The 48,783-nt window shown below is 37.9% G+C and carries 41 protein-coding genes and 1 pseudogene (1 of these 42 cut by a window edge); 35 read left to right on the forward strand and 7 right to left on the reverse strand.

The window, feature by feature from the left end; all coding sequences use genetic code 11:
- The 22 genes from EUBDOL_RS00210 to EUBDOL_RS00315 form a co-directional block, all read left to right on the forward strand.
- On the forward strand, positions 1–432 hold the end of the coding sequence (locus EUBDOL_RS00210; protein WP_004797358.1) for an ATP-binding cassette domain-containing protein. Its footprint begins 1,119 nt before the window's first position; only the last 432 of its 1,551 coding nucleotides appear in the window; its start codon lies off the left edge, out of view; it ends in the stop codon at positions 430–432.
- A gap of 405 nt (positions 433–837) precedes the next feature.
- Positions 838–5,574: a discoidin domain-containing protein gene (locus tag EUBDOL_RS00215; protein WP_004797362.1), complete on the forward strand. Its 4,737-nt coding sequence runs from the start codon at positions 838–840 to the stop codon at positions 5,572–5,574.
- A 207-nt stretch (positions 5,575–5,781) separates the two neighbouring features.
- Complete coding sequence (locus EUBDOL_RS00220; RefSeq protein WP_040462702.1) at positions 5,782–6,504, forward strand: sugar isomerase domain-containing protein; 723 nt, start codon at positions 5,782–5,784, stop codon at positions 6,502–6,504.
- 305 nt (positions 6,505–6,809) lie between these two features.
- On the forward strand, positions 6,810–8,522 hold the full coding sequence (locus EUBDOL_RS00225; RefSeq protein WP_040462706.1) for a family 20 glycosylhydrolase: 1,713 nt from the start codon (positions 6,810–6,812) through the stop codon (positions 8,520–8,522).
- Positions 8,523–8,708: 186 nt separating this feature from the next.
- Entirely contained in the window at positions 8,709–10,103 is a 1,395-nt protein-coding gene (locus tag EUBDOL_RS00230; RefSeq protein ID WP_004797370.1) for an MBOAT family O-acyltransferase, read from the forward strand.
- A gap of 9 nt (positions 10,104–10,112) precedes the next feature.
- Positions 10,113–10,910: a GDSL-type esterase/lipase family protein gene (locus EUBDOL_RS00235; RefSeq protein WP_050750062.1), complete on the forward strand. Its 798-nt coding sequence runs from the start codon at positions 10,113–10,115 to the stop codon at positions 10,908–10,910.
- Positions 10,911–10,913: 3 nt separating this feature from the next.
- The gene (locus tag EUBDOL_RS00240) at positions 10,914–11,402 is read left to right on the forward strand and encodes an RNA polymerase sigma factor (RefSeq protein ID WP_022420534.1); all 489 of its coding nucleotides are present in this window, start codon (positions 10,914–10,916) and stop codon (positions 11,400–11,402) included.
- Positions 11,399–12,292 (forward strand): RsiV family protein, encoded by an 894-nt coding sequence (locus EUBDOL_RS10895; RefSeq protein WP_004797375.1) that lies wholly within the window; start codon positions 11,399–11,401, stop codon positions 12,290–12,292. The genes EUBDOL_RS00240 and EUBDOL_RS10895 overlap by 4 nt, the downstream gene beginning before the upstream one ends.
- A gap of 71 nt (positions 12,293–12,363) precedes the next feature.
- Positions 12,364–12,837, forward strand: a complete 474-nt coding sequence (locus EUBDOL_RS00250; RefSeq protein WP_004797378.1) for an RNA polymerase sigma factor — start codon at positions 12,364–12,366, stop codon at positions 12,835–12,837.
- A complete protein-coding gene (locus EUBDOL_RS00255; protein ID WP_004797379.1) occupies positions 12,834–13,349 on the forward strand; it encodes a hypothetical protein in 516 nt (171 codons plus the stop codon). The genes EUBDOL_RS00250 and EUBDOL_RS00255 overlap by 4 nt, the downstream gene beginning before the upstream one ends.
- The gene (locus EUBDOL_RS00260; protein ID WP_004797380.1) at positions 13,346–13,915 is read left to right on the forward strand and encodes a hypothetical protein; all 570 of its coding nucleotides are present in this window, start codon (positions 13,346–13,348) and stop codon (positions 13,913–13,915) included. Before EUBDOL_RS00255 ends, EUBDOL_RS00260 begins: the two co-directional genes overlap by 4 nt.
- A 1-nt stretch (position 13,916) precedes the next feature.
- Positions 13,917–15,314 (forward strand): MBOAT family O-acyltransferase, encoded by a 1,398-nt coding sequence (locus tag EUBDOL_RS00265; protein ID WP_004797381.1) that lies wholly within the window; start codon positions 13,917–13,919, stop codon positions 15,312–15,314.
- A 14-nt stretch (positions 15,315–15,328) separates the two neighbouring features.
- Positions 15,329–16,423 (forward strand): DHHW family protein, encoded by a 1,095-nt coding sequence (locus tag EUBDOL_RS00270; RefSeq protein ID WP_004797382.1) that lies wholly within the window; start codon positions 15,329–15,331, stop codon positions 16,421–16,423.
- 231 nt (positions 16,424–16,654) lie between these two features.
- Positions 16,655–17,071, forward strand: a complete 417-nt coding sequence (locus EUBDOL_RS00275; protein ID WP_004797383.1) for a hypothetical protein — start codon at positions 16,655–16,657, stop codon at positions 17,069–17,071.
- A gap of 584 nt (positions 17,072–17,655) precedes the next feature.
- Positions 17,656–18,528 carry a DUF368 domain-containing protein gene (locus tag EUBDOL_RS00280; RefSeq protein WP_004797385.1) on the forward strand — a complete coding sequence of 291 codons (873 nt, stop codon included), beginning with the start codon at positions 17,656–17,658 and terminating at the stop codon, positions 18,526–18,528.
- A 7-nt stretch (positions 18,529–18,535) separates the two neighbouring features.
- Positions 18,536–19,453: a glycerophosphodiester phosphodiesterase gene (locus tag EUBDOL_RS00285; protein ID WP_004797386.1), complete on the forward strand. Its 918-nt coding sequence runs from the start codon at positions 18,536–18,538 to the stop codon at positions 19,451–19,453.
- A gap of 289 nt (positions 19,454–19,742) precedes the next feature.
- Positions 19,743–20,306 (forward strand): ECF transporter S component, encoded by a 564-nt coding sequence (locus tag EUBDOL_RS00290; protein ID WP_004797387.1) that lies wholly within the window; start codon positions 19,743–19,745, stop codon positions 20,304–20,306.
- Entirely contained in the window at positions 20,297–20,884 is a 588-nt protein-coding gene (locus EUBDOL_RS00295; RefSeq protein WP_004797388.1) for a uridine kinase family protein, read from the forward strand. The genes EUBDOL_RS00290 and EUBDOL_RS00295 overlap by 10 nt, the downstream gene beginning before the upstream one ends.
- Positions 20,881–21,585 carry an HAD family hydrolase gene (locus EUBDOL_RS00300; protein WP_004797389.1) on the forward strand — a complete coding sequence of 235 codons (705 nt, stop codon included), beginning with the start codon at positions 20,881–20,883 and terminating at the stop codon, positions 21,583–21,585. The genes EUBDOL_RS00295 and EUBDOL_RS00300 overlap by 4 nt, the downstream gene beginning before the upstream one ends.
- Positions 21,586–21,882: 297 nt before the next feature.
- Entirely contained in the window at positions 21,883–23,109 is a 1,227-nt protein-coding gene (pnuC, locus tag EUBDOL_RS00305; protein WP_040462711.1) for a nicotinamide riboside transporter PnuC, read from the forward strand.
- 77 nt (positions 23,110–23,186) lie between these two features.
- Complete coding sequence (gene efp / locus EUBDOL_RS00310) at positions 23,187–23,744, forward strand: elongation factor P (protein ID WP_004797392.1); 558 nt, start codon at positions 23,187–23,189, stop codon at positions 23,742–23,744.
- 19 nt (positions 23,745–23,763) lie between these two features.
- Entirely contained in the window at positions 23,764–24,510 is a 747-nt protein-coding gene (locus EUBDOL_RS00315) for an SDR family NAD(P)-dependent oxidoreductase (RefSeq protein ID WP_040462713.1), read from the forward strand.
- Here EUBDOL_RS00315 and EUBDOL_RS00320 read toward each other — a convergent pair.
- Positions 24,507–25,766, reverse strand: a complete 1,260-nt coding sequence (locus EUBDOL_RS00320; protein ID WP_004797394.1) for a methionine gamma-lyase family protein — start codon at positions 25,764–25,766, stop codon at positions 24,507–24,509. The two genes, EUBDOL_RS00315 and EUBDOL_RS00320, sit on opposite strands and share 4 nt — an antisense overlap.
- A gap of 214 nt (positions 25,767–25,980) precedes the next feature.
- Positions 25,981–26,142, reverse strand: coding sequence for a hypothetical protein (locus EUBDOL_RS11525; RefSeq protein ID WP_004797395.1), 162 nt, complete (start codon positions 26,140–26,142; stop codon positions 25,981–25,983).
- 136 nt (positions 26,143–26,278) lie between these two features.
- Between EUBDOL_RS11525 and EUBDOL_RS00325 the strand changes: the two genes are divergently transcribed.
- The 9 genes from EUBDOL_RS00325 to EUBDOL_RS00365 all read left to right on the forward strand — a co-directional run bounded on the left by EUBDOL_RS00325 (position 26,279) and on the right by EUBDOL_RS00365 (position 36,960).
- Positions 26,279–27,037, forward strand: coding sequence for an HAD-IIB family hydrolase (locus tag EUBDOL_RS00325; protein ID WP_004797396.1), 759 nt, complete (start codon positions 26,279–26,281; stop codon positions 27,035–27,037).
- 84 nt (positions 27,038–27,121) lie between these two features.
- Positions 27,122–28,387 carry a diadenylate cyclase CdaA gene (gene cdaA, locus EUBDOL_RS00330; protein WP_004797397.1) on the forward strand — a complete coding sequence of 422 codons (1,266 nt, stop codon included), beginning with the start codon at positions 27,122–27,124 and terminating at the stop codon, positions 28,385–28,387.
- Entirely contained in the window at positions 28,387–29,757 is a 1,371-nt protein-coding gene (locus tag EUBDOL_RS00335) for a CdaR family protein (RefSeq protein WP_004797398.1), read from the forward strand. Before cdaA ends, EUBDOL_RS00335 begins: the two co-directional genes overlap by 1 nt.
- A 17-nt stretch (positions 29,758–29,774) precedes the next feature.
- Positions 29,775–31,115 carry a phosphoglucosamine mutase gene (gene glmM / locus EUBDOL_RS00340; RefSeq protein ID WP_004797399.1) on the forward strand — a complete coding sequence of 447 codons (1,341 nt, stop codon included), beginning with the start codon at positions 29,775–29,777 and terminating at the stop codon, positions 31,113–31,115.
- A gap of 152 nt (positions 31,116–31,267) precedes the next feature.
- Positions 31,268–31,927, forward strand: coding sequence for a response regulator transcription factor (locus EUBDOL_RS00345; protein ID WP_004797400.1), 660 nt, complete (start codon positions 31,268–31,270; stop codon positions 31,925–31,927).
- Between the two features lies 1 nt (position 31,928).
- Positions 31,929–33,335, forward strand: a complete 1,407-nt coding sequence (locus tag EUBDOL_RS00350) for a HAMP domain-containing sensor histidine kinase (RefSeq protein ID WP_004797401.1) — start codon at positions 31,929–31,931, stop codon at positions 33,333–33,335.
- Positions 33,336–33,492: 157 nt separating this feature from the next.
- Positions 33,493–34,197 (forward strand): alpha/beta fold hydrolase, encoded by a 705-nt coding sequence (locus EUBDOL_RS00355; RefSeq protein WP_004797402.1) that lies wholly within the window; start codon positions 33,493–33,495, stop codon positions 34,195–34,197.
- Positions 34,190–35,767 carry a Mur ligase family protein gene (locus EUBDOL_RS00360; RefSeq protein WP_004797403.1) on the forward strand — a complete coding sequence of 526 codons (1,578 nt, stop codon included), beginning with the start codon at positions 34,190–34,192 and terminating at the stop codon, positions 35,765–35,767. Before EUBDOL_RS00355 ends, EUBDOL_RS00360 begins: the two co-directional genes overlap by 8 nt.
- A gap of 50 nt (positions 35,768–35,817) precedes the next feature.
- Positions 35,818–36,960, forward strand: coding sequence for a D-alanine--D-alanine ligase family protein (locus EUBDOL_RS00365; RefSeq protein ID WP_040462716.1), 1,143 nt, complete (start codon positions 35,818–35,820; stop codon positions 36,958–36,960).
- A gap of 165 nt (positions 36,961–37,125) precedes the next feature.
- Here EUBDOL_RS00365 and EUBDOL_RS00370 read toward each other — a convergent pair whose 3' ends face one another.
- Together EUBDOL_RS00370 and EUBDOL_RS00375 are read right to left on the reverse strand one after the other, a co-directional pair.
- Positions 37,126–37,599, reverse strand: a complete 474-nt coding sequence (locus tag EUBDOL_RS00370; RefSeq protein ID WP_004797405.1) for an HD domain-containing protein — start codon at positions 37,597–37,599, stop codon at positions 37,126–37,128.
- 64 nt (positions 37,600–37,663) lie between these two features.
- Entirely contained in the window at positions 37,664–37,864 is a 201-nt protein-coding gene (locus EUBDOL_RS00375; protein ID WP_004797406.1) for a cold-shock protein, read from the reverse strand.
- Between the two features lie 270 nt (positions 37,865–38,134).
- On the opposite strand from EUBDOL_RS00375, the gene EUBDOL_RS00380 reads away from it, so the two are divergent.
- Positions 38,135–39,580, forward strand: coding sequence for a leucine-rich repeat domain-containing protein (locus EUBDOL_RS00380; protein WP_004797408.1), 1,446 nt, complete (start codon positions 38,135–38,137; stop codon positions 39,578–39,580).
- Between the two features lie 184 nt (positions 39,581–39,764).
- Here EUBDOL_RS00380 and pepF read toward each other — a convergent pair whose 3' ends face one another.
- Positions 39,765–41,525: an oligoendopeptidase F gene (gene pepF, locus EUBDOL_RS00385; RefSeq protein ID WP_040462719.1), complete on the reverse strand. Its 1,761-nt coding sequence runs from the start codon at positions 41,523–41,525 to the stop codon at positions 39,765–39,767.
- Between the two features lie 149 nt (positions 41,526–41,674).
- On the opposite strand from pepF, the gene EUBDOL_RS00390 reads away from it, so the two are divergent.
- Positions 41,675–42,175: a GNAT family N-acetyltransferase gene (locus EUBDOL_RS00390; RefSeq protein ID WP_004797410.1), complete on the forward strand. Its 501-nt coding sequence runs from the start codon at positions 41,675–41,677 to the stop codon at positions 42,173–42,175.
- Between the two features lie 162 nt (positions 42,176–42,337).
- Here EUBDOL_RS00390 and EUBDOL_RS00395 read toward each other — a convergent pair whose 3' ends face one another.
- Positions 42,338–45,100: a bacterial Ig-like domain-containing protein gene (locus tag EUBDOL_RS00395; protein WP_040462721.1), complete on the reverse strand. Its 2,763-nt coding sequence runs from the start codon at positions 45,098–45,100 to the stop codon at positions 42,338–42,340.
- A gap of 181 nt (positions 45,101–45,281) precedes the next feature.
- Here EUBDOL_RS00395 and EUBDOL_RS00400 point away from each other — a divergent pair, with 181 nt between their 5' ends.
- Both EUBDOL_RS00400 and EUBDOL_RS00405 read left to right on the forward strand, forming a co-directional pair.
- Complete coding sequence (locus tag EUBDOL_RS00400; protein WP_040462724.1) at positions 45,282–45,545, forward strand: metal-sensing transcriptional repressor; 264 nt, start codon at positions 45,282–45,284, stop codon at positions 45,543–45,545.
- A 10-nt stretch (positions 45,546–45,555) separates the two neighbouring features.
- Positions 45,556–48,189 carry a heavy metal translocating P-type ATPase gene (locus tag EUBDOL_RS00405; RefSeq protein WP_004797413.1) on the forward strand — a complete coding sequence of 878 codons (2,634 nt, stop codon included), beginning with the start codon at positions 45,556–45,558 and terminating at the stop codon, positions 48,187–48,189.
- A gap of 129 nt (positions 48,190–48,318) precedes the next feature.
- Here EUBDOL_RS00405 and EUBDOL_RS11965 read toward each other — a convergent pair.
- Positions 48,319–48,761: pseudogene (locus EUBDOL_RS11965) on the reverse strand (IS1634 family transposase); the annotation flags it as partial.
- Positions 48,762–48,783 lie beyond the last annotated feature (22 nt).

Here is a 48,783-nt window from a genome sequence, read left to right on the forward strand (position 1 = left end):
AGGAAGGACATTTGCTTGGGCTATATGCCACAAGATTATCAAGCGAAGATGGACTATGAACAAACACCGATTGAATTTTTGGCAGAAAGCAAGGATCGTAAGGATATTACACGAGTAAGAGAGCTATTAGGTGCTATGAAGTTTACCGGTGAAGAAATGACACATAAGATAAGAGAGCTAAGTGAAGGGCAAAAGGCAAAGCTTTATTTTTTGCGTTTTATTAAGCTTCGCTGTAATGTGCTATTATTAGATGAGCCTACGCGCAATTTATCTCCCTTAAGCAGTCCGTTGATAATCGAGCTGTTGGATAACTTTACCGGTTGTATAATTTGTGTAACGCATGATCGACTGTTAATGGAAAGACTGCATGCAATGCACTATGAAATCAAGGATCAACGATTGTTATTGTGCGAGGATCGTTGCAGTGAATAACGTATAAGAGAATGTATAGGAAAACCGCTTTGTATAGCCTTTTAGGAAGGTGGAGCGGTTTTTTTGTATATCATTTTAAACAGGTAATCCTTGTTATAGCGTATAATTCAAATTTATTTAAATAAAAAAATTTTTGTGATTTGTTGAAAAGTATAAAAAAAACATGCAAAAGTACAAAAAAAGTGGGGGGGGGTATGTTATTATATTAAAGTAAGCGCATACGTAAGCGTTTGCGAAAGTTTAGAAGGAAAGAGGTTGTATAGCTAAAAAAAGTTGATGATTTAGTTTTCACTAAGAAACGATGAAGAGAGCTTCAATTAAACGGAATTGTGATGGGCAAGGCAGAAATAAAGAAGAAAGGGAAAAGCAATTCCACCCAATCGTTGATAGGGAAATCTTGCCTAGATGAGTATGAAGAAAAAAGGAATTTATAAGGGCGCAGTAGCATTCATGGCATTATGTATGAGTTGTGGAAGTATTATGCCTTTAAGTTCAACTTATGTGCAAGCACAAGAAAATGTTGCAGAAAATGAACAAAATGGAATCGTGTCTTTATCTCAAAACGAAAATCAATATACATTTGGTAATGAGTACATTACTCGTACGTTCAGTTTAACGAATGGTAAATTAAAAACCGAAAAAATCACTAACTATCGTACAGGGCAAACACCAAAGGTATTAACACCTGCGTCTAGTGAAGAATTCGTTATTAAGACTTTACCTAAAGAAATTGAAGGTAAATCTAAGGTAAATGTTAATGATGTTGTAGGAACAGGAGAAGGAAAAATCAGCAATTTGACTGATCAGGTATTGAGTTCTGATGTTCCAAGTAATTTTTGGGCTTCTAAAGATGCTAATAATTATGTTGATGGTAGTGAATTGTCAATCGAAATCGCAATTGGAAGTAAGGAAGAAGTAAAGAAATTTAAATATGTACCTAGATTCGACAATAGTGCACGTTGGAATTGTACAGGTCGTGTAGAAGAAGCACAGTTATTTTACTTTGATGATGAGAGCAATAGTTGGAAACAAATCGGAAGTACATACAAGATGAATGCTGAGGGTGAAACAGTTATTGAATTTGAAAAACCTATCAGCACTTCTAAAATTAAATTTGTTGCAACCAAAACATATCATTGGCAAAATGGTACTAATGGTCAACCGGATAACAGAAATAAAGTAATGTCTGCATCAGAAATTGATTTATTAGGTGATGAAAACAATTCATTATTAGACAGAACAAGAAAAGAAGAGGCACAAATACTTAAATCAAGTGATTTAGAAGTAGATGGTGAGCCGACATTAACAGAAAGTAATGGGGTTAAGATTTTAACTTTTGCTTTTAAACCAAAGGAAGTAAGTGGTGTTGATTATACCATCAAAGAAGTTATTACTTTTAAAGATGGCGATTCTTTCATGCGCAAGCATTTGGAAATCAGTGTACCGGAAGCAGAGGCTAATAATGTAAAAATTGATTATATTGATCTAGAAAACATGGATTTTGCAGAAGAAGATGCTTCAGTGAATGGTAAATTAGGGGATAAAACACAAAATTATTGGACAATCCCTGAATTAAAAGATAATCCTGATATGGCAAACATGAAAGGCGATTATTTAGAATTAGGACAACCTTATTATGTAGGTGCCATGTATTGGGGGTGTGAATTCCCGCAGTCTGAAAATAAAATAAGATTGAATAACCAAACAAATAAACAAAACGGATTTATTCGTTATCACTATGGAAAATCTCTGGCTATAGATACACAATTCACAGAATATAACAATTACAATGGAGCTAATGGACAAGCCGGTAAAATGGTTACATGGGATAGTGTTGTCGGTGCTGCAAGAAGTACAGATTATTTGGTAGTACAATCAGATTTCTATGAATATATCGAAACGATTGCAACACCAACTGAATTTAGACAACAGTTTAACTCTTGGTATGATAACATGAAGAATATTACAGCTGAAAATATCAAGAGCAGTTTTTTTGAAGTAGAAAAAGGGTTCACACAGCATGGAGTAAATCCACTAGATTCTTATGTTGTTGATGATGGTTGGATCAACTACAATTCTTTCTGGGATTTTGATAGAAACCCAAGTAAATTCCCAAATGAATTATATGATTCAAGTTTACAAGTTCAACAGTTTGGATCAAATTTCGGTTTATGGTTAGGGCCACGCGGAGGATATGGAACACAAACTACGATTGCTAATTGGATTCAAAATGCAGGTTTAGGTTCTGTGAATCATCAATCAGGAAATGACATCAATATTTCCGATTCTCGTTACTTGAATAAACTTGTAACAGATATCTTTTTAGGATATCAACAAAAATTTGATATTAACTATTGGAAATTAGATGGAATGTTATTGAATCCTGCTACTGCCGAAACCCCATATCATGTTACAGGTAACCCATTCTATACTATCAGTGAAACATACGAACGCTGGACAGACATGTTTGAGGATATGCGCGCACAGCGTGGAGATAAGGGATTATGGTTAAATATGACATCTTATGCTAATCCAAGCCCTTGGCATGTACAGTGGGTAAATAGTGTTTGGATGCAGAATACGGGAGATAGTGGATTTGATTATAAATTTAATTCAACCGATCAAGAAGCAATGTTAACTTACCGTGATGGAGATTACTATGATTTCTTTAATGAAAATCAATGGCAACTTCCAAACAAGTATTTCTACAATCACGATCCGGTATATGCAAAGACAGCAAATAGTGCTCCTGGTGGAAAGCCAAACTATTTAATCAATTATAGTGATGAAGAATTACGTGAACATTTGTATATGTTAGGAACACGTGGTACGGCATTCTGGGAATATTACTACAGTCCATCTATGTTTGATGATGATAAATGGGATATCAATGCTGAGGCTGCAAACTGGATTGAAGATAATTTTGATATTCTTCAAAAATCAAAAATGTTTGGTGGAAATCCGGAAACTGGAGATGTATATGGATATTCTTGTTGGAATGGAAATGAAGGAATTGTTTCTATTCGAAATCCAAAAGATGTAGAACAAACCTATACCTTGACTTATGATCGTTTGGTAGGCGTAAATGAAGGTATGAAGGACGTGTATGGGAAAGTTGTAATCGGCGATGTTGATAAATATCAAACCAACAAACCATTATCTTACGGTAATCAGATTACATTTACATTGAAACCAAAAGAAGTATTGATCATGCAATATGGTGAAAAAGATACAACAAGTGCAACGGTAAATTCTATCCACGGCGATAATAAGGTTGTTGAAGTGGAATTTAATGAAACGATTCGTACACCAAAAGTAGAAGATTTCAAAGTAACAAATAACAAAGTAGAAAAGGTTGTATTGAAGGAAGACCTACGTACAGTAGCATTGACATTACAAAAGGAAGTAGATGATCTATCTGACATTGAAGTAAAAGTAAACGGTGTAAAAGATGTAACGGGAAATACGACTTCTTTAAGTGTTGTTGATGATTATTATAAAGATGATATCGTAAACAGCATCGTAAATCGTAAGCTAGATGGAAAAGAAATTCATAAAGGGAAAACATTATCTATTGATGGAACCGGAGGATTTACGGTATTAGGAACGATTGAAACAGTATCTAAGGGTGCCGAAATCATGCGACAGGAAAATGGGTATAGCGTTGGAATTGATGCAGAAGGATATTTGACATTCACGATGAATGAAACAACAGCGAACTCAAAATATGTCAAGAAAACACGTCAAGAAGATGGAAGTGTTACATCAGAAACAAGAGGAATGATAGCTGATGGCAAGAAACATCAGTTTGCGGTAGTAAAAGAAGTCAACGGAATGTTGAAGCTTTATATTGACGGAGAATTAGTAGGATCAGCCTATAACAAAGCTAATGAAGATTTCAAACTTGAAAAAGGAGAATTAGTATTTGCGAAAGGGTTAGAAGGAAAAACGTCTTATATCACAGTGTTAGATCGAGCATTGGCATTTAATGAAGTAACAAATTATGTTGATGAAAAAGATATTAGTGGCAATGTTGCGGCACGTAGTTTAAACAAAGATGTGAAGGTTAGTGCTTTTGATGTAACTGAAAATAAAGCAGTAGCAGAGAAAGGTGATCGTCCTTTTGCTCATATCAATGATGGTAATAAGGCTTATCAAAATAATTACTTGGAGTTAACAGATACAACCGACAAGAAACTGCATTCACGTTATGTTGAATTAGACTTAGGTAGTGAATGTGAATTGAATAAGCTGCATTTGACACGTTATGCAGATGGAAGAACTTACGGACCGACTGCTATCGTGTTGAGTAATGATAAAGATTTCAAAGATAAGACAGTAGTATTCAACTCCGATAAAGAGGGTAATGTGCATAACCTAGGTAAAGGAAAAGATGAATTATATTCAGAAACTGCTGATGGAAAAACAATCAATTTAGAAAAACCGGTAAATGCACGTTATATCCGCATTTATGTGAATGGTAATAATAATAAAACAAGTACTTCCGATCATATCGTAGAGTTTGAAGCTTACGGAATAAAGAAAGGAAGAACGGCAGATTCTATCTATCGTATTGATTTCAGCCGTTTAGAAGCACTTGTAAAAGAAGATTTGAGTAAGACTTATACGAAAACATCTATCAAAGCGTATAAGGAAGCTGCAAAAGATACATTGAAAGCTGCAGAAAAACTATTAGCGGATAAAGATGTAGCATCAGATGAAGAAGTTGAAAAGCTAATCGAAGAAATCAATGCACATAGAGAAGTATTAGTAAAACGTGCAGACACAACAAAAGCGAAAGAGTTGTTGGATAGTGTAGCTTCTTTGAATAAAAAGGATTATACCAAGGAATCTTGGAACACATTTGAAACAGCGAGAAAAGAACTTGAAAAAGCCGTTCAAGATACTTCAGATGTTAATGATGAACAGATGAAGCAGCTTATGAAAGCGCTAGAGGAAGCGAGAGCTAAGCTAGTGAAGGTTGATCCAAGTAATCCGATTGAACCTGTTGAACCACAACAACCGGAAGATTCAAAGGATGAAACAAATACCGGAGATGTAAGCAACATGGCAGGAATTCTTACTCTTATGCTAGTTTCAGGAGCAGGGGTTGTACTGTTAAAAAGGAAAAGCAGACAATAGTAAAACGTACATCTGATGATAGGAGAAATCTTATCTAAAGGGTAAAAGACAAAGCAGGTAAAGATAGATAGATTAGTAAAACTATCTTTGCCTGCTTTTTTAGTGTTGCACGTGAACTGTAGAAGGTATGATAAATTGTATTATTGTGATATTGTAAATGCTATATTACAATAGTAATAGATAAAATGCTGAAAGGAGATGAAGGCTATGTATCAAAAAGTATTTGAAGAAGGCTATGCAGTCGTGAAAAAAATTCAGGAAACACAGGAAGATGCGATTAAGCAATGCGCAAGACTTATTGCCGATGCGTATATAAGCAATCACACATTCTTTGTAAGTGGCAGTGGGCATTCCCATACCGTAAGTGAAGAGTTTTACGGACGTGCAGGAGGCTTAGCATTTACCGTACCGATTTTAACAAGTGAATTGACGATGACCGAACACCCTACGAAAAGCTCTTATATTGAAAAGCTATCGGGATATGCAGAAATTTTATGTGAGCTTTATCATATTCAGGAAGGAGATGTAGTGTTAATTGCATCAAATTCGGGACGCAATGCATATCCGGTGGAATTAGCGCAATGTGCTAAGGAAAAAGGAGCAAAGGTGGTAGCAATTACAAGTGTGGCACATTCAAGTGCAACGACATCACGAGCAAAAAGTAAACAGAAACTAATGGATATAGCCGATGTGGTAATTGATAACTGTGGAGTATTAGGAGATGCGTGTTTAAAAATGGAGGGCATGGATACATTGATGATGCCAACATCTTCTATAGCCAATGCATTCATTGTACAAGCAGTTAGTGTACTAAGTGCACAATATATCATGGAGGCAGGAAAAGAGGCACCGGTATTTGTAAGCTTGAATGGGCATGCGGATCAAAGTGTAAATGATGAATTATATCGAAAGTACACACGGCTATATTAGTGAAAGAAGGATAAGCTTATTAGAAGCAAGGCAGAGTAGAAGCGTATGTATAAAGATAATTAGATTGTCTTGATTTGGATTAAATTGTGCGTTGTATATCAAATAGTCTACCAATGCTATACCATAACTTTCGTTAATCACTAAAAATACAAAGTAAAGAAATAAGGCATAAAAAAAGCGTTTATCGAAAGCAGATAAAATCGTAATAAAATTCTTACAATTTCTTAATAATCAAAATGATTGCTAAATTGAAAGCGCTACATTATAATGAATATGGATTTCATGTAAGTAAAGGAGATATGGATATGAAATTTATGAAGAAGTTGCTAGTAGCTTCACTAGCCATGGTTTGTGCTTTCGGAGGAGCAAAGCTTACCTCTGGTACAGTAACAACTGTTAAAGCGGCAGAGAATGAAAACTTAAAAAGTGTGTTTTCTATTGATGCGGGAAGAAAATATTTCAGTACCGAGCAATTGAAAACCATCATCGAAAGAGCTTATAAGAACGGCTACACCGATGTGCAGATTTTATTAGGAAATGATGCCCTTCGCTTTTTCTTAGATGATATGTCTTTGGAAGTAAACGGCAAGCAGTATGATAGCAATGCTGTCAAAGAAGCACTTACAAAAGGAAATCAGTCTTATTATAACGATCCAAACGGAAATGCTCTTACACAGGCTGAAATGGACGAAATTCTTGCTTATGCAGCAGAAAGAGGCATGAATATTATTCCGGTTATCAATAGTCCGGGACACATGGATTCTATTCTGGTTGCTATGGAAACATTGGGAATTCAAAATCCACAGTTTGATGGTTCCGTTCGTACAGTCGATCTTGATAACGAAGAAGCAGTTGCTTTTACAAAAGCATTGGTTAAAAAATATGCTGAGTATTTTGGCTCTAAATCAGTTGAAATCTTTAATTTAGGCTGTGATGAATATGCCAACGATAAAAATACAGGTGGTTGGGCAAATCTGCAAAAAAGCGGCTTGTATAAAAAGTTCGTAGCCTATGTTAATGATCTATCCGCGATTGTAAAGGCTGCCGGAATGAAGCCTATGTGCTTTAATGATGGTATCTATTACAATAGCAAAGAGGAATTCGGTACATTCGATAAAGATTTGATTATCTCATACTGGACTTCAGGTTGGTGGGGATACGATGTAGCTAAACCAAGCTTTTTTGCTGAAAGAGGTCATAAAATTCTGAATACGAATGATGGTTGGTATTGGGTAATCGGAAATTATGACAAATCCGAACATGGAAATGGTTATACTTACGATTCTGCAGTAAATGGTATTAAAGGGAAGGACTTTACTTCTGTTACCGGAGCAAAACCGGAAGATAATCTTGATTTAATCGGTAGTATGCAGGCAGTTTGGTGTGATTATCCGGAAGAAGTATATGAAGAAGATGTTGTATTAGGTCTTATGGATTTATTCTCTGAAACTCACAGTGAATATTTAATCCGTCCTGCTGATTACACAAAAGTAGATGAAGCAATTTCTAAAATTCCAACAGATTTAAGTGTTTATACTGACGAGAGCGTTAAAGTGTTGAATGATGCAACAGCAGCAGTTATTCGAAATAAGAGAGTAACAGAACAGGCAGTTGTTGATGGCTATGCTGATGCAATCAATAAAGCAGTAGAAGGCTTAGTGTTTAAAGCAGCTGATTACAGCAAGGTAGATCAGGCTATTGAAAAAGCTAACGCTTTAAATAAAAAAGACTATAAGAATTTTGAATTGGTTGAAAAAGCAATCAATGCCGTTGAACGTGGATTAGATATCCGCAGTCAAGATAAGGTTGATGCTATGGCAGCGGCTATTGAAGAAGCTATCGCTAATTTGGAATTGAATAAAGGACAGGAACAGGGTACAACGAAGCCAGAAAACGGAACATCTGGCAATGTTAATACCGGAGATTCTACCAATATGCTTGCATGGGGCGTATTGTTAGCAGCATCTTTGGGATTGGCTGGATTTATCCTTGTCAAAAAAGCAAAAGCTCGCGAATAGTAAAAATAAAACGATTACCATAAAAGAATCGAGAATAAGGCAGTAAGGAATGAAGCACTACTCCATTCACTGCCTTTTCTTTTTGGTGGAAATTATTGATAAAATAAAAAAAGTTTATCTTTTTTGTCCCCTTTTAGCCTCCTTGTACGTCTTTAATATGTAAAAAGGAAGGAGTAGAAAGGAAAAATGGTTTTTAGTAGTTTACCGTTTATATTTGTGTTTATACCGATCTTTTTCGGTTGTTATTATATAGTACCCAAATATATGCGAAATCTTGTGCTGTTAATAGGAAGTCTCATTTTTTATTTTATCAGTGCTATTCATCACCCACAGCATTTTATTATCTTTGTTATAAGCATGATTGTTGATTTTGAAGCAGCGGTATATATGGAAAGCTATCCAAAATATAGAAAGACAATCTTTGTGATAGCTGTTTTGTTTCATATCATCAGTTTATTTATCTTTAAGTATGCAAGCTTCTTTTTAGAAGAAATTGCAAGCATCAGCGGACTAGGGGATCTTGCTTTGAATATTGTTTTACCGATTGGTATTTCCTTTTATACATTTCAAGGAATTTCTTATCTTGCTGATGTGTATCGGGGAAAAATAGAGGCGGAACAAAGCCTATTACGCTATACCGTATATATATCCATGTTTGAACAGCTGATTGCCGGACCGATCGTTACCTATCCGCAGGTAAAAAAGGAATTGCATGATCGAAGGATCAACAAACAGCTTGTGCATAAGGGATTAGCCATCTTTATCTTCGGTTTGGGGTTAAAGGTATTATTGGCAAATCCGCTAGGGAAGCTTTGGTCGCAGGCATGTGCGATTGGCTTTGAAAGCTTATCCACTCCCCTTGCATGGCTTTCCATCTTTGCCTTTTCATTTCAAATTTATTTTGATTTCTTCGGATATTCCCTAATGGCTATTGGACTTGGTGAAATGCTTGGCTTTCATTTACCAAAAAACTTTGATCACCCGTATATAAGTAAAACAATGACAGAATTTTGGCGTCGTTGGCATATAACCTTAGGCTCTTGGTTTCGAGAATATGTGTATATTCCCTTAGGCGGCAATCGCAAAGGAATGATCTATACGATACGTAATCTGTTTATCGTTTGGCTATTAACAGGTATTTGGCATGGTGCCGGTTATCATTTTATGCTTTGGGGATTGGTATTGTTTATCATTCTTTTATTAGAGAAATATGTATTTGGAAGCTATTTAAACAAGCATGCATGGTTGGGACACCTCTATATGTTTTTTCTTATTCCGCTAACATGGGCGATTTTCGCCATTGATGATTTACAGCAGCTAGGTGTGTTCTTTACTCGCTTGTTTCCGTTTTTCGGACAAGGTGTGTGGTCGATTTTCCGCTATGATTATCTGAAATATCTTCAGCTTTATTATCCGTTTTTCATTGCCGGATTTCTGTTTTCAACCAAATTGCCGTATCGACTGTTACAAAACATAAAACGCCCCATGCTTATTTATACACTGCTTTTTGTTATATTTGCAGCCAGCGTATATTGTTTATATCGTGGCTTAGACGATCCGTTTTTATATTTTCGTTTTTAGGAGGTTATTATGAAAAAAACAAATCGCTTTACATTACTGTTACTATGTATTTCTATGCTTGTTGTGGTACTATTTATGGGGATCAAAAGTATTTGGCCGACAAAAGAAGCAAAAACCCACGATGCCAAGCAAGGGGAGGTTCATAAGCAAGAAAAGCCGGCTGAAAAGAAGCCTCATAAAGAAGAAACTTCGGATTCGAAAGAAAACGCTGTCCCCGCTATAACACCGATTTCGATGGACGATGCTTTGTTTATCGGTGATTCCAGAACAGTGGGATTGATGGAATATTCACAAATTCCGGAAGCAGATTATTTCTGCTCCGTAGGTATGAGTGTATTCAATATCCATGATGAAGCTGTTTCGGTTCCCAATGTCGGAAAGCTGACCTTAACGGAGCTATTGAACAATAAGACGTATAAAAAGATTTATATTATGTTAGGTATTAATGAAATGGGATATAAATTTGAAAATATATTGGCGAAATATGAGGAGTTAATTGACTTTGTGAAAGAAAAAGAAGCAGCTGCCGACATTATTCTTTTAGGAAATCTTCATGTTACGCAAAGTCGTTCCCAAAGTGATGAAGTATTTAATAATGCGGCAATTAACCGTTTAAATCAAGCGCTATCGAAGTTGGCGAAGAAAAAGAAAATTGCTTATTTTGATGCCAATGTATTGTTTGATGATGAAAACGGAGCCTTGGCGCAAGATAAGTCCTCTGATGATACACACCTTTATGCGAAATATTATGAAGAATGGGGAAAGTGGATCAAGGAACAAACAGCATTATTATTAAAGGAGGAATAACCGTTGGATAAAGACGAATTTTGCGAACAAATACGTTTATACGAAAAATCCATGTATTATGTCGCAATGTCGGTAGTAAGAAATGAAGCCGATGCCGGTGATGTCATTAGCGAAGCAATTTATCGAGCCTATAAAAGCTTGCCTGCTTTGAAGCATAAGCGTTTTTTTAAAGCATGGATCTTGCGTATCGTTCACAATACCGCAGTGGAATGGATTCGTAAAAATGCCAGGCTCGTGCAAATGGAAGCAATTGAGGAGAATATAGAGGAGCAAAGCGTGCATGATGATCTTACGATGAAGGTAACTCTTAAGGAAGCAGTTAGCGCTCTTAAACAGCCGTATCAAACGGTGGTCATTTTGTTTTATTATGAAAATTTATCTGTTATGGAAATTGCACATATTACCGATGCCAGCGTCATGGCGGTAAAAAAACAGCTTTCACGTGCTAGAAAAATGCTTTATAAGGTACTGAAGGAGGATTGTGAGATATGAATAAGAAGGATAAACAGATTCGTCAAAGACTGTCAAATGAGAATATGGAAATTCCAAGTACAGTCAAAAGCAAAATTGAACAAACTCTCATGCAGCTTCCAAAGCAGGAACAACAGCCTGTTTACAGCAATCGAAAACGTTTTGCCTATGCCTTTGCCTGCATTGCCTTTATTATGTTGTTCTTACTTCCGAATGTGAGTACGACGTATGCCAAGACCTTGGAACAAATACCGATCATCGGAGAGCTTGTAAAAGTTGTTACGATACGTAATTATTATTATGCAGACGATAAGCATGAAATGGACATTCACGTTCCGAAGGTAGATAATGAGGAGAATGGTGCCTTTGATGCAATCAATGCTGATGTGGAAGAACTGACACAAATGCTGGTAGAAAGATTTTATAAGGACCTTGAAACATTCGGTGGTGAAGGGCATAGTTCGGTGTATGTGAATTATGAAGTCGTTACCAATACGGATTCTTGGTTTACCTTAAAGCTGATCGTTAATGAGGTAGCGGGAAGTGGAAATACGTATTATAAGTATTATCATTTAAACAAGCTTACGGGAGCTACGGTTACGTTGGAGGATATTGTTAGTGATAAAGCGTTTTATCAAGTGGTTGCAGAGGATATTAAGCAGCAAATGCGAGAGGAAATGGCACAAGATTCGAATCTAAAATATTGGGTAGATGACAGTACCTTTGGTGATGATATCGTATCCATTGACGGAAAGCATAACTTTTATTTCAATAAAGAAAATGATTTGGTTATTCCGTTTGATAAATATGAGGTTGCACCGGGATATATGGGAACCTCGGAGTTTGTTGTTGATAAGGATTTGATTATGAAGTTTTTACACCCGCAGATGAAAAAAATCCTAGCACCATAAAGAATTTAAAAAATTTATAAAAAAATGTGACCTTTTATGATCAAGATACGTTTTTATAGTGGAGGTAGCTCGTGTTGAAATGTGATAGGACAGAGTTTGAAAGAGCCTATGAAGAGTATAGCAATCAGCTGTATCGCGTGGCTCTTGTATATACGCAGGATACTTATACAGCACAGGATATCGTGCAAGAGGTTTTCCTTCGTTATTTGAAAAAAAGCAGGACTTTTAAAGATAAGGAGCATGAACAAGCATGGCTGCTTCGGGTTACGATCAATCAATGCCATGATCATTATCGTAAAAATCGTCAGCTGACTTTTTTAAAGGAGGATCAACAAAGTGTTCTTCCATCGCAATTAAGTGCTTTGTCCTATGCTTTAGCACAACTACCAAAAAAGCATCAATCGGCGATTCTATTGCATTATTTAGAGGGATATTCCATCAAAGAAATAGCGGCGATGCTTCATTGTTCTCAATCTGCGATAAAGATGCGCATTGCAAGAGGAAAAGCACAGCTGCGAAAGCTCAGAGAGGAGGAAGAACTGTGAACCTGGAAAAAGAAAAGGAGCAGTATCGCTCGATTCAAGCACCTGTTGAGCTTAAGATGAAAATCATGCAGCAGGCAGAGAAAAAGCGTTTCTCTCAAAAACCTTTGTATTTGCGCTTCGCTCTTGTATGCTGTTTGATCGTAATATCCTTTGCGTTGATCTATCAGCCTAAGCAGCCTTTTTCTATCTATGTGAATCAACAAAGAATTACACAGGATATGCAAATGCTAAGTGTAAAAAGCACACAGAATCAACGAAGTCGGATAATTCACTCGGATACATTTGAAATTAAGGTAGCACATAAAGAGGATTATACGATCACAGCGAATGAGGGAGATGTGCGTTTCGATCAAAAGGATAAGGAAGTCCTTTTTTGGACTTTGCCTGAAAACATGACACAAAAGGAATATAAGCTGCAGCTTATAGGGAATACTAGAAGCTATGAGGTCATTGTGCGATATGATAGCAGCCGAGATTGTTGGTTTATACAATATAAGGAGATGAAAAAATGATGAAAAAACTATTTACTTTATGCTTAGCATGTATGCTTTGCTTAACACTTGGAGGGTGCCAAAAGGCAAACGATTCCGATAAGGGAAAACAAGAGAAAATTACCGATGCTACGCAGCTATTAACCGCTGTTTGGGATACGTATAAGGAAGATGAAAAGTTTCCGATTTTTGGCGGCGATGTAAAGCAACCGGTGGATAATGCGCCGGGAAGCTTTGATGTCAGTGATACAGAAAGCTTATCTTCTTTACTGATCGTTCCCAAGGATTATGGCAAACAGCTTGATGATGCAGCCGGCTTTTTGCATGCGATGAATGCCAATACCTTTACAGCAGGTGCCTTTCACATCAGCGATGCTAAGCATACAGAGGATTTTATCAAAGGCTTAAAGGAAGCAATCTTAAACAATCAGTGGATGTGCGGATTTCCGGAAAAGCTATTGATGTTCCGAATCAATGATGATTATGTCGTTTCTGTTTTTGGTAATCTGACTTTGATTGAAGTATTCCAAAAGAAATTACAAGCGCAATATCCATCAGCCCAACTGGTAGTGGAAGAAGCGTTCTAATATGCTGTTTTCCAGTATTCCTTTTCTGTTTTATTTTCTTCCCTGTACGCTTTTATGTTATTATATCGTACCGTTTCAATGGAAGAACTTTGTTTTACTGCTGTTTAGCTTGGTATTTTATGCATGGGGAGAGCCGATCTATATCCTCCTTATGCTTGTATCCATTGTATTGGGATATATTGAAGGCAGACTGATCGAGCGCCAACAGGATCAAAAGAAAGCTTTTTGGCTTACGGTATTTTCCTGTGGACTGCATATTGCTTTTTTGATCTATTTTAAATATGCCGATTTTCTATTAGACGGCTTGCGCTTTGCGGGGGCTTCGATATCACTGCTCAAGATTGCTTTGCCTCTTGGCATCAGCTTTTATACCTTTCAGCTTATCAGCTATCTCATTGATGTTTACCAAAAGAAATGTGCAGCGCAAAAAAGCTTTGTTATGTTCGGTGCCTATATTTCCATGTTTCCACAGCTGATTGCCGGACCAATCGTGCGTTATGCGGACATTGCCAAGCAGCTTGTTGAACGTAAGCTCTCTCTTGAACAAAGTGCTCAGGGAATGCAGCGTTTTGTTATCGGATTAAGCAAAAAGGTTTTGTTGGCAAATGCGTTAGGAGAGCTGTGTTTGGTATTGAGGGCAACACAAGTACCCTCTGTTTTGAATTATTGGCTGTATGCATTGGCGTTTGCATTACAGATTTATTTTGATTTTTCCGGTTACAGCGATATGGCAATTGGACTTGGAAAAATGATGGGGTTTCATTTTTTAGAAAACTTTAATTATCCTTTTATTGCCTCCAGTATTAGTGAATTTTGGCATCGTTGGCATATCAGCTTAAGTACGTGGTTTCGTGATTATGTGTATATTCCTTTAGGTGGAAGTCGTGTAAGCAAATCTCGTTGGATTATCAATTTATGTGTTGTTTGGCTGCTGACAGGGTTATGGCATGGAGCGGCATGGAATTTTGTTTTATGGGGTATCCTGTTTGCAATCCTGCTGCTTTTGGAAAAGGTCTTATTATCCTCCTTTTTAAAGAAGCATAAAATTCTAGCACATGGCTATGTTATTCTTTCCTTGCTTGTAAGCTTTGTCATCTTTGATGCCTCTACGATACAAGAAGCACTGCATACATTATCAATTATGTTTACCGGACAAGGACTTCCTTTGGCTTCAAATGAGGTTTGGTATTATATACAAAGCTACGGTATGGTCTTAGGTATCGCAATCATCGCATCAACACCGCTTTTTCATAAACTGCTTACGGCATGGAAAAAAACGAAAATGGGAAATACGATCTCACAGCTGCTTGAGCCATTCGTATTACTGATACTGCTCATCATCGTTACGTTCTGTCTGATCAACGATTCCTACAATCCGTTTTTGTATTTCCGGTTTTAGAAGGAGGATTGACGATGCTTGAAAAAACAAAGAATATGCTTATCCTTGTATTATTAGGTGGTTTTGTTTGTGTGCTATCTCTGACTTGCATCTTAAAAAAACCACAAGCCATATCTTATAGCGAGCGAAGAAAGCTGGCACAATTTCCGCAAATGAACATAGAGAATATGCAAAGTGGTAAATTTACACAGGAATTTGAGCGTTATGCTAGTGATCAGTTTCCACTACGAGATACCTTTTTGCAGTTAAATGTCTATTATACAAAAGATATATTGCAAAAGAAGGATATCAATCAACTTTATATACGTTTGAAAGATGTGATTGGAATGGAATACCCTCTTCATAAGGCTTCGTTGCAGCATGCGGCAAAGCTATGGAAAAGCATTCAGCAGACGTATTTAGCAGAAGCCAATCATGTGTATTATTCCATCATACCGGATAAAAGCTATTTTTTATCCGATGAAGAATACTTGAAGCTGGACTATGCTGCATTTTTTGAGGAAATGCATCGACAGGTAGGAGATATGACCTATATTGACATACTTCCTTATTTACAGCTAACGGATTACTATCGAAGTGATCCGCATTGGCGACAGGAGAAAATCATCGATGTAGCACAAGTGCTAGGCGAGCATATGGGAGTAAGCATAGCTGGCGATTATACGATTGAAAAGGTCGATGCTCCTTTCTACGGTAGCTATTATGCACGTTCCTTCGGTATGCTGAAGGCAGAGGATATGTACTATGTAACAAATGATGCAATGCAGCAATATCGCGTATATGATTATCAAAATCAGCGCGAAATTCCCATCTACGATCCTACGAAAGCAAAGGGAAAGGATCCTTATGAATTTTATTTATCAGGTCCGCTTTCCTATCTTACGATTGAAAATCCAAATGCTCAAAACGGACGTGAGCTTGTTGTTTTTCGGGATTCCTTTGCGAGCAGTATCGCCCCGTTATTAGCAAGCGGATATCAAAAGGTCAGTTTATTGGATATTCGTTATTTACCAAGCAGTATGCTAGGAAGCTATGTTGATTTTAGCGATAAAGATGTTTTATTTTTGTATAGTACGTCAGTTTTGAATCATAGTGAAACCTTAAAATAAGGGATAAGAAAGCTTTGAATAATAAGAATGAATTTACGGTGTTTATAGTTTTATAAGCTTTCATAAGCAAACAACAAGGCAACAATTGGAAGAAAATGACATATCTCTCAATGTGTGAGAATATGTCTTTTTTATATGTACCCATGCACCATGACTATATTGGCTAAGCACATAAATTGACAGAAGTATTTCTAAGGTTCTACAATTTCAGTATAAAATAGGAGGTAGTTTATGGTTAAAAATAAATTTCTATTATTGATTGCGGCAGTTGTTTGGCTGATTGCCGGATACAATGTTTTGCGCATCGGCTGGATTGCCTATATCAATTATATAAAACCTTTTGATATTCTTATTTCGGTTGTTATTTTCTGTTTGTTCTGGTTTTTGGTTTTTCATAAATTGGTACTTAAGCATACGAAAAGGATTCAAAGCTTTTTAGAGCCAAAGCAATATGCTTGGAAGTTTTTTGATCGTAAATCCTTTTTTATCATGTTTTTTATGATTACCTTTGGTATAGCAATTCGAAGTTTACAACTCTTACCGGAGGAGATTATTGCGATTTTTTACTCTGGTTTGGGTGCGGCATTATTTTTAGCGGGTATTCAGTTTTTCCACAGCTTTTTGGTAGAAATGAAAGAGGAGGCTTAATTTCAATCCATAGGAACATAAGGGAAAACGATGATGTTAAATTGTGCATTTTTTGACAAATAGCCGATAAATAAAGGGAAAATGAACAATATTCATGCTAAATCAGCAAAAATATAAACAAAAAGAGAGAAAATTAGGAAAAGGTATTGCATCGTAAGCAATTACATGCAATAATAGTCAAAGAAATAGGGAAAGCGCATTCAAATGGGGGGGATGAATCGGCATTCCCTATTTCTCATTAGTGGGGGAAGAAGGATTTGGTGCAACCAAATCCTTTTTTATAGAAAGAGCATATAGTGGTTTCATGATTATTTGCAATATGCTTTTTGAATCGAATTACCACATACCTATCTATTACTTGAAGCATCAATAAAGCCCTTTTGTGTATCTTAATCTTTGGCTGTTATCGGTAAAAGGAAATAATGCTTATGGACAAAGAGGATAATGCAGTGGGTAGGGGTTATGATGTAGCTGTTAATTCTTAACAGAAAATTAACAAATAATAATTGCATAATGTTAAAACTTCCCATATACTGAATAGAGTATGTTAAAATAACCATACATGAAATTATTGGAGGTTGTATATGTTAAAGACATTGATAGGTGGAATCGCCGTAGGCTTAGCAAATATTATTCCCGGTGTGAGTGGGGGAACCATGATGGTCGTATTGGGCTTGTTTAATCGTGTAATGTCCAGTATTTCCGGAATTTTTACAAAGGAAAATCCAAATCGTTTGGACGATATTAAATTCCTTGCGACAGTGCTTATCGGAGCAATGATCGGTTTGGTCGTCTTTGCGAATGTATTGGAGTGGTGTTTTGGAAACTATCCGACACAAACAATGTTTGGTTTTGTCGGTATGGTTGCGTTTTCTATTCCTTCTTTGGTAAGAAGTGAAATGAAGGAAGATGAAAGGTTAAATGCAAAGACGCCGACCTCTAAGAAGGCATTATCTATTCTTGGCTTTGGGCTTGGTTGTGTGATTATTTTCGGTATGATGTTGATTGCACCAGAAGAAAAGGAACTGGTTATCACAAGCTTTCCGGCTTTAGATTTAGTATATTTATTAAAAATGGTATTGATCGGTTTTGTTGCCGGCTTTGCGATGTTTATTCCCGGTGTGAGCGGATCAATGTGCTTATTGATTATAGGAGAGTATTATTTATTCAAATCTTTATTAGCAAATGTAACAAGTTTTGATTTACAAATCTTAATTCCACTTGCGTTTATGGGAGTGGGGATTTTGTTAGGTATTGTTGCTAGCAGTAAGATTACCGGATATTGTTTAAAGCATTTCCATAATATAACGATTTATTTTATTCTTGGCTTAGTAATTGCCAGCAGTATTGTATTGATTCCGCTCGATGCTACTTATGATATGATGATGATTATCAGTTGCTTTATTACGATGCTGGTTGGCGGCATCATTGTTGTTATGTTAGAAAAATTAGCATAAAGAGGGTATGAAAAGAAGTAGTAAGATAGGGATCGTTGTAGTAAGCATTGCTTTGGTTTATATAACTTTGCAGGTAATGCCGTACTTTAAGCATAAAAAGGATACGCCGTTTCGCATCGAACAAGGGGAGGCTCCTTTAGTCATTGCCCATGGCGGTGCTAAAAAGCTTTATCCGGAAAATACGATTCTTGCTTTTGAAAGTGTTGTCGATATGGGTGTGGATACCTTAGAAATGGATTTGTGTATGACCAAAGACAAAAAGCTGATTACACATCATAATTTGACGATTGATGAAACAAGTAATGGCAGTGGAAAGGTAGCTGACTATACTTACGAGGAGCTTACGCAGTTCAATTTCGGTTATCATTTCCAGGATCTTAACGGAAGTTATCCTTATCGTGATGATCAGCATGAAAAGGCTGTTCCGATGATGGTCGAGGAGCTGTTTCAAGAATTTGATAAGGACGTTACCTATATTATGGAGATAAAGGATAGTGGTGCTTTAGGCAAGCAGGCTGCCAAGCAATTAAATGATTTGATTGTTGCCTATGGACTAGAAGAATATGTTTGTGTGGCTTCCTTCGATGAAGATGTATTGGATTACTTTTTAGAAATCAAAGATGAAGATATCATTGTATCACTTGATTATGATACCGCCACCGAATTTATCGTTGCTAACTTAATCGGTTATGGTATATTTATGGATTATGAAGGCTATGGAATGCAACTTCCAATCGAGGAAATGGGAGTTCCGTTGGGAAATCGTTATCTGCAATGGAAAATTCATAAGAATGATATGTTTGTGCATTATTGGACGATTGATGATAAAGAGGATATGAAATATTTGATTAACAATGGTGCCGATGGAATTATTAGTGATCGAGTGGATTTGTTATTGGAAGTTTTAGAAGAGATGGGATATTGATTGGGAAGGGTAAGAACCTTCCTTTTTGTATTATGCTGTTTTTTCTAGAGAAAATAGAATAATGCTAGTGTAATTTAATATATTTTCGCATTTCGTATTTGTTTATCTTTCAATGCTGAAATTGAAAGAAATAAAAGCTCTATGAGAAAACCTACTGTAAGCATTTGGAAAAGAATAAGCTGGATTGAAAAATGACTAGTTGATCTTAATCATTATACTTTTTTTGCTAGAGAAAATATAAACTTTGCTTTATAATAAAAATAATTATAAATAGATAAAGGAGATTGACATGAGAACGAATCAAAAGCTTTCCGTATCTGCATTGATGTTGGCATTAGGAATGGTATTGCCGTTTTTTACCGGACAAATTGCGGTGATAGGAAATATGCTTCTGCCAATGCATATCCCGGTATTTTTGTGTGGGTTGCTTTGCGGTTGGCGATATGGTTTATTCATTGGATTTAGTTTGCCGTTATTGCGAGGTATGGTGTTTGGAATGCCAATCGTATATCCAACCGGACTTGCCATGGCATTTGAATTAGCTACTTATGGTATAGTGGTTGGTTATCTTTATGAGCGAAGTCATAAGCAAGGGATACGTGCCTTATATTGTGCATTATTGTCTGCTATGGTCATAGGACGTGTTGTTTGGGGCTGTATAGAGGTAATGCTGCTTGGTGTTGGCGGAAAGCTATTTACATGGGAAATGTTTATAGCCAATGCTTTTGTACAGGCGATACCGGGAATTTTATTACAGTTGGTACTGATACCTTGCGTTATGCTGTTACTTGATCACACAGGGCTTATTTGTTTTCATGGCAGGGAAAAGGAGCAAATCGGTATATGCGATTAGAAGAAGCCTTAAGCTACATGGAAAACTGTATAAAGCCGTTGTTGAAGCATGATAGCATTTTTGTGTTAGCAATTGACGGACGTTGTGCTGCCGGAAAAACTACATTTGCCAAGCATTTGGCAAAACGATTATCAGCGGCTGTCATTGCGACAGATGATTTCTTTTTACCGCAATCACAAAGAGAAAACAAATTACTGGACTGTCCTTTTGATAAGGAGCGCTTTATGAAGGAAGTCTTAATTCCGTTAAAGGAACAAACAAACTTATGTTATCACCGTTTTGATTGTCATACGCAAAGCTTTGTTGAAGCTAGGCATATAGAGCTACATAACGGAGGTATAGTTATTATCGAAGGGGCGTATATATTTCACCCAAGCTTGCATGCGGATTGGGATTTTCGTTTGTTTATGGATATTGATAAACAGACGCAAAAGGAGCGTATCCTTCTTCGAAATGGGCAAAACAATGCCCTTCCTTTCTTTGAAAAATGGATTCCGTTGGAGGAAGAATATATAAAACGATATGATATTATGAAACACTGTGATAGTTGTTTATGTTTACATGAGGAGATTGTATGAATATTATTTTTGATCTTGATGATACCCTATATGATTTACATTTGCCTTTTGCGAAAGCAGTCGAAACAATCTTTCAAAATCAATATGTGTTAGATATAGAGGAGTTGCTTATTGCCAGTCGTAAGTATGGAGATAGCATTTTTCCACAGTTGCATGCCGGAAAAATCTCAATAGATGAAGCGGGAGCATATCGAATTCAAAAGGCAATGGAGGATTGCGGATATACTATAAGTAAAGAAAAGGCGATGTGCTTTCAAAAAAGCTATCGCCATTATCAAGATGAAATTGTAATATCTGATTCCATGCGTGCTTTGTTGGATTGGCTTGAGGAAAAGGACGTTTTTCTAGGCATATTAACAAACGGAAAGACAGAGCATCAACGATGCAAAATCAAGAATTTGGGATTGAAACAATGGATTGCGGAAGAATATATGCTTGTTTCCCAGGAAATAGGATATTCCAAGCCTCATGTGCAGGCTTTTTTGACAGCCTGCCAGCGTTGGAAATTAAAACCGGAGGATACATGGTATATTGGCGATACGTATATTAATGATGTAGAGGGTGCAAAGCGTGCCGGACTGCATGCAATTTATTTTAATCGCAGACACCATCAGTTGCCTGATTCGAAGTATTTAGCAGATGCCGTTGTTGGAAATGAGGAAGAATTGTATTGCTTGCTAAAGAATATGTTAGAGAGATAGAAAGTTTTGATTTGGTGAAAAATCCATTCTTTATAGGGAATAAAAACGATGGTAATTTTGCATAAAGGAAAAGTTTTATTGCGAAACTTTATTATCGTGTATGTATGCTGTCTTAGACACAGCAATGTAAATGATTTTTTGCTATTGTTGTTGATAAGCAGTTATAAACAAAGAGGTAAAGACTGTTACAGGAAAGAAATGTATGTAAAAATGCAAGATAGACTTGTTAAGAAGTATGTTTTCCCTATATAATGTTAAGGCGTTTGCAAAATAGAAACGAGGGAGAATAAGTTACGTATGATGAATTTTTTTAAAAAAAATATAGAAGCTAAGAAAAAACTGCGAACAGCTGAAATTGTGCTTTCGGTTGTTTTAGGCATTGCTTCTTTGCTTTCCATTGGCTATGGCTTATGGGAAATCAATGCAAAGGTTGAAACTGCAAAATATCTTCAAAGTGTGGAAATGATTCGTGATGTAGATTTAGAGGATTACAGCGAGGACAATACGATTTGCGAGGTTACCTATAAATTAGGTGAACAGCAGCTGGTTGTTCCATATTCTTATGAAGAATATATCAAGCTAGATGCACAATCCATTACTGCTTATGAGTTTGAAACTGAAAACGGCACCAAGCTGTATTTCGATCATAAGGATATTCAAGCGAAAGAGATACAATATTCATATCGTCAAACACGTGCCAATGAATTGACACAGTTATTTAACTTTGGAATCGCTTCTTTGATTTTGGAGTTATCCATATTGATTATGATGCTATTTGCGAAATTATTTACAACCTATGAAAAAACATGGTTTTTATCCATTATGGTATTGGCAACCATTATCTCCGTTGTATTTCCGGAGGAAAGTGCAAATGGTGTAAATGGCATCGTTATTATGCTTCTGTATTTGTTAGATACCTTCTTGAATATCTTGTGTGAGCTGTTGATTTCGAAGCAATCAAGGTATAACTTCCTTGTCTCCGTACTAGTAGAAATTGTGGAAATTATATCTTGTATCGTATTGATGTATCGTTTTGCGACGATGGCAACAACGCTGTTCTTCTGGCTGCCGATTGATATCATCAGCTATATCAACTGGTCTAAGCATAAGGACGATGCAGAAAGTGAATTGACCGTGGTTCGCAGATTGAAGGGTTATCAAGAGGTACTGGTTATTTTAGGTATTATTATCTGGACTGTTGTTGTTGGATATTTCATCAGTGGATTGGATATCGCAACCGATTTCTATAATAATGAGATATTAGAAACAGCAATCATTTACATTGATGCATGTGCTTCAGCGGTAGGCATTGCCAATGGATTATTTATTTTCTTCCGCTTGCGAGAGCAGTGGATTGCATGGTATATCTGTGCTTTCCTTGAAGCAATTATCAATATTATTTCCGGACAATATGTTTTATTGGTTTTAAAGCTGGGCTATTTTACAAATACAACGTACGGCTATATCAAATGGAGCAAGTATATTCAAGCGCATTCCAAGGAAAAACAGCCACAAATATCTTAATGAGGCTTGAGGAATAGTGCTAAAATTGATAAAATAAAATACGTAAAGAAAAGAAAAAAGATTAGGAGTGAAAAAACATGGCAATTTCAGCAGGTGATTTTAGAACAGGATTAACATTGATCGTTGATGGCGATCCTTGTCAGGTATTGGATTTTCAGCATGTAAAACCGGGTAAGGGGGCTGCTATCTTAAAAACCAAGATGCGCAATTTAAAAACCGGCTCTATTCAGGAAAGAAACTTTAATGCTTCTACGAAATTCGAACCGGCAAATATTTCAAGACGTGATGCACAGTATTCTTATGAAGCAGATTCTACATACTACTTCATGGATTTGGAAACGTATGACTCTTATGAACTGACAGCTGATCAGATCGGAGAAAACAAATATTACATTATTGAAGGATCAACGGTTTCTTTGATGTTCTTTGAGGGTACCTTGTTATCACTATCTGTTCCGGAAAAGGTAGAATTAACAATTGCGGAAACAGATCCGGCAATCAAGGGTGCACCATCTACACAGACCAAAGACGCTGTAACCGAAACCGGACTTAGCTTACGTGTTCCACAGTTTATCGAACCGGGAGAAAAGATCGTTGTTTTCTCAACCGATGGCAAATATGCAGGAAGAGCTTAATATAAGCTCTTTTTAAATGATGAATAAGGTTGTATTAGTAACCGGAGGAGCAAAGGGAATCGGTCGTGCAATTGCTTTGGAGTTGGCAAAACAAGGATATGACATCGTTATTAACTATTTGACTTCGCAAAAGGAAGCAGAAGCACTGCAAAAGGAAATCAAGGAAATGTACGGTGTGCGTTGTATGGCAATTCCATGCGATGTATCCAAAGAAGATGAAGTCGATAAAATGATTTCATGCATTGAGGAAAAACTTGGTGGTGTAGATATTTTAATCAATAATGCCGCCGTGGATTTGTCCAATTTATTTCATTTGAAAACAGCAGAGGAATTTAGAAGAACAATGGAGGTTAATGTCGTCGGTGCTTTTAATTGCAGTAAGCGGGTATATCGCTATATGCTGGAAAAGGAGTATGGAAGAATTATTAACATTTCCTCAACCAATGGCATCAACACCTATTATCCGATGTGCATTGATTATGATGCCTCCAAAGCCGCATTGATTTCTTTGACGCACAATCTTGCTTTTGAATTTGCGCCTTATATTCATGTGAATTGCATTGCTCCCGGTTTTATCGGTACCGAAAATGAGCTTGATGGTTATGATGAGGAATTTTTGCGAGAAGAGATTGAAAAAATCATGGTTCAGCGCTATGGTGATCCTAAAGAAGTTGCATATTTGGTGAAATTTTTGATTAGTGAAGAGGCCGATTTTATTAACAATACCGTCATTCGTATTGATGGCGGACAAAAAGGAAGCTGTTAATCCAGCTTCCTTTTCATATTGGATAGTGCTAATAAAATAGATAGTTTGCCATATTCAAAGGTCAATCCACCCTGCATATATAGAGTATATGGCTCAATGACCGGCGCATCGGCACTTAATTCGATCGTACTTCCTTGTGTAAAGCTTCCGGCAGCCATGACCTCATCGAAAGGATAGCCGGGCATCGGAGCCGGTAGAACATGGACAAAGGAATCTATCGGACTTGTTTGTTGAATACCTTGAGTAAAGCTTACCAAATTCTCCTTTGTTTTTAATTCCAAGGTTTGAATGATATCGGTGCGTTTCTCATCAAAGCGAGGGGAAATGTTGTGATAACCGAGCTTTTCTAGCATATAGGCTGAGAAAACCGCAGTTTTCAAGGCATTTTTTACGGCATTGGGAGCCATGAACAGACCTTTGAAGAAGGCATTGTTCAAATTAAAATTCGCACCTAAGCTTTTGCCGATGCCGGGAGCAGTCAAACGTTCGGCAACCATGTGGATAAGCGCTTTGTTACCGGCAACATAGCCACCGGTAGGTGCAATACCGCCACCTAGATTTTTCATCAAGGAACCTACGACGATATCCGCACCGACATGACTTGGCTCTTTGGTTTCCACAAGCTCTCCATAACAGTTATCCACCATGATGATGACTTCATCATTTACTTCACGAATCTTTGTAATGATGTGCTCGATTTTGGCAATCGACAAGGATTTGCGATGGGAATAGCCTCTCGATCTTTGGATTTCTACCAAACGCACATTGTTTTCCTTTAGACGCTTGATGATCGTTTCTTCATCGAAATCATCGTTTTTTAATTCGATTTGTTCGTAATGCACTCCGTTTGCTTTTAGGGATTGCGTAGAATTCCCGCTTAAGCCGATCATTTCCTGCAAGGAATCGTAGGGAGCACCGGATAAAGAAATCATGGTATCACCATGCTTCAATAAAGCGGATAAGGTCAAATACAACGCATTGGTACCACTCATAATTTGCGGACGAACCAAGGCATCTTCACAGCCTAACACACTAGCGAAAATTCTTTCCAGCTTATCACGACCTTCATCGTAGTTTCCATATCCGTTAATATCGCTAAAATCGGAATAGGATACCTTGTTTTCGATAAAAGCCGATAAAATACGATTGGAATTTTCTAAGCAAACATGGTCGATTTCCTTATAAATATCAGATAGTATTGCATCGGATTCCTGAGCCAAGGCAAGCAGCTCAGAATGGATTTGTTCTAGTATCATTGAAAAACCTCCTGCTAATCATACAATGCTTATTATACACGAATTTGGGATATTTTTAAGACATAGCAGAAAGAAAATAAATTATTTGAGCCATATCGGTTAATGGAAAAGGATATATGAATATAGGTAGGTGGTTTATGGATATTAAAAAATCTCTATCCTACGACAGAGATTTTTTTCTTATGCATAATGTCATAAGAATACAGGAAGCAAGCTACTGCTCCTCGTAGTAACAGCCTTCTTCCTGCGAAGGAGGAAAACGTCTGCCCTTTTCTACGTCAATATCAGCGTACATTTCCTTGCCATTTTTGTCATAGCATGTGTACTTACCTGTTTTTTCGCAGTTCATTCCTGGGCGGTACTTTTTCTGTGCCATTTCTAACACCTCCTGATAGTAGTATGGTGGGGATAGCAGGTGCTATACATAAAAAGATTGTGATTTTTATAAGAAATTGATAAAATGGTATCGTTTGAAGAAGCTTTATGATTATGATGAAAGATGAGGTAGGGACATGAAAATCTTAGCAAGTGATTATGACGGAACACTTAGAGTAAATGAAAAGGTAGAAAGCTATGATTTGGATATGATTCATAAGCATCGCGCAGCAGGGAATCTATTTGGCTTGGTAACTGGTCGCAGCATGGAATCCATTAAGGCCGAGATTAAGGGGAATGGAATCGAAGTAGATTTTGTAATTGCCAATAACGGCGGAGTGATTTACGACAAGCAGTTTCAAAAGCTTCGCTGCATTTATATGGATACGCAGGCAGCACAGGAAATCATTGCCTTTATTAAGGGTAAAGAGTGCGCCTCTTATGTTATCAATGATGGATACCATCGTCATAAATATATCGTAAATGAAGCAATCGAAGATGTAAAATATGGGAATATTCCCACACATGCCAAAGATGAGGTTTACCAAGGAAAGGTTGCACAGCTTGTGGTTTCTTTACAAGATGACAGCCTGGCACATACAATTGCAGCTTACATCAATCAACGATTTGCAGCTTATGCGGTAGCGTATGTAAATGTCAATTGTGTAGATATCGTGCCTGTGGGGATTAGCAAGGCTGATGGAATTACCTATTTAAAGGAACGCTATGGTTGGGAAAAGGAGAATATTTATGTGATTGGTGATTCTTATAACGATCTTCCGATGCTGAACGCATTTCATGGCTTTACCCTTTTCCATGCCAAAGATGAAATCAAAGCCAATGCGGAGGCTGTCTTTGCGCAGGTCGGTGATTGTATCAAAGCTTTACAGGCATAAACAGCAGTGATTTTTGAGCAGGAAAAACGATAGCTAGCCTTACTTAGTTTGTGATATAATATAAAATACGAGAGGAGTGTGCTTATGTTCAGTTACTTCACGTTGGATAATCTTTGGACATTGTTATGGCAGATGGTAGATATCGGCTGTGTTTGGGCACTTGTATATTATTGTCTGCGAATTGTCAAAAATAATTCCAGAACCATTCAAATCTTTAAAGGGGTTTTGTTAATTGTTATCATTCGTTTTGTGGCAACGAAGGTAGGGCTGCATACGATTGCAAGCTTAGCCGATTCGATTATGAATTGGGGTGTGGTTGCGATCATCATTATCTTTCAGCCGGAGATTCGAAGCATCTTGGAGAAAATCGGGAAAACAAGTGTTTTCTCCGGTATTTCCACTTTAACGATCAATGAACGTGAAAATCTTGTTAACGAATTGGTAAAGGCATGTTCCGAAATGTCTAAGACCAAGACCGGAGCCTTGATTTCCATTGAACAAGGACATTCCCTATCCGATTTTATTAAAACTGGTACTTCCATGAATTCTGTGGTATCCAGTGAGCTGTTATGCTCTATCTTTCAATATGGAACACCACTGCATGATGGTGCGGTTATCATACAGGGTGTGAAAATTGCCTGTGCGGCTGCATATTTTCCACCGACGACTCGCGAGCTTCCAACCAGCTATGGGGCAAGGCATCGAGCGGCGGTAGGAATTAGTGAAATTACCGATTCGATTACGATTGTCGTTAGTGAAGAAACCGGTAATATTTCAATCGCTCAAAACGGTACGCTGACGGTTATGTCGGAGGCAAGCCTTAAGGAATTCTTGTTAAGCATCGTGGGTAATCAATCCACTGCGAAAGAAAAAGAAGAACAGCAGAAAGAAACCTTGAAGGAGCAGGAGGCTGTTCATGGTAAAAAGCCGGGTGTCTTTGCTCATTATTTTAAAGGCAAAGGTCGCAAGACAAAGGATAGCAGTGAGACAATAAGCTATACAGAGAAAAAGAAAAAAGAGGAAAGCGTAGATATTATTCAGCCGGAAACGGATTTGCATGACAAATTGGAAATCGAAGATTTGGCACAGAAGCAGGCAACCGGATTGGATCAGCTCTTTGATAATATTCTGAATGAGGGCGATAAAAAGGAAGAGGCAAAGCCGAAAAAGAAACGTAAAAAGAAAGCGGCACAGACTAAGGAAACAAATGCATCTAAAGAGGAGAATCCGAAAAAGGAAGATGGATTAAGCACACTTGCCCACATGTCGCAGGAATTGATGGAAGATGTCGTGGAACCGGAAACGATCGTTCTTCACTATGAATCTGATGAAGAAGGGAGAGATTCCTAATGGCAAAGAAAAAGAAGAAGGTTGAATTAAGCAGTGAAGGGAAAACCGAGCTGGCGAAAGCGATAGCAGAAAAATCTCAAAACTTTGCGAAAACGTATGCGCGCATCGAAATTTTAGTCAGCCGTTTCTTTCGTTGGTTAAGCGGTTGGTTGGATCGTTTGTTGTTTAATCAGAAGCATGGCAAGGCAGTGGCGTTGATTTTAGCAATTCTTCTATATGTTACCTTCAATGCGGCAGATGCGAATATCTTTGAAACGACAAAAAGTGCACAGGAGCTTGGAAATTATAAGATTTCACAAGTCATTTCAACACAGAATTATGAAGTGAGCGGCTTGCCGCAAAGTGTTAAGGTTACAGCAATCGGGGATTTATCGGATATTCAGGGAATCAAACAGCGAAGTGGAATTCGCGTAGTAGCGGATATGACCAATTTAACAGAGGGTGTTCATGAGGTAAAGTTCACAACAGAGGGAGCTCCCTCACAGGTGGATTTGGTCGTAGAGCCAAGCAGTGCTATGGTAACGATTAAAAAGAAATCCATTCGTAAATTCAGTGTCGGCTTTGACTATTTGAATCGCAACAGCATGGATCCGATTTATGATCTAAGCGCACCGGAAATGGAGCAGGGAGAGGTGCTTGTTCGTGCCAGTACCGATACCTTAGATAAGATTGCTTATGTTAAGGCCTTGATCAAAGTAAATTCCGGCATTACAAGTGATTTTGAAACAAAAGCAACGGTGTATGCGTACGATGGAAATGGAAAACGTATGAATGTCGATATTATTCCTAATAAGATTCCGGTAAAGGTAAAAGTAACAAAGCCTAGCAAAGAGGTAGCTGTTGTATTGAATCCGACCGGAACAATTCCTAATGGTAAAGCGATTGAATCCTACAGTATAGATTATCCGAAGGTTACGATTTTTGGAAATGCTTCTTTGTTGGAAGGAATCAAGGAACTGCCGATTACGATACCGGCATCAACTTTAACAAGTGATCGTGAAATTACGATGCCGATCATTCTTCCAAACGGAGTTACGAAGGTATCACCAAAAAATATTGTAAATATATCTATCAAGCTTGCGGATATGAAAACAAAGGATATTGATGATGTAGATATCAAGATCAGCAATGCGACAGCAGGCTATACTTTCTATTTTGAAAACAAAGATAGCACAACGGTTACCTTAAAGGGTGCGGAAAGTGTTATTGAGGCTATCAAAAAAGAGGATTTGAGCGTAACAGCAGATGTATCGAAAATAAACAAGGAAGGTGTTTATGAGGTGCCGCTGTTAGTAAGTGGAAAGAATCGTTTAGCAAGCTATGAATTGCAAAATGCGGTTATAAAGGTTCGTGCCGTTAAGGCGAAGTAAGGAAAGGAAATGTAGTTATGGGAAAGTATTTTGGAACTGATGGTGCACGTGGACGTGCCAATGAAACCTTGACGCTTGATATGGCTGTCAAGATCGGACAGTATTTAGGTTGGTATTATGGTCAAAAGCGTCATGCGAAAATTTTGATAGGAAAGGATACGCGTTTATCCAGTGATATGTTTGAAATGGGATTAGCAGCAGGTGCTACCTCTACCGGCGCAAGTGTTTATCTGCTTGGGGTATGTCCGACTCCTTCAGTATCGTATTTGATTCAAAAGGAACATTTTGATTGCGGAATTATGGTAAGTGCTTCACACAATCCATTCCATGATAACGGGATAAAGCTGTTTAACGGTAATGGCTGTAAGATGAATCCGGAGATAGAAGAAAAAATCGAAGCATACATTGACGATAACAGCACAGAAGATGTCGTAGTTGCCAAAGATGAGCGTATCGGCAGTGTCATTCCTTGGAGTGAAGGCTTAGAGCTTTATGAATCTTGGTTAAAATCAATTGTGCCAATGGATTTAAATGGAATGCATATTTTATTGGATCTTGCCAATGGTAGTGCAACCAGCTGTGCTGCGGAAACTTTAGCTGCGCTTGGCGCAACCGTAGAAGTTATTCATTCCGCACCGAATGGTATCAATATCAATACGAAATGCGGTTCTACTCACCCGGAGGAATTGCAGCGTATGATGAAGGAAGGAAATTACGATGCCGGCTTTGCTTTTGATGGTGATGCCGATCGTCTGATTGCCTGTGATGAAGATGGAAACCTAATCAACGGGGATTATACAATGTTTATTTGCGGTTGTTATATGAAGGATAACGGACTATTAAAGGACGATGTTGTTGTAACTACGGTTATGAGCAATCTTGGCTTATACCATGCCTTTAAGGATAAAGGTATTCGCTATGAACAAACGGCAGTTGGAGATAAATATGTATTTGAATGTATGAATGAGCATGGTTATTCCATCGGTGGCGAACAATCCGGTCATATTATCTTCCATGCACATGCCAATACCGGTGATGGTTTGTTAACGGCGATGAAGCTTTTAGAAATCATGAAAAATACCGGTCAGTCATTAAAACAGCTAGGTGCGGATTTGTTCATTTATCCACAGCTTTTAATCAATACACCGGTAAAAGATAAGCATGCGGCATTAGAAGATGCCGAGCTATTAGCGGCAGTTGATGAAGTTGCTAAGGAATTGGGCGATGAAGGAAGAATTTTGGTTCGTCCAAGTGGTACAGAGCCGCTAGTGCGTGTAATGGTTGAAGCCAAGACAGATGCACTATGTGAGAAATATGTTTATCGTATTGTTGATTTTATCAAAGAAAAAGGACTATAGGATATAGAAGCAGAAATTGACGGTAAAATACCTGAGATTTCTGTTTTTCTTTATGTCCTTATCCCATAGAATTCACAGTATTTCATGGGAAATCATGTGAATAGCTTTTTTTTTCGACGTTTTTCGATTACAATAATAACGAGGTGATTACAATGAAAAAGGTCATTTGTGTTGTTGAAGATGAAAAGGCAATCAACGACTTGGTAAATCAATATCTTAAAAAAGAAGGATACGAGGTGCGTTCCTATTATACATACGAAGAAGCAAGTGCACATGTGATGGACGATGATGTACATTTGTGGATATTGGATATTATGCTTGATGATAAAAGTGGCTTTGATCTAATCGAGGAGATTCGTTTACAGGGAAAGGAAATTCCGGTTATTTTCATGTCAGCACGTGATAAGGAATTTGATCGTATCATCGGATTGGAAAAAGGAAGCGATGATTATATTACAAAGCCATTTTCACCGAAAGAGCTTGTCTTACGTGTTAATAATGTTATTAAGCGTGTTTATAAAGATGCTACTAACCGCATAATGATTGATGGCTATGAGCTTGATGAGGAACAACGTAAGGTATTCGATCATGGCAAGGAAATCGATCTAACAACAAAGGAATTTGATTTGTTGATGATGTTTATCAAAAATAAGGGAATGGCCTTTAATCGTGATAAGATCTTAACAAGTGTTTGGGAAGAAAACTATTTCGGCAGTGATCGTGTAGTCGATGATACATTGCGTCGTTTACGTAAAAAGCTTCCGAATTTAAATATTCATACCATTTACGGTTATGGATATCGCTTAGGATAATATGAAGCGTTTTAATGAATTTATTAAACAGCTGTCGCTTACCCAACAGCTGTTTGCGCTAGTCTTTTTCTTTGTAACCTTCTTTGCGGTCTTTTTCTTTGTGTATGTAAATGGCAGCATCAACGGAGCAATTCGCGAGCAGCAGTTTGAATTGTTGGATAAGACACAGCGCAATTTGATTATGAATAATCAGACGGAAATGGCAAATGAAGAGATTTTATATTTCAGTGCTTCTGGAATTGATTCCATGACAGTACGAATTGCGGAAAAAGACGGACAAAATGTGATCATTGTCGATCCGGTCGTAGCAGATATTTTAAAAATCGATCCAAGCTCTGCCGAGTGGAAGAAAATTGGTAAAGACGCCATTTATATTGCGGAGAACAAAGATGATTTATACAATGCGCATGGAACGGTGCAAAATGCAAATGAGGATTTGAATAAGGACTCATTTTATTGCATTACCAAGCTAGATAATGATTATATGCTAATATCAAGAACATACAGTGATAATCTTGGAAAGCTGCAAAATATCTTGATCAATAGTGTTGTATATATTACGGTTATCGTTGTCGGCTTCTTTTTCATTATTTTGTTGATGTGGGTATTGACATTGCTACACCCATTGAATCAAATACGTAACTATATTGAAAAGATCAAGCTTGGCAAGGATGCCGAATTAAAGCTGAACCGTAAAGATGAAATCGGTGAGCTTGCTGATGCACTTGTGGCGATGCGTGATGAGCTGCGCAAACAAGAAAAGACAAAGGAAGAAATGATCCATAACATTTCCCACGATTTGAAAACTCCGATTGCGACGATTAAATCTTATGGAGAAAGTATTAAAGATGGTATTTATCCATACGAGACCTTGGAGAAGAGTGTTGATGTTATTATCGAAAATGCCGATCGTTTGGAACAAAAGGTGCATTCATTGCTGTTTATGAATCGTGTAGAATATTTGATTTCACAAGATTGTGAAGGGATTCGTACAGATATGAAGGATACCATAGAGCTAGTCATTCAAAATATTAAAGTAATCAAACCGGAAATCGAAATCAAGACGGAGCTGCAGGAAACCTTCTTTGACGGGTTGAGCGAGCCATGGCGTGTAGTTGTAGAAAATATCATTGAAAATGCTTTGCGCTATGCGAAAACGACGATTGAAATTCATTTGAATGAAGAGGAAGGATTGACGATTGCTAACGATGGTCCGTGTATGGAAGAAGATCGTATAAAAACCTTATTTAAGCCTTATGAAATGGGACAAGGCGGACGCTTTGGACTAGGCTTGTCTATCGTTGCAAAGGTATGCAGTGCCAATCATTATGAGGTCTGTGGAGAAAATACTGCCGATGGGGTAATCTTCCGCATTTATCGTGAAAAGGATAGCGATAAGAAACGCTGATAATATGATGGTGAAACAGGATCGAAGGAATATTTGTAAGGAATATTGCTTCGATTTTTTTTGTTAGTAATTGAAACAGCAACAGGAAGTAATAAATGTGGCTTTTCGTTCAACTTCGACAAAATCTCTCATATACTTTATATAAGGAGGTAGGCTTATGGAAAGTGGAGGAATTTTTTGGAACGTAACATGCGAGGGGAGCGGAAAAGCAATTGTCTTGCTTCATGGCTGGGGACAAAATCAATATATGATGAAGTTTATCGCCGATCATTTTCGTCAGGATTTTCAGGTTGTTAATTTGGATCTACCGGGATTTGGCGAAAGCGACGAGCCGAAAACGGTTTGGAGCATTGGTGATTATGTGAAGGCGCTGCATCAACTATTAGAGGATTTACAAATCACGCAGCCGATTTTAATTGCGCATTCCTTTGGGGCTAGAATTGCTTTGCGCTATACCTTGATGTTTCCGGTGGAAAAGATGATTTTAACCGGTGCAGCCGGAATTAAGGCAAAAAGAGGAATTTCCTATTATGTACGAGTATATAGCTATAAGCTTTTAAAAAAGCTGCATGTTTCTACGCGTATGGGGAGCGAGGATTTTCAAAATGCCAGCTTGATTATGAAGGGTGTTTTATGTTCCTGTGTGAATGAGGATATCCAAGATGAATTAAAAAATATTACGTGTGAAACTTTGTTGGTTTGGGGAGAGTATGATACACAAACACCGCTTTCGATGGGGAAAATAATGGAAGAGAAGATACCCAATGCAACACTCATTGTTTTAAAGAAGCAAGACCATTTTGCTTACTTTTACCAAAGTCAGCGGTTTTTGAGAATTTGTGAGGCATTCCTTTATGCTTAATATCACACAAGGAACACTTTTTATATTGTGTTTACTCTTTCTATGGGTGCCAACCAAAAAAGCACTTTTACTGTATCAGCAAAATCGTTATCAAATGCAGCGCTATGATCGCTCACTAAAAGATGAGCTATGCTATCATAAGGAGCATTTAGAGAATATCTGTGCATTGTTAGGCGTGTATGTGCTGCTATTTGCACGTAAGGAGGATCTGCCTTGTTTATTCATTATGCTGCTGTTGATGTATGTATTGGTGCTATGGCGCAAGGAGGATACAACAGCGTATCGTAAGCCGCTAGTCTATACGCATCGCGTCAAGCGCTACCTTTGTATTTGCTATGTATGCTATGGACTCATTGTTTTTTATATGTTACAAATATTCCAACTGTATTTAATGATTCTTCTTTTTCCTTTTTTCTATCTGCTGCCATGGCTTTTGTTAATACCGCTTGGAATAGCTCTACTGCCATTGGAAAAGCAAATTCAAAGCATGTATATGAAGGAAGCAAAACAGCTGCTGCAACAGCATCAAAACCTGCATATTATCGGCATTACGGGAAGCTATGGAAAAACAAGTGTGAAGCATATTCTTTATCAGCTGATTGCTCAGCAGTATTATACTCTGATGACTCCGCATTCCTATAATAATAAAATGGGAATTACTCTTACTATTCGTAAGCAATTACAATCTTTGCATGAGGTGTTTTTATGTGAAATGGGGGCAGATCATGTCCATGAAATCTCTGCCTTAATGGCTTTTGTAAAACCAAGTTGGAGCATTGTTACAGCGATAGGTCCGCAGCATCTTTCCACCTTTCAAACGATGGAGCATATTGTGCATGAAAAGATGCAGGCGATTGAATGTTTACCAAAAGATGGGATTGGATTTCTGAATATAGATAATGCATGGATTAGAGAATATCCTATTCAAAATACATGCCGTATCGTTACCTATGGAACACATGCAGCTGCTGATTATCGTATCAAGGATATTGTGTATTCCAAGCAGGGAGCTTCTTTTAAGATACATGTAAAGGGAGTTGATTATGCGTTTCATACAAAGCTTTTAGGAAAGCATAATGTTGTGAATATTGCTGCCGGTATTGCTGTCGCTCATTGCTTGGGAATTGAACTTAGTGTACTTCAAGAGCTTACCAAACATCTTCCCTATGTGGAGCATCGCTTACAATTACGCCCTACTTCAAGCTATACCATGTTAGATGATGCTTATAATTCCAATGTCGAAGGAGCAACGTATGCCTTGGAGGTTTTGGCGAAGATGGAAGGAAAGCATATCGTTGTAACACCCGGATTTTTAGATTTGGGAGATATGGAGGAAAACGCACATGTCCGATTGGGAAAGCAATTGACACAAGTAGCCGATGAGGTGATTTTGGTAGGACAGCACCAAAGCAAGCATATTGTTAAGGGACTCCAACAAGCACAGTATGATAGTCGGCATGTTTATGTATGTGAGAATATTCAGGAAGCCTTTGAGCTTTTAAAGCAGCTTGCGACAAAGGATAGTGTGGTTTTGTTTGAAAATGATTTACCAGATGCCTTTAACCATTAACCGTTTTTGGGCTTTTGCATAGACTGATAGTAAAGGAAGGGAATGATGCTATGAGAATCAAGGTTGTTGTTGCATTTGGCGGCGAATCGGTTGAGCATGAAATCAGTATTCTTTCTGCACATCAGGTCATGCAGGCTATGAATCCTATGAAATATGAGGTTATTCCGTTGTATATTGCAAAAGATGGGCGTTTGTTGTATCACCCGTTGAATACGGAATTGGAACGATTTGAAAATTTGGACAAGGTGGAAAGGGAAGGATATGAGGTAAGCCTACAGCGACGAGGGAATCGGTTTTATATGTGCCCGAATAAATATTCCTTTTTACGTAAGGAAATTTCCTTTGATATGGTTTTTCCCATTTTGCATGGAACTCATGGAGAAGATGGAACCTTTCAAGGTTATTTAAGCACTTTGCATATTCCTTATATCGGTTGTAGCGTGTTGGGAGGAGCTATCGGACAGGATAAGATTATTATGAAACAGATCCTAGAGGATAGTGGCTTACCGGTTGCACCATGGTTTTATTGGACATTGTTGAAACCGCTCGATGATACTTTTTTTCGTAAGGCAGAACGTTTAGGTTATCCGCTGATTGTCAAGCCTGCAAATTTAGGTAGCAGTATTGGAGTCGCAAAGGTTGAAAATGAGGTGGAATTGCATCGAGCGATGATTGAAGCCTATCAATACGATGGTCGGGTGGTAATTGAAAAGGCAATCGAGCATGTACAGGAAATAAATTGTGCAGTGTTGGGTGATGAGCAGACATGCGAAGCAAGTGTCTTAGAGGAGGTCTTGAGTAGTAAAGATATTTTATCCTATGCAGACAAGTATGTGTGTGGGGAAGGCGTGAAGGGAATAGTAAATACTCGACGTTGTATTCCGGCAAGGATTGATGAGGAGTTGGCTTTGGAAATACAAACATTAGCGAAGGAATGTTTCCGCTGTTTATGCGCAAGTGGAACCGGACGAATTGATTTTTTATATAATCGGGAAACGAAGGATTTATATATCAATGAAATCAACACCATACCCGGTTCATTGGCTTTTTATTTATGGGAGAAATCCAATCTGCCATTTCCGAAGTTGATTGATCGTTTGGTTCAGATTGCCAAAAAACGCTATGCTCAAGAACAAAAACGTGTATATAGCTATCCGGTGAATATTTTGCGATTACAAGGAAAAGGTAAATAATGAATAGGTAGAGTGGATACCCATTATGGGGATATCAGCGATAAGGAAGCAATGTATGCTTTTGGTGAGTATTGGCTTTGTAAGAAGTTTATGATAGAAGCATAGGTTATAAAGTAATAAGTTTTATTGATAATAGAGGATATTAAAAACAAGTGATGGTGGGAATCACTTGTTTTTCTTAAGCTCCTTCAATATCGTGTATAAACGATGGCTTTCGTTTGGGGAGCATTTTATATTAGGGTTGTATAAATAGTGTTCTAAGGTATCGGCATCTTTTAACAACTCGCTTAAGGAGTCGTTTCCATGCGCAAGCTTGTTGCTGTGATTGGCAATGGCGAGGGTTATTTGTTGAATTTCATGATCACAAAATAATCCACTAGCGGCAAGAAGCTCTTTAGCAAGCTGTGCACTTCTTTGAGCATGGGTGCGATGTGGGTGATTTTCGGCATAAATCGAAAGATCATGAAGCATTGCACCGATGCAAGCCAGCTCATAATCAATATGACGCAAAGTAGCCAGTAAAGCGGCATTGCTAGATACCCCATAGGTGTGGGTATAGGCAAGGCGTCGTATCATCGGATCTTGAATACGGTCGATGATAGTGTCCACTTGTATGCGGATATATTCCAAACGATCCATAGGCTTTCTCCCTTCAAATAATTATGAAAAAGGTTCGGAAGCTACCGAACCTTTTTTAACAGAATTATGCTACTGTAACGTTAGCAGCCTGCTCACCACGATCGCTTTCAACAACGTCGAATGTAACAGCCTGTCCTTCCTCTAAAGTTTTGAATCCGTCAGCATTGATGCTTGAATAGTGCACAAATACATCTTTGCCTTCATCTGTAGTGATGAATCCGTATCCCTTTTCTGCATTAAACCATTTTACTTTACCTGTACTCATGTGTAGTACCTCCTTATAAATGTTGAATAAGAAGCACTCGAATGTATTGAACAATCACAAACCGAATCATTGTACATTGAGTTGCATAAATACAATTTCAGTTTGGAACGAAATCATAATTATTGCTTTTTATTACTCATTAACAGTATCATGATTGCCTATAAAAGTCAATCAAAACAATGGGAATTTGAAAATGCCACAAAGTGTTTCTATCCCCTAAAAATTGCGGTATAATAGGAATAGAACATAGCAGCAAAGGGAGGTAAGATTATGCTTATAAAAGATGAAATGCTGCGTGGTGCGATTGCTCGAGCATTGCGCATTACGGAAGATAAGATTACAAAAGAAGAAATGAAAAAGTTGATACGATTATCCGCAAGATCCTGTGGAATCGTGTCTTTAGAAGGCTTGGAATATGCGGAAAATCTAACCTATTTGGATTTATGTGCCAATGCGATCGAGGATCTGACACCAATTAAGGGCTTACGGGAAATAGAATACCTAAATGTATCGAAGAATATGCTGCGTGATATTCAAGCGCTTCGTGATTTTCGCCAATTGGTACGTTTAGATTTATCGCGTAATAATCTATATACGATGGATATCAGCGCTTTGGCGGGCATGCATAATTTGGAGGAATTGAACCTAGAACGCTGTAAGGTAGATAATCTTATGTATTTGGAAAATGTAAAGAAGCTGAAAAGATTGCACGTCGGTATCGAAAACGGTCCGTTTCCATTAAGTATTTTAGGTATGTTGGATAATCTTGTAGAGGTACACATGAATAAAATGTGGCTATATGATATTGCGGATCTAACCTATCTTAAAAAAATCGAGGTCTTGGATTTATCTACCAATCTTTTCCGCGATCTTTCTCCGCTGCAATATATGAAACAAACCTTACGTAGCTTAAATTTGACGAACAATATGTATTTGCATGATTTAAGTATGCTAAAGGAATTTCCGAATTTAGAAATTTTAGAGATTTCTTATGATTCCGTTGATGATTTTTCATTCTTGAAGGAATTGAAGAACTTAAAGGAACTGCGTGCTACGGAGAGCAATTTATGTGATATGCGGTATTTGCATGGCTTAACCAAGCTGGAAAAGCTAGATGTTTCCAGCAATCGTTTGATTCATACCGAAGAGCTTGCGCAGATGAAAAAGCTGCGTTATTTCAAGGCGTGTGGCTGCTTCCTTGATAATATTGATTTCTTGAAGGACGCAAAGCAATTGGAAGAAATCAACGTCTACAACAATCGCATTAAAAGCATTGATGTTTTAAAGGGTTGTGAGCACATGACAACAATGGACGTAGGAGCGAATAATATTAAGGATATTTCATCTTTGGCAGATATGAAAAATTTAGAATGTGTTGGTTTATCCCATAATGTTATTACCGACTTAACACCATTAAAGGATCTAACAAATCTGGCAAGTATTGATCTATACAATAATGTCATTACTGATCTAACTCCGTTGGAAAAGCTTGTAAATCTTTCTTCTTTGCGTTTGGATCATAATGGAGTTATGGACTTAACACCACTTGAGCATTGTGAATATTTAAGCTCATTGACCTTAAAGGCTAATTATGTTTCCGATGTAACTCCATTAAGCAAGCTGAAGCATCTATATGAATTGCGATTAGACGATAATCCGATAGAAGATATCAGCATGTTAGAGGATATGGAGTATTACGATAAGTTTTCATATTAGAAGCTGTCATTTGTTTAGAAAAGAAAGGCACAGATGCCAGAGTTTAAGATTATTACGGTAGATACTAAAAAAGAGATTTCCATTATGGCTGTTTAAAGTAGTCATTTAGGAAATCTCTTTCTTTTTCGTTGTTTATTATTGAGCAAGTTGTTTTTCTATCGGCATAGTTAATAGAAAATTCCTTTTAATGCAATATATCTTTCAGCTCCTGTAGCTTTTCAGCAAAGAATTGGAAGGCATCATCGTAAACGTAGTTTTCACGAGGATCGACACCACCATGTACCAATTCATCAATCGGTGATTCACTTCCGCCTTTATGCAAGAAGGCAAGATAGTCCGCTGTATCGCCTTGTAAAATCTTTTTCGCAAAGCACAGTGCCACAGACATACCTAAGGTATATTTATAAACATAGAAGTTGTAATAGAAGTGAGGAATGTGGTAACAACCATAGCGTTGTAAATCATCTACGATAACACCATCACCAAAATAATTTTTATTTAAGTCATACCATAGAGATGTTAAGGCATTGCTGGAAATCGCTTCGACTTTTTCAATCATTTCATGTAAACGGCATTCAAATTGTGCATACATTGGCTGACGATATAAGGTTCCAACGAGTTGATCTAATAAATTGCTTAATAAGTAGGCTTTATATTGCGGATCATCACTTGTTTTTAACAGATATTCATTTAATAAAATTTCATTTACGGTTGAAGCTACTTCGGCTACGAAGATTTTATAGTCGCAAAGCATCGGACGATTGGCTCTGCGAGAGAAATAGCTGTGCATAGAGTGTCCCAATTCATGAGCTAATGTACTTAATGACTCATAGGTACCATTAAAGTTGGTTAAGACAAATGGCTTGGAATCATAAGAGCCACCGGAGTAGGCACCGCCGATTTTCCCTTCACAAGGCATGAAATCTATCCATCTCTCGTCCTTTGCTTTTTGCAGTAAGGAAACATATTCTTCACCTAAAGGAGCTAAGGCTTTTTTTAGAATATCAAAGCTTTCATCAATCGTATAGGAAATATCAATGTCGGATACCATCGGTAAGAAAATATCGTATGGGTGCTGCTCCTCTAATTTTAAAACATGCTTACGATAACGGAAGTAATCATGCAATCCTTCACGATATTTCACATTTGCCATATCAAGCACTTTATAGAACAGCTGTTCATCAGCGCCATCGCCAAATAGACTGGCTTGTAAAGCACTGTCGAAATTTCGCATGCGTGCTTCAAATACCTGCCCTTTAGCGTGTCCGCTTAATAGGTTCATAAAAGTGTTTTGATAACGTTTGTATTCACCGAAGAAGTTTTCAAAGGCTTCCTTACGCACATTCGCGTCGCTGTTATGGAGGAAAGAGTGATATGTAGAATCACTTAAGAATTGTAGCTTTCCATCAACCATAACATCGGGGTATTGCAAACGGAAAGCTTCAAAGGTATCAGAGGAAATACGTTCTAATTCACTGACCTTAGCCATGATGGCTTCTTTTTCTTCATCTAAGCGATGGGGAATCGTACGGAAGAGTTCCTGCATCGGATAACGGAAATCTCGGCAGTCCTCCTCCTTTAGCCATTCTTCGATGATTTCCTTATGCTCAATGATTTCCAAAGGTACAAAGCTTAAGGCAATGACAGATTGTTGGTAAAGGGCAAAGGATTTGGATAGGTTTTCCTGTTGTTGAATATTATCCGGTTCTACGTCTGTAGCCATGTGTGCATAGCTGGTTAGGTTGTTGATGTAGCGCTCAAAGGTTTCCTCATCTTCCATAAAACCGATATAGCTTTGCAAGTTATCGCTAATATGACCTTTTCTTGCACTTAAATCGGTTAATAAAGCTTGTGCGGCTTCGTATTGCTTGTCAAATGCTGCTTGATTTTCAAACAGACTGGATAAATCCCATGTTAGCTGTGTTTCGATTTCATTATGTTTCATTTTATCACCTCTATGTAGTATTGTATAAGAAAGCATAGAAAATCACAAGGCTAACAAAGCAGGAAGTGCATTTTCATTTGTGGTGCCTATCTTTTCACGGCATGATTGCTGTATAATAATCTTCATAAAAAGGTAGGGAGGAAAACGGAATGAGAGTTGAATTAAGAAAATGGTCAATGGCAGATAAGCAAGCTTTGATTACAATATGCAATCAAATCGATCGAAGCTATTTATCCGACCGTTTGCCGAATCCATATACAGAAGCTTCGGCAGATTGGTGGCTGCATAGAGTAGAAGAAACGGAAGGAAAATGTGCAATCTTTCGTGAAATCGTGGTTGATGGAAAAATTATCGGAACGATATCCGTTGAACAAAAGGCTGATGTTTATCGCAAAGACGGAGAGGTTGGATATTATTTGTTAGCGGATTACAGTAGAAAAGGAATTATGAGTGAAGCTTTGCGACAGATTTGTGAGCTTGCGTTTCAAGAACTGGATATCTTGCGAATTAGCGGATTGGTATATGAGCCAAATGCTGCATCACGAAGGGTGTTGGAAAAAAATGGCTTTGTTTTGGAAGGTACCATGAAACAAGCAGTAATAAAAGATGAAAAGATATATGATTTATGTGTTTATGGGAAAATTAAATAAAGCTGGAAAAATAAGAATATTTAGATCTTGTGGTTAAATAAAAAAGCCCGAGGGCTTTTGAAGTAAAAGACCAGATGAGGTATGGTAATTTATTGTGATACCTCATCTGGTTTTCTTATACGATTCGATATGGATAGTAAGGTGTAACGCTTTTATAAAACACTAGGCTTTGAATGGTTTTATTTTTCGTTTGCGCATGTAAAGAATCAAGGCAAGTAAGGCAAGCGTTAATAAAATGATGATACATGGCAGTAGGATATAAACTTTGATGTAATCCTTGCCGTTTTGCTTAATCGTATTGACCTCCTGAAAGTCTTTGCTATGCGTGATGCTATCGGCATGTTTCCAAACAACAGCATAATGACCGAGCTTGTCATTTGGAAATACGATGCGGTTCTTACTTTGGGTTGTCGGCAGCTGGTATATATCCTTACCGGAAATATAGTAAACGCTGTAAATACGATGATCAATATCTTTCTTCGGTTTTTGAATGGAATAAACAAGCTGAGATTGCAGCTTTAAGGTAGAAAAATCATCGGTTCCTTCAATGGCTAAATAGGAGGCGACATTCATACCATTGGCTTTTGCGACCTTTTCAACGAATTGCTTTTCTTCTTTTGGAATGTCATTGTTTACATCAAGACGTAGTGTTTTCGGCATGATATTATTTAAAAAACTGCTTTCTCCTTGCAAAGCAATACTTAATCCGCTGACTTGCATATCGTAGGTGTCGTCTTTGATGATTACGCTGTATCGCGGCTCTAAATTTTCCTGCAATATACGGTCGATTACACGGATTTGATCACGTGGTAATACCTGCATATCAAATTGCCCCAATTGATTACGCAGACGTATTAGTTCGTCTAATGCTTCACTATTTAAACCGACCTTTCCCATATAGGTTTTAATAACATGAGCGGCTTGTTTTTTTACATCGTTGATACGTTCTTCTTGTTGATTATCCATTTCAATATCATAATAGGTGGTAGAACCGCCATAGGTAATGGTTAAGCGTTGTTTTCCGCTTTGATCGTTATGAAAACCACTGACCATATCATTGTTTAAAGCAACCTCTTTACTGCTGCCATCTTCAAAGGTAACACGAATCTTTCCATGTTTTAAATTTAAGGTATCACCGAGATTATACTTTGTTTGTGGCTTTTCGATGACTTCAATGTTTTTGATATGTTTATAGGTAGCCTTATAGGTTAAGGCATTGGTGGCAGGCTCAAGTGTAATATCCCAACCATCAAAAAGCGCATTTTCTTTGATCGGATCTAAAATAACGGGCATTTGTCCTTTCTCCACGAAAAGAGTGATGCTTGATGTATTCGGATAAAAGCTTCCGTCTACGGCATCGAAGGTGATCGGAAGATAGCTTTTGTTTGCAGCTTTTTCAGCTCCTGTTATGACATCAATATCATCGGCTTTGACATATCCGATACTGGTAGCAAAAGGATAGCTACCATCTTGTATAGACTCCTTGGACTTGGTAAGTGCAATATCGCTTTGTACCTGATACCATGTCCCACTTTTATTTTTGATCTTCTTTTGGAGAATAAAGCTGGCATCATAGCCTTCCTCAGTGGTATAAAGCAGTTTTGCCTTTTTTGAAGCACTTGCATATACCTTGACAGCTTGTCCCTGTGCAATCCCTAATTGATAGTTGTTTTCGTCTTGATAGCCCATATCACGATCCATACGCATAAAATAAGAGGCAGACTTTTCACCCCAATAGGGATCACTGGCATAGGCAACATTCATACCACCGGCCTTGTTTCCAAAGTATCCGCCATAATATTGGAAGGCTTCGGGATTTAGATAACTTTCACTAAGGTAATGAAGGGCGTGAGAATATACGCTTGCTGCTACGCTTTGATAGCGTGAGGCACTCTCCTCCGCACTGGAATCGAAGGCGGCATGTCCGAATAGGTTATTTTTATTATAGGCAATATAGCTTTTTCCAAGGGCACTTTCGTTTAAGGATAAGGAAAGCATCATCAACGCATTGGCACCAAACTGATTCTGGTATTGAAAAAAGGCTTCGCTATTACCATATAATAGGGATTGTGTCAGAATATCATGCACATAGTTGTCGGTATCATAAAAATTTGTGATATTGGCTTGAAATCCAAGGTTTTGTTTGAAATAGCTTTGGATTTGTTTGGGTGTATAGTCGGTGGTAGAACGATGGTCGAGATATTGATAGTAGTTGTAATAAGGTTTTTTTGCATTGATGGCATGTTGGTGTGTTGCAAGGCGTTCGTCCTTGATCAACTGATCGTATGCTTCATAAAAATAATGGGTATCATAGCTGTAATAGGTCGTACTCTCTTTTAAATAGGAGGGAGCTTTGGAAAGAGGCAAAACACTGGAAAAGCTGGGACTTGTAGCACTGGATTTTAATTGATGATACAAAATACCGTCTTTTACGATAAAGCTAGAAACATTGGGCAGCTTTTCAATTGGATATACGGTTAGTGCGGTTGCATCGCTCCAAGCGACAACACCGGAAATTTTGAATTTTATTTGGTTGGTATAACTGTCATATTCCAAAAAAGCCGCATCGCCTCCATAGCAGCCGTTGAGATAGCCATTGGTGTTTGTTTCATCAAGTATATAGTCGGTATTTAAGCTACAATCGCTATTGGTTGGAAAAGCAACGACACCTTGCTCAACTTGTAAAAAGCTATCACCATAGGTAATCCCGAGGTTGTTATATTTTTTGCTAAGACGTTGAAAATTTTTTTCTGCTTCTGTATAGCTGTCATACGTATTTAGCAGCTCATATTCGCCTTTTTCGCTTGTATTGACAAGGTGATAGCGCTCATCTTTTGGTAAAGTAGCTTCCTTTGCTTGCATTGGCAACAGGGAGCTTGCGCTAAAAGCGATAAGTAAGGATAATGCTATCCATGTTTTTTTCATAAGGAATCCCTCCATAACTAGTAAGTTTTGTATAAGTTAATTATAGCATACTTATTTCTAGGCGTATTTTTTACTTTTCGAACGATTTTGTAAAGGGAATACAAAGGCGTCTGTATTGACAAACGAAGATGGAAAGAGTATGCTTTCTTTATACCCCATACCTATGGGGAGGGAGGTAGACATGACAGAAGAAAGAGAACAAGCGCTGATTACGTTGAAAACAGCGAGAGGTCAAATAAACGGAATCATAAAAATGATTGAAGATGTCCGCTATTGTATGGATATATCCAATCAGATCCTAGCAGCAGCTTCTTTGTTGCGAAAAGCCAATGTGCATGTTTTAAGCGGGCATTTGCATAGCTGCGTCAAAGATGCCGTGAAGCAGGGAGATGTAGAGGAGAAGTTAAAGGAAATCGAGGATACTTTGAAAATAATTTTACGATAGGAGGCGTATGATGCAACGAAAATATAAAGTAAAGGACATGCAATGTGCAGCTTGTGCGGCAAGTGTAGAGCGTGTGTTAAATAAGCTTGAGGAGGTTGATGAGGCAAGTGTAAACCTTGTGGCTGAGGAGGTAAATATAAAGGCAAAGGATACCTTAAAGGAAGAACAGCTGTTTGAAGCTGTGCGAAAGGCCGGTTTTGAGCTGTTTCCGACACAACCTTTACATACGCAAAGCTTTCGTGTAGCAGGTATGCAATGTGCGGCTTGTGCAGCGAGTGTGGAGCGTGTACTAAATAAGCGAGAGGAAATCGAGTCGGCAAGTGTTAATCTTGTTACCTCACAAGTAACGCTTTGTTATCGCCAATACCGTATCGAGGATTGGAAGCGGACAGTGGAAAAGGCAGGTTTTCAATTGTTAGAGGAAGAACACTTAGAAGATATTGTGTTGGATATTGAAGGTATGAGCTGTGCTGCTTGTGTTTCTTCCTTGGAAAAAGCGTTGTCGCAGGCAGATGGAATTCAAAAGGCAGAGGTTAATGTATTGTTAAACAATGCTTCTATTACGTATGACCAAAAGAAAATAAAGCTGCCGGAAATTTTGCAAATTATTGAAAAGGTCGGTTTTCAAGGGCATGTGAAAAAAGAAACGGTACAAAAGGAAGTGCAAAAAGATTATACCGGTCTGCGAGTTTATGTTACATTAGGTGTTGCAGCGGTTTTACTATATGTTGGAATGTCGCACATGCTGGGACCTATTCAATTACCACTTCCCAGAATCATACATTATACGTATCACCCTTTGAATTTTGCTTTGATTCAATTTATTTTGGCAACGATCATTCTCATATTGGGCAGACGTTTTTTCACGCGTGGCTTTAAGGCATTGATTCATAAGGCACCGAATATGGATACTTTGGTGGCGGTAGGAACCGGAAGTGCTTATATATATTCCTTATATTCTTTGGTAATGATCATGCAAGGCGATGTGCATGCGGTTCATAAGCTGTACTTTGAATCTGCCGGTGTGGTAGTAGCGTTGGTACAATTCGGAAAGCATTTGGAAAGCTTATCGAAACAAAAATCAACAAGTGCAATTTCAGCCTTGTTACAGCTGCGTCCAAGCACTGCAACCCTGTGGAAAAACAATGCTGAATTTGAGGTGGCACTTGATGAGGTATTACCACATGATCATTTGGTGGTAAAAGCAGGAGAAGGGATTCCGGTTGATGGAGTTCTTGTAGAGGGTAGTGCGCATGTTGATGAAAGTATGCTGACGGGGGAAAGCGTACCGGTGAAAAAGAAAAGCGGAGATCAGCTTATTCAGGGAACGATCAATATGGACGGTCGTATCGTGATGGAATGTACGGCAACGCAGGAGGAAACAACATTGGCGAAAATCATTCAGTTGGTGGAAGATGCACAAGCTAAAAAAGCACCGATTGCTCGTATCGCCGATCGAATTTCCTTGTATTTTGTTCCGATGGTTATGTTGATTGCCGTCATTGCCTTTCTTGCTTGGTATTTGGCTACGCAGGATTTTGCTTTTGCATTGACGATTTTCGTTAGTGTTTTGGTTATCGCCTGTCCTTGTGCTTTGGGTTTAGCAACACCAACTGCCATTATGGTTGGAAGCGGAAAGGCGGCACAATCCGGTATTTTCATGAAAAGTGCAGAGGCCTTGGAAATTACCAGTCATATTGATACCATTGTTTTTGATAAAACCGGTACAATTACTATCGGAAAGCCGGTTGTTACCGATTGTATTACAAATGCAAAGCAAGCTGATGTTTTGCGTTTGGCAGCGGCTTTGGAAAGTGGAAGTAAGCACCCTTTTGCGCATGCCATTTTAACTGCTGCGAAGCAACACCAATTAAAGCCGTGGAGTGTAAAGGATATTCAAACCAAAAACGGGAAAGGATTGGCAGCATATGATGAAGGTGTGGAAATCTTAGTCGGAAGTCGTCGGTTTATGGAGGAAAACAAGGTCGATATTTCTGCGTATATAGCTGAGGCGCAGAAACTATTGGCACAAGGTAAAAGTGTTGTTTGGGTGAGTCGAGGAGAGGCTGCTTTTGGAATTCTTGGTATTGCTGATGAAATCAAGCCTAAGGTTCGTGAGGTGATCGAGCGTTTAACGAAGCGAGGCATTGAGGTATATATGATGAGTGGAGATCATCGGTTAAGTGCACAAACCATTGCTAAGCAAGCAGGGATCTCTCATGTGATTGCCGAAGTATTGCCACAGCAAAAGGGAGAAGAAATCCAAAAATTACAGGCGCAAGGAAAAAAAGTTGCGATGGTAGGCGATGGTATTAACGATGCAATTGCATTAACGCAAGCTGAAGTTGGTATTGCTATCGGAAGCGGTAGTGATGTAGCATTGGAAAGTGCAGACATTGTATTGATGAAAGATAATATAGAAGATGTTGAAACAGCTATTCGCTTATCGGCAGCGGTAATTCGCAATATTCATCAGAATTTATTTTGGGCATTCTTTTATAATAGTCTAGGAATTCCGTTGGCAGCAGGAGTATTTTATGCTTTCGGAGGTCCGCTGTTATCTCCGGTATTTGCCGGTGGAGCGATGGCACTTAGCTCGGTAAGCGTAGTAAGCAATGCTTTACGATTGAAAAAATTTCATTAAAATATTGGAATTATGATGAAAAAAAGCAGAAAGTATAGTAAAATCTCATCTTTGACAGCTAGAGAAAAAAATACCTCAAGAAAAAGCTTTAAATAAGCCTTTTTTGAGGTTTTTTGTTTATGTAGCTAACTATCGTAATATCTTGCTTTCTTTGATGATGCTTCTCATTTTTGATTTTTTTATGATTTCTGTATCTGTTCTAAATCCAAATAATTCGTGTAATTTATCTGTTAAATCGTTTCTCGTATACGTGGGGATATAACCATATTCATCTATCTTACATACATTCATATTCCTTAATGTATTGATAATGGTCCTAGTTGTATAATTTTTCTCTAACTTAATTTCTAGTAAACGATATATCATTAGAGAGACAAACAAATGAGAAAGTGAGCTTTAATTCGATCTTCTCGTTGAAGATAAACGGGTCTAGCTTCAAATTCTGTTTCATGATTTTAAGCACTCTTCAATTTGCCATCGTTGTCTGTTTATATTGATAATTCTGAATATCCCTTCAAATCGGTGCTACAGCGAAATCCATCAACATTTCTCGTTTGAATTACACTTTCATCATTCTATATGTTCAGTTGCTGC

Origin of the sequence: Amedibacillus dolichus DSM 3991, assembly GCF_000154285.1 — a bacterium.
Classification (GTDB): domain Bacteria; phylum Bacillota_I; class Bacilli_A; order Erysipelotrichales; family Erysipelotrichaceae; genus Amedibacillus; species Amedibacillus dolichus.

What these genes read in the sequence shown, in the direction of transcription:
- EUBDOL_RS00215 (WP_004797362.1), top strand. Translation starts at nt 838, where the DNA reads ATGAGTATGAAGAAAAAAGGAATTTATAAGGGCGCAGTAGCATTCATG.
- EUBDOL_RS00220 (WP_040462702.1), top strand. Translation starts at nt 5,782, where the DNA reads ATGTATCAAAAAGTATTTGAAGAAGGCTATGCAGTCGTGAAAAAAATT.
- EUBDOL_RS00225 (WP_040462706.1), top strand. Translation starts at nt 6,810, where the DNA reads ATGAAATTTATGAAGAAGTTGCTAGTAGCTTCACTAGCCATGGTTTGT.
- EUBDOL_RS00230 (WP_004797370.1), top strand. Translation starts at nt 8,709, where the DNA reads ATGGTTTTTAGTAGTTTACCGTTTATATTTGTGTTTATACCGATCTTT.
- EUBDOL_RS00235 (WP_050750062.1), top strand. Translation starts at nt 10,113, where the DNA reads ATGAAAAAAACAAATCGCTTTACATTACTGTTACTATGTATTTCTATG.
- EUBDOL_RS10895 (WP_004797375.1), top strand. Translation starts at nt 11,399, where the DNA reads ATGAATAAGAAGGATAAACAGATTCGTCAAAGACTGTCAAATGAGAAT.
- EUBDOL_RS00260 (WP_004797380.1), top strand. Translation starts at nt 13,346, where the DNA reads ATGATGAAAAAACTATTTACTTTATGCTTAGCATGTATGCTTTGCTTA.
- EUBDOL_RS00265 (WP_004797381.1), top strand. Translation starts at nt 13,917, where the DNA reads ATGCTGTTTTCCAGTATTCCTTTTCTGTTTTATTTTCTTCCCTGTACG.
- EUBDOL_RS00270 (WP_004797382.1), top strand. Translation starts at nt 15,329, where the DNA reads ATGCTTGAAAAAACAAAGAATATGCTTATCCTTGTATTATTAGGTGGT.
- EUBDOL_RS00275 (WP_004797383.1), top strand. Translation starts at nt 16,655, where the DNA reads ATGGTTAAAAATAAATTTCTATTATTGATTGCGGCAGTTGTTTGGCTG.
- EUBDOL_RS00280 (WP_004797385.1), top strand. Translation starts at nt 17,656, where the DNA reads ATGTTAAAGACATTGATAGGTGGAATCGCCGTAGGCTTAGCAAATATT.
- EUBDOL_RS00285 (WP_004797386.1), top strand. Translation starts at nt 18,536, where the DNA reads ATGAAAAGAAGTAGTAAGATAGGGATCGTTGTAGTAAGCATTGCTTTG.
- EUBDOL_RS00290 (WP_004797387.1), top strand. Translation starts at nt 19,743, where the DNA reads ATGAGAACGAATCAAAAGCTTTCCGTATCTGCATTGATGTTGGCATTA.
- EUBDOL_RS00295 (WP_004797388.1), top strand. Translation starts at nt 20,297, where the DNA reads ATGCGATTAGAAGAAGCCTTAAGCTACATGGAAAACTGTATAAAGCCG.
- EUBDOL_RS00300 (WP_004797389.1), top strand. Translation starts at nt 20,881, where the DNA reads ATGAATATTATTTTTGATCTTGATGATACCCTATATGATTTACATTTG.
- pnuC (WP_040462711.1), top strand. Translation starts at nt 21,883, where the DNA reads ATGATGAATTTTTTTAAAAAAAATATAGAAGCTAAGAAAAAACTGCGA.
- efp (WP_004797392.1), top strand. Translation starts at nt 23,187, where the DNA reads ATGGCAATTTCAGCAGGTGATTTTAGAACAGGATTAACATTGATCGTT.
- EUBDOL_RS00315 (WP_040462713.1), top strand. Translation starts at nt 23,764, where the DNA reads ATGAATAAGGTTGTATTAGTAACCGGAGGAGCAAAGGGAATCGGTCGT.
- EUBDOL_RS00320 (WP_004797394.1), bottom strand. Translation starts at nt 25,766, where the DNA reads ATGATACTAGAACAAATCCATTCTGAGCTGCTTGCCTTGGCTCAGGAA.
- EUBDOL_RS11525 (WP_004797395.1), bottom strand. Translation starts at nt 26,142, where the DNA reads ATGGCACAGAAAAAGTACCGCCCAGGAATGAACTGCGAAAAAACAGGT.
- EUBDOL_RS00325 (WP_004797396.1), top strand. Translation starts at nt 26,279, where the DNA reads ATGAAAATCTTAGCAAGTGATTATGACGGAACACTTAGAGTAAATGAA.
- cdaA (WP_004797397.1), top strand. Translation starts at nt 27,122, where the DNA reads ATGTTCAGTTACTTCACGTTGGATAATCTTTGGACATTGTTATGGCAG.
- EUBDOL_RS00335 (WP_004797398.1), top strand. Translation starts at nt 28,387, where the DNA reads ATGGCAAAGAAAAAGAAGAAGGTTGAATTAAGCAGTGAAGGGAAAACC.
- glmM (WP_004797399.1), top strand. Translation starts at nt 29,775, where the DNA reads ATGGGAAAGTATTTTGGAACTGATGGTGCACGTGGACGTGCCAATGAA.
- EUBDOL_RS00345 (WP_004797400.1), top strand. Translation starts at nt 31,268, where the DNA reads ATGAAAAAGGTCATTTGTGTTGTTGAAGATGAAAAGGCAATCAACGAC.
- EUBDOL_RS00350 (WP_004797401.1), top strand. Translation starts at nt 31,929, where the DNA reads ATGAAGCGTTTTAATGAATTTATTAAACAGCTGTCGCTTACCCAACAG.
- EUBDOL_RS00355 (WP_004797402.1), top strand. Translation starts at nt 33,493, where the DNA reads ATGGAAAGTGGAGGAATTTTTTGGAACGTAACATGCGAGGGGAGCGGA.
- EUBDOL_RS00360 (WP_004797403.1), top strand. Translation starts at nt 34,190, where the DNA reads ATGCTTAATATCACACAAGGAACACTTTTTATATTGTGTTTACTCTTT.
- EUBDOL_RS00365 (WP_040462716.1), top strand. Translation starts at nt 35,818, where the DNA reads ATGAGAATCAAGGTTGTTGTTGCATTTGGCGGCGAATCGGTTGAGCAT.
- EUBDOL_RS00370 (WP_004797405.1), bottom strand. Translation starts at nt 37,599, where the DNA reads ATGGATCGTTTGGAATATATCCGCATACAAGTGGACACTATCATCGAC.
- EUBDOL_RS00375 (WP_004797406.1), bottom strand. Translation starts at nt 37,864, where the DNA reads ATGAGTACAGGTAAAGTAAAATGGTTTAATGCAGAAAAGGGATACGGA.
- EUBDOL_RS00380 (WP_004797408.1), top strand. Translation starts at nt 38,135, where the DNA reads ATGCTTATAAAAGATGAAATGCTGCGTGGTGCGATTGCTCGAGCATTG.
- pepF (WP_040462719.1), bottom strand. Translation starts at nt 41,525, where the DNA reads ATGAAACATAATGAAATCGAAACACAGCTAACATGGGATTTATCCAGT.
- EUBDOL_RS00390 (WP_004797410.1), top strand. Translation starts at nt 41,675, where the DNA reads ATGAGAGTTGAATTAAGAAAATGGTCAATGGCAGATAAGCAAGCTTTG.
- EUBDOL_RS00395 (WP_040462721.1), bottom strand. Translation starts at nt 45,100, where the DNA reads ATGAAAAAAACATGGATAGCATTATCCTTACTTATCGCTTTTAGCGCA.
- EUBDOL_RS00400 (WP_040462724.1), top strand. Translation starts at nt 45,282, where the DNA reads ATGACAGAAGAAAGAGAACAAGCGCTGATTACGTTGAAAACAGCGAGA.
- EUBDOL_RS00405 (WP_004797413.1), top strand. Translation starts at nt 45,556, where the DNA reads ATGCAACGAAAATATAAAGTAAAGGACATGCAATGTGCAGCTTGTGCG.